Here is a 56,807-nt window from a genome sequence, read left to right on the forward strand (position 1 = left end):
ACGGTCGGCCGGGCCTTCTTCGCCCCCCGGACGCCGAAAGGGTCCCGCACCAGCGGGACCCTTTCGGCCGTTGTCATGGCGACAACTGATGAACTCCCCGGCACCCGGCCGGTACGGCCTGCATACCCGGAGAGGCGGACGAGCCCAATGCTATTCGTCGAGCGCGCCCGGCGCGGTCTTGCTCACCTGCATCAGGAACTCGAGGTTGTTCTTGGACTTCTTCAGTCGGTCGATCAGCAGATCGATCGCCTGGTGCGAGTCCAGGCCGGACAGTACGCGGCGCAGCTTGTGCAGTACCGCCGCCTCATCGGGGTTGAGCAGTAGCTCGTCCTTGCGGGTACCGGACGGGTTGACGTCCACCGCGGGGAACACTCGCCGCTCCGCGATCTTGCGGTCCAGCTTGAGCTCGGCGTTGCCGGTGCCCTTGAACTCCTCGAAGATCACCGTGTCACCGGTCGAACCGGTCTCCACCATGGCGGTGGCGATGATCGTCAGCGAGCCGCCGTTCTCGATGTTGCGCGCCGCGCCGAGGAACCGCTTGGGCGGGTACAGCGCGGTGGAATCCACACCACCGGAGAGGATTCGGCCCGAGGCGGGCGAGGAGTTGTTGTACGCGCGGCCGAGCCGGGTGATCGAGTCGAGCAGCACGACGACGTCCCGACCCATCTCCACCAGGCGCTTGGCGCGCTCGATGGCGAGCTCCGCGACCGAGGTGTGGTCCGACGGCGGGCGGTCGAAGGTCGAGGAGATGACCTCGCCGCGCACCGAACGCTGCATGTCGGTGACCTCTTCGGGACGCTCGTCCACCAGCACGACCATGAGGTAGACCTCGGGGTTGTTGGTCGCGATCGCGTTGGCGATGTCCTGCAGAATCGTGGTCTTACCGGCCTTCGGCGGCGACACGATCAGGGCGCGCTGGCCCTTGCCGATCGGCATGATCAGGTCGATCACGCGAGTGGTCAGCTTGTTCGGCTGGGTCTCCAGCCGCAGGCGCTGGTTCGGGTACAGCGGGGTGAGCTTGCCGAACTCGGGACGGCGCTTGGCCGCCTCGACGTCGCCGCCGTTGACCGTGTCCAGCCGCACCAGCGGATCGAACTTCTGGCGCTGGTTGGCCTGTTCGCCGTCACGAGGGGCGCGCACCGCGCCGGTGATGGCGTCGCCGCGGCGCAGACCGTTCTTGCGGACCAGGTTCATCGACACGTAGACGTCGTTCGGCCCGGCCAGGTAACCCGAGGTGCGAACGAAGGCGTAGTTGTCCAGCACGTCGAGGATGCCCGCGACCGGCTGCAGGACGTCGTCCTCGCGGATTTCCAGCTCGCGGGCCTCGCCACCGCTACCGCCACCGTCGCGGTCGCGCCCACGACGACGCTCCCGGAAGCGGCGTCCGCGTCGTCCGCGACCGCCTTCCTCGTCGTCGCCGCCACGGCCGCCCGCGCTGCCGTTCTGGCTCTGGCCGCGCTCGCCCTGGCCGCGCTCGCCCTGGCCGCGCTCGCTCTGCCGCTCGCCCTGACCACGCTCACTCTGCCGCTCGCCCTGACCACGCTCGCGGCGGCGCTCGCCGCCCTGTTCGCTGTCCTGCTTCGGTTCGTCGGCACGCGTCTCGGCGGGAGCCGTCTCGGCGGATGCGGATCGCGCCTGGTCACGGCCACGCCGCTGCCTGCCACGACCACGCTGGCCGCTCTCCCGGCCGGACTCCTCGGTGGTCTCGGTGGCCGTGGACGAGGCCGGCTCGGCGGCGGGCGCGGAATCGGCGGGAGCCTTCTTCGCCGGGGCGGGAGCCTCGGTGGACGCGGCCGAAGCCGTGGGCGTCACGTCGAGGGTCGCCTGCTCGGCCTTGGCGGGCGCCGACGCGGCAGGAGCCGCGTTCTTCGCGGGGGCATCGGCCTTGGCGGTTGCCGCGGACTTGGCCTCGCCCTTGGCGGGCTTTTCCGCCTTCGCCGACTTTCCGGCCTGATTTTCCTTGATGGCGGCGATCAAATCGCCCTTGCGCATTCCGGAGGTGCCTCGGATACCGAGCTCCCCCGCAAGCGCGCGCAACTGCGGCAACAACATTCCAGTCAGCCCCGATCGTGCGACGTCGGTGTTTTCGATCATCTTCGAAATCTGTCCGGATTCACTTTCGCGGTCGCCCGTCGGGTTCGATTCCACGCCGGGTGTCGCGAGCAGGTCCGTATCTGTCACGGAAATCCTTTCCTTCCCTCGATTGCCGTGTGCTGTTTCGAGGGTTCGTCCCGCAGCCCGGGCATTCTGCCGGACTGGGATGCGTCCGTCCGGGCGCTTTGTGCCGTATCACCTGCCCCGCCGGACCGGCGGCTTCTCCACCGTTGGTGAAAGGTGGGGAGAGATCATTCCAGTTGCGCAGCTACGCAGCACCCCCATGGCCTGGAGGCTCGAGCCTGGAGCCTGCTGGAGCGATTGCCCTGATGAAGCACCGGCGTCTGATGCGCACGATGTACGGACTTGCCCAGGATAGCTGTCCATTGCGAATCTCGGCAAGACAGACTCGCCGTCAGTCGACCAGGACGCCCTCGGCGATTCCCGGCTCCACCACGCGCAGGCCGTCGGCCGCCGCCAGTTCGCGGAGTTCCGCTGGAAATTCGCTGGTACCCAGGGCCAGGATGGTGGGGCCCGCACCGGAGACGGTGGCGGCCATCCCCGCCGCGCGCAGGCGGGTGATCCAGGCGGTGGTCAGCGGTAGCGCGGGAGCACGCTGAGCCTGGTGCAGGCGGTCGGCGGTGGCGGGCATCAGCAGGTCGGGACGCTGGGTGAGCGCCACCACCGCCAGTGCCGCGCGACTGACGTTGAACGCGGCGTCGCCGTGGGGCACCACGTCGGGCAGCAGGCCGCGGGTGTGCGCCGTGGACGAGCGCTCCTCGGGGATCAGCACGACCGGCCGCAGCGCGGGATGCGGCTCGAGCCGCACCGCACGGTAGACGCGACCGTGGTATTCCGTGCCCGGCGCCTCGTCGGCGGGATGCTCGCTCTCGGTCCACGAGACCACGATCCCGCCGAGCACACTGGCTGCCGCGTTGTCCGGATGACCCTCGAATTCGGCGGCCAACTGGACCATTCGGTCGGCCGAGGTGGCCAGCGCCGGGTCCAGCTTCGCGACCAGGCCGCACCCCGCGGCCAGGCCGCCGACCACCGCGGAGGCCGACGACCCGAGTCCACGGGAATGTGGAATCACGTTGCGGCACACCACATCGAGACCGTCGGCCCAAACTCCGGCCGACTCCAGACCGCGTTCGATCGCGCGGACCACGAGATGTGAAGGGCCCCAAGGCACGTCGTCGGCGCCCTCACCCTCGATCCGGATGGTGAGCCCGGAATCGGTGGTGCGCACCTGGATCTCGTCGTAGATCCCCAATGCCATACCGAGCGAGTCGAACCCGGGACCGAGGTTCGCGGTGGACGCGGGCACCCGCGCGGTCACGGTCAGACCTGCGGGCAGCGTCGCGCTCATGAGCCGGCTGTCACGCGAATTCAACTCAGGCCAGCTCTAGTTCGGCGGCGACCGCGACCGGGTCGACCGAGATCGGCTGCACCTGCGGCATGCCCGACAGCGCGGTGTCGGGATCCTTCAGACCGTTGCCGGTCACCGTGCACACCACGGTGAGGCCCGAATCCAGCCAGCCCTCCTTGCGGGCGGCGAGCACACCGGCCACGCTGGCGGCCGACGCGGGCTCGACGAACACTCCTTCGGTGGCCGCGACCAGTCGGTACGCGTCCAGGATCTCCTCGTCGGTGGCCGCGCGGAACGCACCTCCGGACTGCTCCTTGGCCTCGACGGCGCCGTTCCAGGAAGCGGGCGCGCCGATCCGGATGGCGGTGGCGATGGTCTCGGGGTCCTTCACCGGGGCACCGTTGACCAGCGGGGCCGCACCCGCGGCCTGCACGCCGAGCATGCGCGGCAGGCCACCCGTGACACCGTCGGCGTAGTACTCCCGGTAGCCGCGCCAGTACGCGGTGATGTTGCCCGCGTTGCCGACCGGAAGGGCGTGCACGTCGGGCGCCTTACCGAGCACGTCGCAGATCTCGAAGGCGGCGGTCTTCTGGCCCTCGATGCGCGCCGGGTTCACCGAGTTCACCAGTCCGATGCTGGGGAAGTCGGCGGTGACCTTGCGGGCGAGCTCCAGACAGTCGTCGAAGTTGCCCTGCACCTGGATGATCTTCGCGCCGAGCATGACGGCCTGGGCCAGCTTGCCCATCGCGATCTTGCCCTGCGGAATCAGCACCGCGCAGCTCATGCCCGCGCGGGTGGCGTAGGCCGCGGCGGATGCCGAGGTGTTGCCGGTGGACGCGCACAGCACGGCCTGCTGGCCGCGGTACTTGGCGTCGGTCATCGCCATCGTCATACCCCGGTCCTTGAACGAACCGGTCGGGTTCAGGCCCTCGACCTTCAGGTAGACCTCGCACCCGGTCACCTCGGACAGGTGCGGCGCGGGCACCAGGGGCGTGCCGCCCTCGTACAGCGTGACCGGCTCCCAGTCGGCTGCGCCCGCGAGCCGGTCGCGGTAGGCCGCGATCAGGCCCGGCCAGCGGGAGTGCACCCCTGCCTGCGGCGCGACGCCAGTCGTGCGCCCACCCGTCTCCCGGCCACCCCTCGTGGCGTCGCTGCGCGACACTGTGGTCATTCTTCGGTGCCTTCCAATCTCAGAACGCTGGTCACGGATGTGACGGATGCCATATCCGCCAAGGCGGCCACGGTCTCCGCGAGCGCCGATTCCACGGCGTGGTGGGTCACCACGACCAGGCGCGCACCCGAGCCGTGCCCTTCTTGACGGACGGTCGAGATGCTCACCCCGTGATTGGCGAATTCACCCGCCACCGCGGCCAGGACTCCAGGACGATCCTCGACCTGCAGGTTCACGTGATAGCGGGTGGGCGTATCGCCGATCGGCGCGATCGGTAGCTCAGCATAAACCGATTCGCCCGGAGCGCGACCCCCGTAGAACTTGTTCCGCGCCGCCATCACCAGATCGCCGAGCACTGCTGAGGCGGTCGGGGCGCCACCGGCGCCCTGCCCGTAGAACATCAGCCGCCCGGCGTTCTCCGCCTCGACGACCACCGCGTTGAAGGCGCCGGTCACCGCGGCCAGCGGGTGCTTGCGCGGAATGAGCGCCGGGTAGACGCGCACCGAGACGCGCTCCTTGCCGCCGTCCTCCGGTCCCGGCTCGCCGGGGCCCGCGTCCACGCGCTCGCAGATAGCCAGCAGCTTGACCGTGCAGTCGAGCGCCGAGGCGGTCTCCAGGTCCTCGGCGGAGATCCGCGAGATGCCCTCGCGGTACACGTCGGCGGCGGTGACCCGGGTGTGGAATGCCAGGGAGGCGAGGATCGCGGCCTTGGCCGCGGCGTCGTAACCCTCCACGTCGGCGGTCGGGTCGGCCTCCGCGTAGCCCAGCCGGGTGGCTTCGGCCAGCGTGGCCGAATAGTCGGCGCCGGTCTCGTCCATCGCGGAGAGGATGAAGTTGGTGGTGCCGTTGACGATGCCGACGACCCGGTTCACCCGGTCGCCTGCCAGCGACTGGATCAGCGGGCGCACCACGGGGATGGCGCCCGCGACGGCGGCCTCGAAGTACAGGTCGGCGCGGCTGCGTTCGGCGGCCGCGGCGAGCTCGCCGGTGTAGTCGGCCAGCAGCGCCTTGTTCGCGGTGACCACGGATTTGCCCGCGTTCAGCGCGGCCAGGATCAACCGGCGCGGCGGATCGATGCCGCCGATCACCTCGACCACCAGGTCGACGTCGTCGCGGGCGACCAGTGCGTCGGCGTCGGTGGTGAGCAGGTCCGCGGGGATGCCGCGGTCGGTGTCGAGGTTGCGCACGGCCACACCGCGCAGCACCACCGGGGCGCCGACGCGGGAACGCAGGTCCTCGGCGTGCTCGCGCAGGATGCGCACGACCTCGGTGCCGACATTGCCCATACCCAGGACCGCGACACCGATCGGGCGATCGGTCCCCCACGCACCCTTGTTCGCGTTCGCCGTCACGCTTCCACCTCCAAGCTGAGCAGGTCCGCCACCGTCTCCCGGCGCAGGATCAGGCGGGGCTTTCCGTCCCGCACCGCGACGACCGCGGGACGGGTCAACTGGTTGTACCGGCTGGACATCGAGTAGCAGTACGCGCCGGTGGCGGCGACGGCGACCAGATCGCCGGGGCCGACATCGGCGGGCATCCAGGTGTCCCGGATGACGATATCGCCGCTCTCGCAATGCTTTCCGACCACACGCGCGACCACCGGCCCGGCCTGCGAGGACCGTGAGACCAGGCGGCAGTCGTAATCGGCCTGGTACAGCGCGGGCCGGATGTTGTCGCTCATGCCGCCGTCGACGCTCACGTAGCGGCGGCGCAGACCGCCGTCCAGCGAGACGTCCTTGATGGTGCCCACCTCGTAGAGCGTCACCGTGCCGGGGCCCGCGATGGCGCGGCCTGGCTCCACCGCGATCACCGGCGTCGGCAACCCGGCGCGTTCCGCTTCGGCGGCGACCAGCTCGCGCAGGTTCGCGGCGAACTGGTCCAACGGCGGCGGGTCGTCCGACGGCAGGTACGAAATACCCAGTCCGCCACCGAGATCCAGCGTCGCGATCTGCGCGGTGCGCTCGACGCCGAACTTGTCGATGGCCTCGCGCAGCAGGCCGAGCATGCGCCGCGCGGCGATCTCGAAGCCGTCGATCTCGAAGATCTGCGAGCCGATGTGGCTGTGCAGGCCGACCAGACGCAGATTGTCGGCGTCGAAGACGCGCGCGAGCGCCTCCATCGCGTCGCCGCCCGCGATCGAGAAACCGAACTTCTGGTCCTCGTGCGCGGTCGAAATGTATTCGTGGGTGTGGGCTTCCACACCGACGGTGACGCGCACCAGCACGTCCTGCACCACACCGGCACGGCCGGCGACGGCTTCCAGGCGCTCGATCTCGATCAGCGAGTCGACCACCACGTGGCCGACGCCCGCGGATACCGCGGCTTCCAGCTCCGCGACCGATTTGTTGTTGCCGTGCAACGCGATTCGCTCGGCGGGGAAGCCCGCGTGCAGCGCGACGGCGAGTTCACCGCCGGAGCACACGTCCAGCGAGAGGCCCTCGTCGCGGATCCAGCGGGCGACCTCGCCGCACAGGAACGCCTTGGACGCGTAGTGCACCCGCGCGTTCGCCCCGAAGGCGCGCACCATGTCGCGGCAGCGGGAACGGAAGTCGTCCTCATCGACGACGAACAGCGGGGTGCCGAACTGGGCGGCCAGCTCGTGCACCGGCACGCCGGCCAAGCGGAGGACCCCGTCTTCGCCGCGCACGGCGTTGCGCGGCCACACGTTCGCGGGCAGGTCGATCATCTGCTTCGGATCGCTCGGACGCTCCGGCAGATTCGGCGCGTGCGGAATCTCGGCATGCCGGGGACCGGCGGGATGTGCGCTCATGCCTTGTCCTCGCTGCGCTCGCTCACTGGTGCTTCCTTCCTCGCTCTGGTCGGCCGGCCGGTCACATGCGCTCCGGCGCACTGACGCCGAGCAGACCCAAGCCGTTGGCCAAGACTTGGCGCGTGGCGTTCACCAGAGTGAGCCGGGCGGCGTTCGTCGGTGAGACGGGGTCGTCACCCAGCGGCAGGACGCGCAGGTTCTTGTTGGTCTGGAAACGGTGGTAGGCGCCGGCCAGCTCCTCCAGGTAGCGGGCCACCCGGTGCGGTTCACGCAGGCTCGCCGCGCTGCCCACCACGCGCGGGTACTCGCCGAGGGTGCGGATCAACTCGCCCTCCTCCTCGGCCGAAAGCAGCGCGAGATCGGGGGTGACGGCGTCGTATTCGAACTCGGCGGCGTTGCGCGCGATGGACGCGGTCCGGGCGTGCGCGTACTGCACGTAGTAGACCGGGTTCTCGTTGCTCTGGCTGGCCCACAGGTTCAGGTCGATGTCGATGCTCGAGTTCACCGACGAACGCACCAGCGAGTATCGCGCCGCGTCCACGCCGATCGCCTCGACCAGGTCGTCGAGCGTCACCACGGTGCCCGCCCGCTTGCTCATCTTCACCGCGACGCCGTCGCGCAGCAGGTTCACCATCTGCCCGATCAGCACCTCGACGGTCGCCGGATCGTCACCGAAGGCGGCCGCGGCGGCCTTCAGCCTGCCGATGTAACCGTGGTGGTCGGCGCCGAGCATGTAGATGCACAGGTCGAAGCCGCGGGCGCGCTTGTCCTGGAAGTAGGCGATGTCGCCCGCGATGTAGGCCGCTTTGCCGTCGCTCTTGATGACCACCCGGTCCTGGTCGTCACCGTATTCCGAGCTGGCGATCCACCAGGCGCCGTCCTTCTCGTACAGGTCGCCGGAGTTCTTCAGCCGCTGCACCGCCTGCTCGACCGCGCCGGAGGCGAACAGCGAGCTCTCGTTGAAGTAGACGTCGAAGTCGGTGCCGAACTCGTGCAGCGACTCCCTGATGTGCGCGAACATCAGCTCGACGCCTACCGCGCGGAACAGTTCGAGGCGCTCGCCCTCCGGCTTGCTCAGCGCGTCGGGGTGCGCCGCGATGATCTTGTCGGCGATCTCGCCGATGTAAGCGCCCGCGTACCCGTTCTCCGGAGTCGGCGCGCCGGTGGCGGCGGCGACCAGCGAGGCGGCGAACCGATCGATCTGCGCGCCGTGATCGTTGAAGTAGTACTCGCGCGCCACGTCGGCGCCCTGCGCGGCCAGGATGCGGCCCAGCGCGTCGCCGACCGAGGCCCAGCGGGTACCGCCGAGGTGCACCGGGCCGGTCGGGTTGGCCGAGACGAACTCCAGGTTGATCCGGGTGCCCTTCAGCGTGTCCGCGGTGCCGTAGGCGGCGCCCGCGGCGAGCACCCGCTCGATGATCGCGCCCTGCGCGGAGGCGGCGAGGCGGATGTTCAGGAAGCCGGGCCCGGCGACCTCGGCGGCGGCGACACCGTCCGCGTGGGCCAGTGCGTCGGCCAGCCAAGTGGCCAGGTCACGAGGCTTGGTTCCGGCGCGCTTGGCCACCTGCATCGCGACATTCGTGGCATAGTCGCCGTGTTCCGGGTTTCGCGGACGCTCCACGGTGACCTCGTCGGGCAGGACCGCGGGGTCCAGTCCACGTTCGACAAGCACCTTCGCCGCGGTCGAGCGAAGGAGATCTGCAAGGTCAGCTGGAGTCACGAGTCTCTATCCTATGGTCTTGGCGGGTGTACACCTCTGGGTGGGCACTGCGCAGCCAGCGGATCCATCCACGTCGAAAGAGCACACTGAGCGATGCCTAGCAGTCCCAGCGCCAAATCGGCCAAGGCCGCCAAGGCCGCGGCGAAGTTGTCGGGTCCCCGCAAGGGGGGCAAACAAGGGCAGCTTCCGAAGAAGAATCGCCAGGTCCCCTGGCTGGCCATCGGCGCGGCCGTAGTAATCATCGCATTGATCGGCGCGCTGGCTTACAACCTGGTCCCCAAGTACCGGGAGAAGGCCGATCTGGAGAAGTACACGCCGAGCGCGCAGAAGAAGGACCCGTCGGACGGGATCGCGGGCGTGGTGAAGAAGGAATACCCCGCGGGCCTGCACATCGGCTCGAACCAGCGGGTGGCCTACGACCAGGCGCCGCCGTTCGGCGGCCCGCACGACCAGTCCTGGGCGACCTGCACCGGCGTGGTCTACGACAAGCCGATCCGGGTGGAGAACGCGGTGCACTCACTCGAGCACGGCGCGGTCTGGATCGCCTACAACCCGGACAAGGTGAACGCCGACGGCATCGAGACACTGAAGGCGAAGGTCGAAGGCAAGCCGTACACGCTGATGTCGCCCTACCCCGGCCTCGACTCCGCGGTGTCGCTGCAGTCCTGGGGTCATCAGTTGAAGCTCGACAGCGCGGACGACAAACGCGTCGGCCAGTTCATCACCGCCCTGCGGCTGAACAACTACACCTACCCCGAGGTGGGCGCCGACTGCTCGACCATCGTCTTCGACACCGACAACCCGCCGCCGTTCGACCCGACGCCGCCCGGACCCGACGCGGTACCGATGGACGGCAGGGGCCTGCAGCCGGATCCGACCGAGCTCGGTGGTGCGCCCGGCGGCCTTCCGGGTGTGCCCGGCGTTCCCGGACTCCCCGGGCTGCCCGGTATGCCCGGCGCTCCGGCGCCCGCGCAGCCCGCGCCCGCCCAGCCCGCACCCGGCGCGGGGCAGTAGTGTCCGGCGATCGTGAAGACGCCGGGACCGACTCTCGCGAAGCATCCGCTGGGGCCGGCACTCCCGAAGCAACCGCCGGAGCTGCCACCGCCAAGACACCCGCTGGGGCGGCCACTCCCGAAGCACCGGCCGGGACCGACTCTCGCGGCGCAACCGCCAGGGCTGGCACTTCGGAGGTACCCGTACCCGCCGACCGCGAAGCTCCGGGGGTTGGCGCGCCCGAATCCCGCACGCCCGGCGAGCACCGAGCCGCCGGATCCGACGAGCGCCGAGCCACTATGTCCGACAAGCACGAAGTCGATGGATCCAGCGGGCACGACGTTCCGGACGGATCCGATAACCGCGACGCGTCGGCCGGTTTCAGCGGACAGTTCCGCCGCCAGCGCACGGCGCTGCTGACCCTCGGCATCATCGGCGCCATCCTGATCGGCTTCGCGATCGGCGTGCTGGCGCGAATTCCGCTGGACGGTTCGCCGGAGCAGGACCCGGGCGCGGTCGACGCCGGTTTCAGCCAGGACATGTCGGCGCATCACGCACAAGCCGTCGAGATGGCGGGGGTGGTGCTGGTTCGTTCCACCGACACCGAGGTACGGCGTCTGGCCTACGACATCCTGACCACCCAGCAGAGCCAGATCGGGCGCATGCAGGGCTGGCTGCAACTGTGGGGCGAGCCCGCGCAGGGCGTGGACGGGTTCATGGGCTGGATGACCGAGCCCATGGGCGGACACGACCACTCCGGAACGAACGAGCCGCACCACTCCGGTCCGGTGTCCGCCATGCCCGGCATGGCCACGCCCGCCGAACTCGCCGCGCTGCGCCAGGCCACCGGCCCCGCCCTCGACACCATGTTCCTGCAGCTCATGCTGCGCCACCACGAGGGAGGGCTGCCGATGATCGACTACGCCGCCCAGCACGCGGCCACCACAGCGGTGCGCACCCTCGCGGAGACCATGGCCAAAACCCAGCGCGGTGAATCCGAGCTGATGACCACCATGCTCAGAACCCGCGGCGCCGCCCCCCTCCCCTGACCGAAACCCCGCCGCCGTCCGCGCTTTTTGGCGGACGGCGGCCGATACGATAGGCTGACCCAGCCCGATCGGACCGCCTTCCAGGCCCCGACCGAGTCCTATCCCGCCCTCGTAGCTCAGGGGATAGAGCGTCTGCCTCCGGAGCAGAAGGCCGCAGGTTCGAATCCTGCCGAGGGCACGCACGAGAAAGGCCCCTGTCGGCTCGTTCGCCAGCAGGGGCCTTCCTCGTCTGCATCTCAGCCTAGCTCGATGGATGTGACCGCATCAGCTGCTGCCGAACACACCATTCGGTATGAGCTTGTGGAACATGCGCCACAGCGGATCATTGCCGCGGCCACGGTCGTGATCTCCCCACCAATCATCGCCGCGGTCACTGCCGGGGAAGCCGGGACGGTCGTCCCAACGGTCATGCTTGATTTCGGTGCCGACCACGACGGGTGCCGCTGGATCGGCCGAGGCCGGAATCGTAGATATGGACAGGGACACAGCGGCGATAGCGCCGGCGACAACTGCGCGGGCCAGTATCCGGCGCGGAGTAGTCGATGTGGTTGCCGAGGACAACGGCAGATCCTTTCTAACATCAGTGCACGTATTCACCACGCCCCTGATCTGCCTGAAGGCACCCGGGAGCAGGGAGGAGATCCACAGTGCCCGCGTACGGGTGCCCCGGTCCCCCGGGCCATATCGTACGCACGTCCGATGTTTTAGGGAGGGTCGGCGTTACCGGGAGTCACGCGGTGGTCCCGACCAGCCGAGGACTGAAAGCCGTGTAGCCGGGTTCAGTCCAATAGGCGGTGACAGACGCTCGCGTCTGCCCCACGGCCGTATGCCCGCTCGAAATCCTCATAGCCCGGATCTATCTTGCCGTCCAGGTAGTACGGGACCAGAGCCGCCTCGACGCTATTGCACACCCATTTTTCACCCGAACCACTGTTTTGCATTTGGAAAGTAATCCAGTGGTGGCCGCTCAAAGGAGCTCCCGCGGAGGCCGTGCATTCACGGCCTTTCACGGATCCGAAGTGCGGTAAGTCGAGCGTGTAGTTGCAGGTGTAGGTCGGTAGAACTTGCGCGGCAGCGGTGGGGGCGGTCACCAGACCGGCGGTAGCGGCCAGCAGGAGTACAGGCAGGCCCAGGCGGGCCAGACGGGTTGTGCTCATCGCGGTTCCTATTCGAAATCGAAATCGATCGCATTTGCGGAAAGTGACTCGCGAACGGCTATCTCGCTCGCGTGGCGCGGTCAGATCGAGCGACAGTTACTCGCGTCCACCCCGGCGTTGAGCACCGCCTCCGCGTCGTAGGATCCCATTCCCGGATGGATCGGCTTGCCGAGGTACGGGAACGCCCCACCGCACTCCCATTTTTCGCCGGTGACGCTGTTCTCCATCCGGACCGGGTAGAAGTGGTTACCGTCCAGCGGCGCACCCGGCGACGCGGCACACTTGCGCGCTCGCATCGAGCTGAATATCACGAAGTAGCTCGTGATGGGCGTGTACTTGCAGGTGTAGGTCGGCAACGGGGGTTGTGCCACGGCAGTGGGAGCCGTCGCCAGACCAGCACTAGCGGCCAGCATGAGCACGGGCAGCCCGAGCAGGGCAAGACGGGTTGTGATCATCAAGGCACCTTCACCGACCGGCCTAAAGAAACCCTTAACGACTCGTAAGCAAGGACAACCGGCGCCGGCTTCCGTAGGAAATGATGACGAGTGGCACACCACGGTGGGCGGTCGACGCAGCCTTGTGCCACTCGTGACTCGTCTACGCACGGAAGGTGAACGTATTGGTCGGCGTTGGGGCTGGGCGGCGTTGGGTGGTGGTGGGAGTTGTCGCGGTCGCTGTGGCGGTGCTCGGGGGTGGCTTGTGGTTCGAGATCGCCGGGGAGCGGCCGCCGTTCGATACGGATGCGGTTTCGGGGACTCAAGTTGTTTGGGTGACGGCGCCGGCGGGGGCCGACCGGGGGACGTTGGAACTGTGGCAGCGGGACCGGCTTCGACGGTGGGAGCGCACGTTGGCGGTGCCCGCCTGGGTGGGCGCGGCTGGGATTTCGCGGGAGGCAAGGGAAGGGGCGGCGTATACGCCGGAGGGCACCTTCGCGTTGACCGAGGGCTTCGGCCGGTTACCTGACGTAGACGCGAAGCTTCCGTACCTGTCGGTGGATCCGTCGAACACCTGGTGGTGGGTGTCCGACACGGAGAGCCCGCTGTACAACCAGAAGTATCAATGCGCCGAGGGCGGCTGTCCGTTCGACACCGCCCTCAGCGAGAACCTCGGGCGCACCGACCCGCAATACAACTACGCGCTGGTCATCGATTACAACCGCTTTCCGGTGGTGCCGAAGCAGGGCTCGGCGTTCTTCGTCCACGTCGAGGCCGGCAGGCCGACCGCGGGCTGCGTCGCGGTCGGCGCCGACGTCATGCGTACGCTGCTGAGCACCCTCGAGCCGTCGAGGAAGCCGGTGATCGGCATGTACGCGACCTGAATCGCCGCACCGCGCGCGGACGAGGCGCGAAAGGCCCACTCGCAGACGAGAAAAGGGCTCCCGACTAGTCGGGAGCCCTTTCGCTCGAGTGGGTCGGGTGCCGTCTGCGGCTCGGCTACGGCAGGGGTTCGGTGGGCTTGTCGGTGGCCGTCAGGACGCCGGCTCTGGTGAGGTAGGTGAAGGCGGGGGCGGTCAGGCCGGGCTGGAGGAAGTAGAAGTGGGCTTTGGTGACCGTGCCGTTTTCGGCGGCGTCGCACAGGGCGTGCAGGGCGGTGGGGTCGACGGTGAGGGCGGTGAGCTTGCCCGCCTCGTAGTCCATCTCCACCCACTTCGCGTGGATGGCGGCGCTCATGACGCTGCCGGTGAAGTCCTCCCGGTCGGAGGCGGCGCTGAGGCTGAACTCGAGGCCGTCGTCGAGGTCGGTCGGCGTGTGCTGCCAGCGGCCGAATTCCCACCAGCGCACGAAGCTGACCGGACCGCTCAGCCCACCGGGCAGCTGCGCGGTCGGTTCCACCGAACGCACCCAGGCGGGCGCCGCGGCCAGCGGATCGTAGGAGGTCCCGGTGACCTCGTTGTCCTCGTCCCTCCCGAATAGCAGCGCGCGGTCACCGGGATATCTGACCAGTGAGTACCAATTGCCCTCACCGTCGTCGTTGATCAGCCGGCCGCCTTCCACTCTGGCCGTCTGCCCGATCTCCTGTCCGCTCGCGACCCGATCGGTGTGGGTCGCGGAAGTGATCACGTCCAAGACGGTCACACGCGCCCACAGCACCTCGGGATGCGGCAACTGAAATCCCATGCCGGGCAACGTATCACCGGCCCCCTACGGCGACAACCGGGCAACAATCGGCCGGACAACCCACCCGTCCGGCGCTGCGCACCGCGGCAAACGGGCTCGCTATGGGCGCTCACAGGGATCTTCGAATTTCCGACAAGACAGGCAAACTCGAGGCTACGTGCTCGATCACAGCTCGCACGGCATTCCAGCCTCCGCACGCACGGTTCGGCCTAAAGTCCCGGAGCGGCGGACTTCCGCGGACGCAGGGCATAGGCGGGGACCAACTGGTCGCGCACGTGCAGGTCCGGGCGGCCGTCGGCGAACTGGATGCTGTAGGTCACCCGGCCCACCCAGTCGCCGTCGACGGTGGGCAACCAGTGCGTCAGGGTGCCGGGGCGCTCGCCGCGCATGATGACGCCCGCGCCGTTCACATGCCGCGGAAGCCCCGGGTCGCGGACCAGGATCGCGTCCAGCCGCACCCAGACCGGCCGCGGCGGGTAGGTCAGCGTCCGGTAGTAGTGGCCGGTCCGGTTCGGGTAGACCAGCTCCGGTTCCGTGCCTTCGGTTCGCGGCGTTTCATCGCTTATCGAACCCATGTTCGAATGTTAGCCGGACATATGCGGCAAGCACCAGGCAACCCCGACCGGAAATCGGACGGCATGACGACGACCACATCTCCGGCTCGGGTCGCAGCGGAAGATCTAATATGATTGTTCTAGAACGATCATATTAGAAGGAGTACGACATGTCCGCGAAGTTCGAGGTCGTCAAGGGTTTCTACCGGGCGACGCAGACGGGTGACGGACCGGCGATCCTGGCGCTGCTGCACCCGGACTTCGAAGCCCGGACCGCACCGGGGATGCCGTGCGGCGCCGGGGGCTCTTTCCACGGGCCGCTCGCGGCGATGGCGCGAATCTGGGGCGCGGTAGCCCGGGATTTCGAAACCGCCCCGTACGACGAAACCTGGCAGGAGACCACCGACGGCACCGTCGTGGTGACGGGCCACTATCGTGGCGCGGCGCGTGGCACCGGCCGCGAATACGAGGCCGAATTCGTGCACCTGTGGCAGGTGGACGACGAAGGACGCATCACGCGGCTGCACCAGTACACCGACACCGCACGCTGGCACGCCGCGCTGACCGCCTGACCGCGCCGGGGAGACCGTTCGCCATGGGTCACGGCAACCTCGCGAACGGTCCCGTCCGGTTTGGTTTCCGGTGGCCCGGGCACGCCGTTGCCGTAGCGATGCAGGCACCGGGGGTAGACACCGGAGGACGACGACATGGCTTACCCGCCGGGCGGGCAACCGCCGGATGAGCAACCGCAGTACCCGCAACAGCCGTCTCCTGGACAGGGCCCGCCGCCGGGCCCGGGTTATCCGCCACCCGGTTATCCGCCGGCCGGATACCCGCCGCAACCACCGAAGCAGAGCCACACCGGCTTGATCGTCGGCCTGGTGGCGATAGTCGCCCTGGTGATCGCGGGGGCGGTGATCACGGGCGTGTTCTTGACCTCGCAGGGCCGAGGTCCGCTCGCCTCGGACGAGAAGCGGATCGAGTTGTCGATTCGCGACTTCTACGAGACCCTCGACACCCGCGGTTTCAGCGCGGCAGCCGAGCAGGCGTGCGCCCGCGAGCGCGCCGCTTTCGAGGCGATGACCGAGCGCGAGAGGAACGAATTCGACAGCACCGCCGTTTCGGTCACCATCGATAGGATCGAGGACGTCGTCGTCACCGGAGACACCGCGACCGCGAAGGTCACCGGCAAGCTCACCGTCGCGGTGCCCGGCGAACAGCCCGATACCGAAACCAGCACGACCGAGCACCTGAAGAAGGAAGACGGCAAGTGGAAGGTCTGCTCTGCGGAGGGCACGCGCTGAGCGAATGCACGCACCCATGAGTTGCTGCGGGCCGAACCGCAGAACCGTTCTCGGGGCACTCGGCCTCGCCGCACTGCTTCCCCTCGCCGGACGAACGAAAGCTCGGGCACAGCCGAATTCCGCCGTCGCCACCGATCTCGAAGTGGTGACCATCACCGACACCTCGGTGATCCTCACCTGGACCACGCTCGCCCCCGACCCGGCCGGGCGGCTGATCCCGGTCGACGCCGACACCCGAGTGCGGATCGGCCCCGCCGACGCTGCGCGCGACCCGGTGCCGGTCTTCGCAGACGACCGGCCCACCCCGTTCCACTACGCCGAGATCGAGGGGCTCGAACCGGGCCGCGCCTACCGTTTCGAGGCCTGGTCGGCGGGCCTGCGCGCCACGCCGGCGCTGTCGCTGACCACCTCCGATCCCGCCGCACCGGAAGCTCGCGGCGAATTCACCACTTTGGTTCCGCCGCCCGGCCGCAGGCTGCGCACGCTGGCGCTGGCCAACGACGTGCACTACGGCGAGCAGATCAGCGGCTTGATCGTCGGCGACCTGCCGCCCGGCTTCCGGCAGGCCCCTGACCTCGCGCCCTATCCCGAGGTGATGCTGGCCGCCGTCCTGGACGACCTGCGCCGCCCCGACCGCGGGGCCGAACGCCTGCTGCTGGCGGGCGACCTGACCGCCGAAGCCTCCGAAAACGACACACGTAAGGTGCGGGCCCGCCTCGACGCGTGGGGGGCCCTGGGCCGGGACTACCTGGCCGTGCGTGGCAACCACGACCGGCCGCACATCGGCGCCGAATACGCCGGTTGCGCGACCGCTCCCGTCGATCACCGGGACTGCTGGGCCGACGTCTTCTCCGCGCGTCAGCAACTGGTCGAACACGAGATCGGTGGCCTGCGGCTACTGGGCGTGGACACCAGCCGGCTCGACGGCGCGGGCGGATCCATCGAACGGCCCCAGTTCGATCACCTCGCCGAACGCCTGCGCGCCGATCCGGACCGGCCGACGCTGCTGTTCGGCCACCACCCCGTCACCACCGAGTCCGGGCTGACCAACCTCGCCGGGCCGGGATTCGTCCTCGACGGACGCGACAGCGCCGAACTGCAGACGCTCTACACCCGGTCGCCCGGCGTCTTCCTGCATCACAGCGGCCATACCCACCGCAACCGCCGCACCAGACCGGACGCGTCGTGTGCGGTGGAGTTCCTGGAGGTCGCCGCGGTCAAGGAGTATCCGGGCGGCTACAGCCTGCTGCGTCTCTACGAAGGCGGCTACATGGTCAATTTCTACAAGACCCGCACCGAGCAAGCGCGGCGCTGGAGCGCGCTCACCCGCGGCGAGTACTTCGGGCTACTCCCGGACTACACGCTCGGCACCTGTGCCGACCGCAATCACGTTGTGCTGCGCGACTTCTCGGGGCTGCGGTAGCGGGCGAGGGGATTCGCCAGATCCGGGAACCGTTTCCGCACGTCGAACGCGGTACCTTCCTTAGGCTAGCCTCAACATACGTACGAGGGACGCGGTCGGAAGGACGAGGATGAAGCCGGTCAGATGGAAGACGATTGCCGCCGGATTGGCCGTCGCGGTGACGGCGCTCGGCAGCACGGCTTGCTCCGATTCCTCCGACGACGCGAACGAGATCACCGTCTACAACGCGCAGCACGAATCGCTCACCAAGGAGTGGGCCGAGGCGTTCACCAAGGAAACCGGCATCAAGGTGACGTTGCGCCAGGGCGGCGACACGGCGCTGGGCAACCAGCTGGTTGCCGAGGGCGCGGCCTCGCCCGCCGACGTGTTCCTCACCGAGAATTCGCCCGCCATGGCGCTGGTGGAGAACGCGGGCCTGTTCGCCGACGTGGACGCCGCGACCCTGGAGCAGGTGCCCGCGCAGTTCCGGCCGTCCACCGGCAAGTGGACCGGCGTCGCCGCTCGCTCAACGGTTTTCGTCTACCACAAGAACAAGGTCCAGCCGGGGCAGCTGCCCGCATCGCTGCTCGATCTGGCGCAGCCGCAGTGGAAAGGCCGCTGGGGCGCGGGCGTGTCCGGCGCCGACTTCCAGGCCATCGTGGCGGCCCTGCTCGCGCTGAAGGGCGAGGACGTCACCCGCGCCTGGCTGAAGGGCATGAAGGAGAACGCGACACCCTTCCCGAACAACGTCGCGACCATGAAGGCGGTCAACTCCGGTAGCCCGGACGGCGGCGTCATCTACCACTACTACTGGTACCGCGACCAGGCGAAGACCAAGGAGAGCAGCGCCGACACCGCCCTGCACTACTTCAAGAACCAGGACCCGGGCGCATTCGTCAGCGTCTCCGGCGGCGGCGTGCTGAAGGCGAGCAAGAAGCAGGAGGCGGCGCAGAAGTTCCTGGCCTTCATCGTCGGCAAGGCCGGGCAAGAGGTGCTGCGCGACGGCACGTCGCTGGAGTACCCGGTCGCCGGCGGCGTGGCCGCGAACCCGGCGCTGCCGCCGCTGGCCGACCTGCAGGCCCCGGCCGTCGACCCGTCGAAGCTGGATTCGAAGAAGGTCGCCCAGCTGATGACCGAAGCGGGTCTGCTGTAGTCGTGGCGCTGCGGACCGTTGTGAGGGCACCCAGGGTGGGCAGGCCGGGGCCGGTCGTCACGATCGTCGCGCTGCTGCTGGTGGCGGCGACGTTCGTACCGCTCGGATACATCGTTTCGACGGTCTTCTCCACCGGCCTCGATCAGGCGGCCGAGCTGGTGTTCCGGCCCAGAGTCGGTGAACTGCTCGGTAATACGGCCGCTCTGGTGGTGTGCACCGTGCCGATCTGCGTGGCGCTCGGCGTCGGGCTGGCCTGGGTGGTCGAACGCACCGACGTTCCGGGCAAGTCTTGGTGGGGGCCGGTTTTCGCGGCGCCGCTGGCAGTGCCCGCGTTCGTCAACAGCTATGCCTGGGTCAGCGTCTTCCCGGCCGTGCACGGGCTGTGGGCGGGTGTGGTGATCTCGACGATGTCCTACTTCCCGCTGGTCTACCTGCCCGCGGCGGCGACACTGCGCCGACTGGACCCCGCGGTGGAGGAGTCGGCGCGCGCGCTGGGCTCCGGTCCGGTCGCGGTGTTCGCGCGAATCGTGCTGCCGCAGTTGCGCTTGGCCGTCCTCGGCGGCGGGCTGCTCATCGCACTGCATCTGCTCGCCGAGTACGGCGCCTTCGTGATGGTGCGGTTCGACACGTTCACCACGGCCATCTTCGAGCAGTACCAATCCAGCTTCGCCGGTCCGGCGGGCAGCATGCTCGCCGGTGTGCTCGTGCTGTGCTGCCTGGCGCTGCTCGGGGCGGAGGCCGGGCTGCGCGGCCGGGCGCGCTACGCGCGAATCGGCAGCGGGGCGCCGCGCGCCGCGACTCGGATCCGGTTGGGCGCCGGCACGGTACCGGTCCTGGCCGTGCTCGTCGCGGTGACGGCGGGCGCGCTCGGCGTGCCGTTGTGGACCATTGTGCGCTGGTTGCGCATCGGCGGAACGGCGATATGGGACCTCACCGACATCGGCGACGCACTCGGGCAGACGGTGGCGCTCGCGGCCGTCGCCGCGCTGCTCACCACACTGTGCGCGTTCCCGGTCGCGTGGATCGCGGTGCGTTCCACCTCGGCGTTCGCCCGGCTGGTCGAGGGCGCCAACTACATCACCAGCTCGCTGCCCGGCATCGTGATCGCGCTGGCCATGGTGACCGTGACCATTCGGTGGGCGCCCGCGCTCTACCAGACGGCGAGCATGGTGATCGCCGCATACCTCCTGCTGTTCCTGCCCCGGGCCCTGGTCAGCGTGCGCGCCGGGCTCGCCCAGGTGCCGGTCGGCCTGGAGGAGGCGTCCCGCTCGCTGGGCAAGTCGGGGCCCGCGACGTTCTTTCTCGTCACGCTGCGTCTCGCGGCGCCGGCCGCGGCTGCCGCCGCCGCGCTGGTGTTCGTCGCCGTGGCGACCGAATTGACCGCGACGCTGCTGCTGGCGCCCAACGGAACTCGCACGCTGGCGATGCGGTTCTGGGGCCTGTCCGGCGAATTGGACTACGCGGCCGCGGCACCGTACGCCCTGATCATGATCGTCACCGCCGTGCCGGTGACGTATCTGCTGTTCACCAACTCGCGGAAGGCGGCCGGGATATGAGTCGCGTTGTGGTCGCCGATGTGTCGAAGACCTTCGGTCACACCCGCGTGCTGAGGGAGATCAGTCTCGACGTGCCGGACCGCACCGCGACCGCCGTGGTCGGCTCGTCCGGTTGCGGCAAGACCACACTGCTGCGGGTCATCGCCGGATTCGAGTCGCCGGATACGGGTTCGGTGTCGATCGGCGCGGAAACCGTTGTGGGCGAGCGAGGCACGGTGCCGCCGCAGCGGCGCAACATCGGCTACGTCGCGCAGGACGGGGCGCTGTTCCCGCATCTGACCGTCGGGCAGAACATCGCCTACGGACTCGGCCTGCGCCGCCGCAACCGGCAGCGGGTGCACGAGCTGCTGGAGATGGTCTCACTGGACGCGTCCTATGCCGATCGGCGGCCGCATCAACTCTCCGGCGGCCAGCAGCAACGCGTCGCGCTGGCCCGCGCGCTGGCCCGCAAGCCGTCGGTGATGCTGCTGGACGAGCCGTTCAGCGCGCTCGACGCGGGGCTGCGCGCGACGACCAGGCAGGCCGTGGCCGACACGCTGCGTGCGGCGGGTATGACCAGCATCCTGGTGACCCACGACCAGGAGGAGGCGCTGAGTTTCGCCGAGCAGGTGGCGGTGATGCGGGACGGGCGCTTCACCCAGGTCGGCACGCCGGAGGAGGTCTACGCCACGCCGAAGGACCTGTTCACCGCCCGCTTCCTCGGCGACTGCGTGCTGCTGGAGGCCGTGGTGGAAGCCGACGTGGCCAAGTGCGCGCTCGGGCGGATCCCGGTGCAGCGCAATGCCCCCGCCGGGACCGTGACCGTGATGCTGCGGCCGGAACAGCTTGTGGCTCGCACCGTTTCGGCGGGCGAGCCGGACAGCGGGCAGGTCAGCGCGGTCGAATTCCGCGGCGCCGACGTCATCCTGACGATCGGCCTCGACGGCGCCACCACCCCGGTGCGAGTACGCCGCGCCAGCGTCGACGCTCCGGCCACCGGCCGGCGGGTGCGTCTGGAAGTGCTCGGTTCGGCGGTGGCGTACGCCGAGCCGAATGCCGCCTGAAGCCACATCCAACAGCGGGCTGCCGTGATCATGGACCACCCCGATACGCCTCGAAGTGCTCGGCTCAGCGGTGACGTACACCGAGCCGAGCACCGAGGACATGTGGAGCGAGCGGCGGGAATCGAACCCGCGTAAACGGCTTTGCAGACCGTTGCCTAAACCACTCAGCCACGCCCGCCTCGCCCTAGATAGTGCCCGTGGCGAATAGGCCCGGCCTACCATTGCGCTCACGCTGATCCGAAGGCTGGTCGGATGTCCCCGTCCCCGTGCGGTGGCATGGAATGATCGGAACATGTCTCGGCCACGCCCGCTTCCGAACGACCCGATCGAGGAGGCCCACCGTCAGTGGGTCGGCCACGGCTGGGGCGATGTCGCCGACGGCATGGCAGCGGTGACGTCTCTGGTGCGGGCTCAGCAAATCGTGATGGCGCGGGTGGACGAGGCGCTGAAACCCACCGGGTTGACCTTCTCCCGCTACGAGCTGCTCATGCTGCTCAACTTCAGCAAAACCGGGGCCTTGCCGATGGCGAAAGCCAGCGCGCGCTTGCAGGTGCACCCCACCAGCGTGACCAACACCGTGGACCGGCTGGAGGCGGCGCAGCTCGTCGAGCGCGTACCGCATCCCAGCGACCGGCGCGCTACCCTGATCGAAATCACCGACGCCGGACGCGAATTGGTGGCGAAGGCGACCGAGGAGCTCAACGCGAAGGTCTTCGCGCTTCCCGGGCTCCCGCCCGAACGGCTGCATACCCTCCTGCAACTGCTCGCCGAATTCCGACACGCCGCGGGCGACTTCGACACCGCCGAGGGAACGGCGCGCTGGTCGGCTACGGCCACAGACTAATTCAACGTACCGGTCGGTCGAGTACCTCATCGGACCGACCGTCGAGTGACATACGGGCATCCAACCGGCGAATTGCCGGGCATGCCGTCTTGGCAGCGGAAGCGAAAAGGTCCACCATGGACTCATGGTGCTGGTCTTGGGTGTATCGGCGGGCGCTGGCGGCGCCCATGCGATGCTGACACACTCCGATCAGCCGCACCTACCCCCGATCGATCGCTGCGAAGTGCCGCGGCGCCCGGGCGGTGGCGTCGAGGAATCGGTCTTCGAGGCGATCCGTCAGATGAACCGCGCCGCCCACCGGCGCGACGAACTGATCTCGGGAACGGCGGTGACGTGCCGCTGTCCGCTGCACGCCGACGCCATCCGCGCCGGAGTGGCCGACCGGGGCGTGACCATCATCGACGAACCGCTCGCCCAGCTGCGCTATCTGCGCTTCACCGGGCAGTTGCCGGACAGCGGCTCGGTGATCCTCTACGACCTCGGCAGCTCCGGACTGACCATCACCCACGCGGACTGCCGCACCGACACGATCCTGTCCAGCAAACGCAGCACAGTGCTCGGCGGCGACGGCTACGACACGCTGTTGCGCTGGCGGCTGGCCCGCGACGGCGTGCTCACCGACACGACGACCATCCGGCGTCACCGCGAAGAACTGAGCGACGCGCGGGTGGTCACCGCGATCGACGACGACACCGGCGACCGGACCGTGCTCACCCGCAGCGACCTGGCCGAACTGTGCGCCGCGAGCATCCACCACTCCGCGTCGTTCGTGCGCCAGATCATCGACGAGACCGGCGTGCGGCCGGAGGCGATGGTGCTGCTCGGCGGCTGCACCCGCAGCCCCAGCATTCGCGCCGAACTGGCCGAACTGATCGACCTGCCGATCATCTACGACCCGGAGCCCGAATTCGTCTCCGCGCGCGGCGCCGTGCTGCTGGCCGCCGAACGACGCGGCGGCGTGGTCCGGATGGCCCGGTTGCGCGCCGGAGCCACGCTGGTCCCCGTCACCGTCGACCGGCGCAAGCTCATCGCGGCGGCCGCGGTCACCGTTGCCCTGGGCGCCACCATCGCCGGCCTGCTCGCCACGGACAACGACGCGACCCAGCCGGAAGGAGACCGGGCGCCCACGCCCGCGGAGATCGTCGCGCCCACGCCGGGACGCTTCGGATAGCCTGCGACGGGTCCGCCCGGCCGAGCGGTACCGGCGTCAGCGGTTGGTGAACTTCGCGGGACGCTTCTCGACGAAGGCGCTCATGCCTTCCTTCTGGTCCTCGATCGCGAACAGCGAGTGGAAGACCCGGCGTTCGAACCGCAGCCCCTCGGCGAGGGTGGTCTCGAACGAGCGGTTCACCGCTTCCTTGGCGATCATCGCGACCGGCAGTGACATCGACGCGATGGTCTCGGCCACCTCGAGGGCGGTGTCGAGCAGTTGCGCGGCGGGCACGATGCGCGAGACCAGGCCCGCCCGCTCGGCCTCCTCGGCGTCCATGTTGCGGCCGGTGAGCACCAGGTCCATGGCCTTGGCCTTGCCGATCGCGCGGGTCAGCCGCTGCGAGCCGCCGATACCGGGGATCACGCCCAGCTTGATCTCCGGCTGCCCGAACTTTGCGGTGTCGGCCGCGAGCAGGATGTCGCAGATCATGGCCAGCTCGCAGCCGCCGCCCAGCGCGTAGCCCGCGACGGCGGCGATGGTGGGCTTGCGGAACTGCGCCAGCCGGTCCCAGCGGGCGAAGAAGTCGTCCATGAACATGTCCATGTACGACTTGGGCTGCATCTCCTTGATGTCGGCGCCGGCCGCGAAGGCCCGCTCCGAGCCGGTGATCACGATGGCGCCGATCTCGTCGTCGTGCTCGAGTTCGTCGAGCGCGGCGATGACGTCGTCGAGGACCTGCGCGTTCAGTGCGTTCAGCGCCTTGGGGCGGTTCAGCGTGATCCAGCCGACCCGGCCCTTGCGTTCCAGCAGGATCGTCTCGAACTCACGCCCGCCCGTCGCCCGGCCGTCGCCCGCCACGGAATCGCTCTGCGATGCGTTCATTCCTCATGCACCCTCTTGGTCGGAACGGTTACGGATATCGGTGACGATAGCCGAGAAGTCCCGTCCGGCATCCGTCTGGTTGAAGCGCTCGTAGATCGCCGCGGCGAGCAACCCGAGCTGCCCGTCGATGTTGTTCTCGCGCAATGCGTTCGCGGCCAGACCCAGGTCCTTCGACATCAAGGCCGTGGCGAAACCCGGCTGGTAGTCGTTGTTGGCCGGGCTGGTCGGCACCGGGCCGGGAACCGGGCAGTAGCTGGTCAGTGCCCAGCTCTGGCCGGAGGCGGTGGAGACCACGTCGAAGAACGACTGATGGCTCAGCCCCAGCTTCTCGCCCAGCACCAGCGACTCCGACAGCGCGATCATCGAGACGCCCAGCAGCATGTTGTTGCAGATCTTCGCGGCCTGCCCGACGCCGGAGCCGCCGCAGTGCACGACCTTGCCGCCCATCACCTCGAGCGCCGGGAGCGCGTCGGCGAAGTCCTCGGCGGCGCCGCCGACCATGAAGGTCAGCGTGCCCGCCGCGGCGCCGGCCACACCGCCGGAAACGGGTGCGTCCAGCGCGCGGTGCCCGGCCTCGGCGGCGCGTTCGGCCGCGAGCTTGGCATCGGCTACGTCGATGGTGGAGCAGTCGATGAACAGCGTGCCCGGCGCGGCGACCGGCAGCAGCTCGGCGTACACGTCGAGGACGAGTTTGCCGTTGGGCAGCATGGTGATCACGATGTCGGCCGCGGCGGCCTCGGTGGCCGAACCGACCACGAGCGCGCCGTCGCGCTCGGCCTGCTCCCGCGCCGGGGGCACCGGGTCGAAGGCGAGCACCTCGTAGCCCGCCCGCACCAGGTTGGCCGCCATCGGCCCGCCCATGTGGCCGAGGCCGAGGAATCCGATTCGCTTGCTCATCACGCCACCTCCGGGGTCAAACCCAGCTCTCGATCGCCCAATTCGGCGAAGTATGCGTCCACTTGCGCGTCCGTGACCGCCTCCAGGGTGGCGGGCGACCACTGCGGGTTGCGGTCCTTGTCGATCACCTGGGCGCGAATGCCTTCCACCAGATCGTGCGAGGCCAGCGAGGCGATGGAAACCCGGTACTCCTCGTTCAGCACCGCCTCCAGGCCCGGCGCGGTGCGTGCCGCACGCAGCGAGCGCAGCGTGACCTTCAGAGCGACCGGCGATTTCGCCAGGATCTCGGTGGCCGCCGCCCGCGCTTCCGGCGCGTCGTGCGCTTGCAGCCGCGCGAGGATCTCCTCCACGGAATCGGCCGCGTAGCAGGCGTCGATCCAGCTCTGCCCGGCGGCCAGCGCGGAATCCGGCGCGTCGGTGGCGAACTTGGCGATCGCGATGTCCGCGCTCTCCGAGCGCAGCGTCTCCAGCAGGGCGGGCAGATCCTCGGAGGCGACGAAATAGTCGGCGAAGCCCGCCGCGATGGCGTCGCCCGCGCTCATCCGCGCGGTGGTCAGCGCGACGTGCGTTCCGATCTCGCCCGGGGTGCGGGCCAGCAGGTACGTGCCGCCGACGTCCGGGACGAAGCCGATGCCCACCTCGGGCATGCCGATCTTGGACCGCTCGGTGACGATGCGGTGGCTGCCGTGCCCGGAGAGCCCGACGCCGCCGCCCATCACGATGCCGTCCATGACCACCACGTACGGCTTCGGATAGCGGCCGATCAGTGCGTTGAGTACGTACTCGTCGCGCCAGAACCGCCCGGTGGGCGAATCGGCCCCCGCGGCACCGCTTTTCGCGTCCGCGTGGATCGCGACGATATCGCCGCCCGCGCACAGGCCGCGCTCCCCCGCGCCGGTGACGACCACGGTGCGCACCGCGTCGTCCTCGGCCCAGGCGCGCAGCGCGTCGGTGATGGCAAGGGCCATCGGGTGATTGAGCGCGTTGATGGCCTTGGGCCGGTTCAGCGTGATCAGGCCGAGACCGTCGCGCTGTTCGAAGAGAACTTCAGATTCGCTCATGCTCTGTCCTTTCCGGCACGAGCGGGGCCCTGCGTGGTCACGCTCCGCTGCCGCCTCCGGGCCTGACCGCTCATGCTGTGTCTCCTGCCGGCACGAGCGGGGCCCTGCGTGGTCACGCTCCGCTGCCGCCTCCGGGCCTGACCGCTCATGCTGTGTCTCCTGCCGGCACGAGCGGGGCCCTGCGTGGTCACGCTCCGCTGCCGCCTCCGGGCCTGACCGCTCATGCCGCTCCTACCACCAGTGAGCGGGCGACGACCACCCGCATGATTTCGTTGGTGCCCTCGAGGATCTGGTGCACCCGCAGATCCCGGACGATCTTCTCCACGCCGTACTCGGTGAGGTAGCCGTAGCCGCCGTGCAGTTGCAGGGCTTTGTTGGCCACCTCGAAGCCCGCGTCGGTGGCGAAGCGCTTGGCCATCGCGCACAGCTCGACCTTGTCCGGCGCGTCGGCGTCCAGCGCCGCGGCGGCCCGCCACAGCAGCGTGCGGGCGGCCTCCAATGCGATACGCATATCGGCGAGTTCGAATTGCAGCGCCTGATTGCGCAGCAGCGGCTTGCCGAACGCGTGCCGCTCGGCGAGATACGGAACCGTCTTGTCCAGCGCCGCCTGCGCGCCGCCGACCGAGCAGGCGGCGATATTGAGCCTGCCGCCGTTGAGCCCGTTCATCGCGATGCGGAAGCCGTCGCCCTCCGCGCCGAGCAAGTTCGCCGCCGGGACCCGGGCGTCGGTGAAGATCACCTGACGGGTCGGCTGCGCGTTCCAGCCCATCTTCTTCTCGTTGGCGCCGAAGGTGATGCCCGGTGTGTCGGCGGGGACGATGAATGCCGAGATTCCGCGCGCCCCCGCGTCACCGGTTCGTGCCATCACCACGTAGACGTCGGTGGCGCCCGCGCCGGAGATGAACTGCTTGGCGCCGTTGAAGACGTAGTCGTCGCCGTCGCGCACGGCCTTGGTGCTCAACGCCGCCGCGTCGGAACCGACGCCGGGCTCGGTGAGCGCGTAGCTGGCCAGCAGTTCCATCGCGGTCAGCCGGGGCAGCCAGCGGTTGCGCTGGTCGTCGTCGCCGTAGCGGTCGATCATCCACGTCGCCATATTGTGGATGGAGATGTAGGCGGCGATGGCGGGGCAGCCGGTGGCCAGCTGCTCGAAGATGCGCACGGCGTCGAGCCTGCGCAGCGCCGAGCCGCCCACGTCGTCGCGTACGTAGATGCCGCCGAGGCCGAGCGGGCCCGCCTTGCGCAGCACGTCCACCGGGAAATGCTTCTGCTCGTCCCATTCCAGCGCGTTCGGGGCGAGGAATTCGTCGGCGAAGCCGCGCGCGGTGTCGCGGATCGCCTTCTCGTCGTCGTCGAGTGCGAACATCCGCGTCAGTCCATGGTCGGGATGACGAACGCGTTGCTCTCCTTGAGGCCGGAGGGCCAGCGCTGGGTCACCGTCTTGGTCTTGGTGTAGAAGCGGATGGAATCCGGGCCGTGCTGGTTGAGGTCGCCGAAGCCGGAGCGCTTCCACCCGCCGAAGGTGTAGTACGCGATCGGCACGGGGATCGGCACGTTGATGCCGACCATGCCGACCTGCACGCGCGCGGCGAAATCGCGGGCGGTGTCGCCGTCGCGGGTGAAGATCGCGACGCCGTTGCCGTACTCGTGCTCGTTGGCCAGCCGCAGTCCCTCTTCGTAGTCCTTGGCGCGGACCACGCTGAGCACCGGACCGAAGATCTCCTCGCGGTAGATCCGCATCTCCGGAGTCACCTTGTCGAACAGCGTCGCGCCGACGAAGTAGCCGTCCTCGGCGCCCTCCACGACCAGACCGCGTCCGTCCACCACCAGTTCGGCACCCTCATCGATGCCGATCTGGACGTAGTTGTTCACCCGGTTCACGCCGTCCTGGCCGACCAGTGGGCCATAGTCGGCGCCGGGGTCGTCGGAACGGCCGACGTTGAGCTTGTGCACCCGCTCGGTCAGCTTGGCCACCAGGCGGTCGGCGGTCTCCTCGCCGACCGGGACGGCCACCGAGATGGCCATGCAGCGCTCGCCCGCCGAACCGTAGCCCGCGCCGATCAGCTGGTCGGCAACGTCGTCGAGGTCGGCGTCCGGCATGACGATCGCGTGGTTCTTCGCGCCGCCGAAGCACTGGGCGCGCTTGCCGTTCGCGGTCGCGGTCTCGTAGATGTACTGCGCGATCGGGGTGGAGCCGACGAAGCCGACGGCCTTGATGCGCGGATCGTGCAGCAGCGTGTCGACGGCTTCCTTGTCGCCGTTGACGACGTTGAACACGCCGGCGGGCAACCCCGCCTCGAGGAACAGCTCGGCCAGCCGCAGCGGCACCGAGGGGTCGCGCTCGGAGGGCTTGAGGACGAACGCGTTGCCGGTGGCCAGCGCGGGACCGGCCTTCCACAGCGGGATCATGGCCGGGAAGTTGAACGGGGTGATGCCCGCGACGACACCCAGCGGCTGGCGCATCGAGTACACGTCGATGCCGGTGCCCGCGCTCTCGGTGTATTCGCCCTTGAGCAGGTGCGGGATACCGACGGCGAATTCGATGACCTCCAGGCCGCGCTGGATGTCGCCCTTGGCGTCGGCGATGGTCTTGCCGTGCTCGGAGGACAGCAGGGCGGCCAGCGAATCCATCTCGTCCTGCACCAGGGTCAGGAACTTCATCAGCACGCGCGCCCGCTTCTGCGGGTTGAAGGCGGCCCACACCGGCTGCGCGGCCTCGGCGTTCGCGATGACCGCTTCGACCTCGGATTTGCTCGCCAGCGGCACCCGCGCCTGCACCTGGCCGAGGTTGGGATCGAAGACGTCGCCGAAGTTGCCGGAAGTGCCCGGCACATGCTGTCCGCCGATGAAATGGGTGAGTTCGCGAACCATGCCAGTCCTGTTCTGGTAGCCGATCGGGACACCGCTGCGCGGTATGCGGTCATCCTATAGTTGGATGTCCAAGTATTGACAGGCCGCAGGTCGGATGTGATTCATCCCACGGCTGGGAGCCGACTGATCTGCCCGCGGCTTCCGACCGCACCGGCCAGGACGGCGGTCTATGACTTCACGACCGGATCGGCCTTCTTCTCCCGCCACGGCCGCACGAGGCGGAATGCGCCGAGGCCGAGCGTGATCGCGCCGATCGCCACCACGACGGCCGCGGCGCCCAGCGAGTCGTCGGTCCAGTCCGAGACCGCCTCGCCCGCCGCCAGCGCGATCGCCACACCGCCCCCGATGACGAGCACCGCCGACCGCTGGGTCGCGTACAGGGCGAAGCAGACCAGGGCCACCAGCGCCGTGAGTCCGTACGCCCAGGTCCGGCCGTCGATGTCGACACTCTGCGCGGCGGCGACGGACGTGACGATCGCGATCAGGTATCCGACCCGGATATCGATCAACGCTCCGAGCCTGGTCAGCGCAAACCACACGCCACCGAGCAGCAGCACCGCCACGCTGCCCCAGGTGTCGTCCAGATCGAGCACCTCGGTCAGCAGCCCCGCGACGGCCGCGGGCACGAAACACGCGCAGACCAGCATTCCGACGACCGACGGCAGCGCGAGGTAACCGAGCACCGCGATCACCGCTCCCGCCGCGCACGCGAAAACCCATGCGGCATCGGAGCCGCCGCCCTCCAGCGCCGTGCCGACGGACCCGGCTAGCGCGACGGAACCCAGCGCGAACAGGACCGCCGCCAGCCGGGCGCGGGCGCTGTGCATGCTCGTGCGGCGCGATCGCACGCCGGTGAGCAACACTCCACCGAGCAGCAGACCGGCCGACACGACGGCGAGCACACCCACCCGGACCGGCCGCCCGAGATCGTCCCAGGATGAGGACGCCACGAGGAAGATCCCGCCGAACAGCAGCCCGGCCCCGACATACGCGGCGATCTCGGCCAGCACCTTCCCGCGCGCCACCGCCGACGCCCGCTCGGCGGCGAGCGCGGTGAGCACCGCGTCGGCCTGGCTCGCGGACAGCACGCCCTCGGCGACCAGCCGCCCCAGCGCGGCGCCTGCCCTCTCATCCCTCACCATGCGCCCAGTATGTCCGAGTCGGCCGCCGCCACAACGCGAACCGGACTCGGACCCCCTGGGCAGCCGGGGGGACACGCGGACCGGCACAACTCGGCTCCCTGGCGATGTGATCGCAGTCACCGTAGGATTAGTTTGACGTCCTAGTATCGGGCGCCAATGGACTCGCCGGAGGAATTCCGTGGCCGACAGCAGCGCGCTCTACGCACCCACTCATCCCGTTCGTTTCGTCACGTCAGCGGCCCTGTTCGACGGGCACGACGCGGCGATCAACATCATGCGCCGCATCTTGCAGAGCCAGGGCGCGGAGGTGATCCACCTCGGCCACAACCGCTCGGTCAGCGAGGTGGTCGACGCGGTGCTCACCGAGGACGCGCAAGGCGTCGCGGTCAGCTCCTATCAGGGTGGTCATGTCGAGTACTTCGAATACCTGGCCGACGCGTTGCGGAAAGCCGGAGCCGAGCACGTGCGGATCTTCGGCGGCGGCGGGGGCGTGATCGTCGCGGAGGAGATCGCGCGCTTGGCCGCGTCCGGCGTGACCATCTTCTCCCCCGAGGACGGACAGCGGCTCGGTCTGCCGGGCATGATCAACCAGCTGATCCGCGCGTGCGATATCGACCTCGCGGCCGAGCCGCCGGTGCCGGAGGCGGTGCTCGCGGGCGAGCGCGCCGCCTTGGCCCGCGTCATCACCTGCCTGCAGGCGAACGCGCTGCCGGAGGAAGACCGGCTCGAGTTGGCCGACGCCGCGTCCGCGCGGACCGTGCCGGTGCTGGGCATCACCGGCACCGGCGGCTCCGGAAAGTCCTCGCTCACCGACGAATTGGTGCGCAGGCTGCGTTCGGATCAGCAGGACAAGGTGCGGGTCGCGATCCTCGCGGTGGACCCGACCCGGCGGCGCGGCGGCGGCGCGCTGCTCGGCGACCGCATCCGGATGAACGCGCTCGACGGCGAACACGTCTTCTTCCGCTCGCTGGCCACCCGCGGTGGACGGGAACTGCCGGACAACATCGATCTCATCGTGACCGCCTGCAAGGCAGCGGGATACGACCTGGTCATCCTGGAAACGCCCGGCATCGGTCAGGGTGACGCCGCGGTGACCGATTACGTCGACGTGTCGATGTACGTGATGACGCCCGAGTTCGGCGCCGCCTCCCAGCTGGAGAAGATCGACATGCTGGACTTCGCGGACGTGGTGGCGATCAACAAGTTCGAGCGCCGCGGCGCGGCGGACGCGCTGCGCGACGTGGCCCGTCAGCTGATCCGCAACCGGGAGGAGTTCCACGCCGCGCCGCAGGACATGCCGGTCTTCGGCACCAGCGCGGCGACGTTCAACGACGACGGCGTGACAGCGCTCTACCAGCACCTGACGGGGCTGCTCGCGCAGCACGGCCTGCGGCTCGAGCCCGGCGCCCTGCCCCGGGTGGACACCCGGACCTCCACGCGCTTCGCCCAGCTCATCCCGCCCGCGCGGGTGCGCTACCTGGCTGAGATCGCCGAGACCGTGCGCGGTTACCACGCCGAGACCGCCGCCCAAGCGCTCGCCGCGCAACGGCTGCAACGCCTCGAGCAGGTGGCGGCCGAATTGCCCGGCGACACCGCGGTCGCCGAACTGGCCGAACGCGCCCGCGCCGATCTGACGCCCGCGAACGCCGCGCTGCTGGCCGAGTGGCCCGCGCTCGCCGAGTCCTACCGCGGGGACGAACAGGTGGTCCGCGTGCGCGACCGGGAGATCCACACCCCGCTGCGCCGGGAGACCCTGTCCGGCAACTCGATTCCGCGCGTCGCGCTGCCCCGCTGCACCGATCACGGCGAGCTGCTGCGCTTCCTGCGCGCCGAGCACCTGCCCGGCCGGTTCCCGTTCACAGCGGGAGTGTTCGCGTTCAAACGCGATAACGAGGACCCGGCCCGCATGTTCGCGGGCGAAGGCGATCCGTTCCGCACCAACCGCCGGTTCAAGGTGCTCAGCGAGCATTCCGACGCGAAAAGGCTGTCCACCGCGTTCGATTCGGTGACGCTCTACGGGCACGATCCCGCCGAGCGACCCGACATCTACGGCAAGGTCGGCACCTCCGGGGTGTCGATCGCCTCGCTCGACGACATGAAGGTGCTCTACGACGGTTTCGACCTGACCGCCCCGGCCACCTCGGTGTCGATGACCATCAACGGCCCGGCGCCCACCATCCTGGCCTACTTCCTGAACACCGCGATAGATCAGGCGCTCGATCGTTTCGCGGCCGAGCAGGGGCGGCCACCGACCGAGGACGAGGCGGCCGAGCTGCGCGCGCGAACGCTGGCCACGGTGCGCGGCACGGTGCAGGCCGACATCCTCAAGGAGGACCAGGGCCAGAACACCTGCATCTTCTCCACCGAGTTCAGCCTGCGCATGATGGCCGACATCCAGGAATGGTTCGTGCGCAACGGCGTCCGCAATTTCTACTCGGTGTCGATCTCCGGCTACCACATCGCCGAAGCGGGCGCGAACCCGATCAGCCAGCTGGCCTTCACCCTCGCCAACGGATTCACCTACGTGGAGGCCTACCTCGCGCGCGGTATGCACATCGACGACTTCGCGCCGAACCTGTCGTTCTTCTTCTCCAACGGGATGGACCCCGAGTACTCGGTGATCGGCCGGGTGGCCCGGCGCATCTGGGCGGTCGCCATGCGGGATCGCTACGGCGCCAACGAACGCTCGCAGAAGCTCAAGTACCACATCCAGACCTCCGGCCGGTCACTGCACGCGCAGGAGATGAACTTCAACGACATCCGCACCACGCTGCAGGCGCTGATCGCGATCTACGACAACTGCAACAGCCTGCACACCAACGCCTACGACGAGGCGGTGACCACCCCGACCGAGGAATCGGTGCGCCGCGCGCTGGCCATCCAGCTCATCATCAACCGGGAGTGGGGCGTCGCGATGAACGAGAACCCGCTACAGGGCAGTTTCCTGGTGGACGAGCTCACCGATCTGGTCGAGGAGGCCGTGCTGAGCGAGTTCGAGCGGATCAGCGAACGCGGCGGCGTGCTCGGCGCGATGGAGACCGGCTACCAGCGCGGCAAGATCCAGGACGAATCGATGCGCTACGAACAGCGCAAGCACGACGGTTCGCTGCCGATCATCGGGGTGAACACCTTCCGCAACTCCCACGACGAGCCGCACCGGGAGCTGGAACTGGCGCGCGGCACCGAGGCGGAGAAGCAGTCCCAGTTGCGGCGGGTCCGCGAGTTCCAGCAGCGCAACCGGGATGCCGCGCACGCCGCGCTCGCCCGGCTCGAAGCCGTGGCCCGCACCGACGACAACATTTTCGAGGTCTTGATGGAGGCCGCGCGGGTATGCACGTTGCAGCAGATCACGGACACGTTCTTCACCGTGGGAGGGCAGTACCGCCGCAACGTGTGAGGACCGGGCCGGGTCCCGCCGATAATCCGGCCCGGCCCGCCCGGAGCGTGTGACAATCGCCGAGCAAACCTTCGGCGTGGTTGGGATGGCAGACATGGATCTTTCGGAAATTCGGATCATCGACGCGCACATCCACCAGTGGGATCCGTTCACCACACCCCGGGATTTCAGTGCCTTGGCGAAATTGCTCCGGCTGCTGCCGGTGCCGGTGGACGCGGCGAAACGCCTCGCACCGCGGCGGGATCGCGAGTTCGTCGGGGATCCGGTCGCCTATCTGCGGCCCTACCTTCCGTTCGACTACCGCGCCGACGCCGGCAACGCGCCGGTCGAGGTGGTCGCGCACATCGAGGTCGAATGGTCGCAGCCGGGACCGCTGGGCAAGGCCGGGGAGACCGCCTGGGTGGCGGGGCTGCCGCTGGAGGCTGCGCCACGCCTCGGCGCGATCCTCGCGGGCGGCGACCCGGCGGCGCCGGGGTTCGCCGAGCTGCTGGATGCGCACGCGGCCGCGTCACCGCTGCTGCGCGGCATCCGCACGATGGCCGCCCACCACCCCGATCCCGGCGTGCGGTCGTTCACCCACACGCCGGGCAAGCTCACCACCAAAGCCTTCCTGGACGGCTTCGCCCAGCTGGCCGAGCGCGGCCTGTCCTTCGAAGCGTGGGTGTACTCGCACGCTATTCCCGACGTCACCACGCTGGCCGAGCGCTATCCCGAAGTGCCGATCGTGCTGAACCACCTCGGCACGCCCGCGGGGATCTTCGGCGGCGTCGGCAAACACACCGGCCGGCATCCGGGACTGCGCAGGGAACTCCTGGTGCGGTGGCGCGACGATCTCGCCGCCCTGGCCGCGCGGCCGAACGTGGTCGCGAAGGTGAGCGGTCTGATGATGCCGATTCTGGGGCATCCGATCCCGCCGCGCGGCACGCCGACGCCCGCGGCGGACCTGCTCGACCGGATCGGCCCGCTGGTCGAGCACGCCCTGGACGTCTTCGGCGCGGACCGGCTGATCTGGGGCTCGAACTTCCCGGTGGACAAGCCGGTCACCAGCATCGCGAACAGCATCGAGGCTGTCGCTGCCGCCGTCACCGGCCACGGCGGCGGACCGGCGGAACTCGCGCAGGTCTTCCGGACCACGGCGCAGCGCGTGTACCGGATCGCGGACTGAGTGGCGGAAGCCGCGCAGCTGCCGATGCTGTCGGCCCTCCTGGCTAGCATCTGCCGCGTGAAAGTTACCGGCACCTTCTCCGTGAGTTCCTTCGACCCGACCGAGGTGGTGCCCGATCCCACGATCACCACCGCGCTGCCGGTCGGTGTCGCCCTCATCACCAAGCAGTTCGGCGGCGCGATCGATGGCCGCTCGTCGACTGTCTTCACCGCGGCGTTCGACCAGGCCACGGGCGTGGGCAGCTATACGGCGATGGAGTCGTTCGAGGGGGCGCTCGGTGGCGTCGCGGGCACCTTCAATTTCTTGCACGTCGCGAGCACCAGCGGCTCCGACCGCACGAACGAGTTCTGCGCGATCGTCCCCGGCAGCGGTACCGGCGACCTCACCGGTATCACGGGCACCGGCGGACTGAGCGTGGACGCCGATGGCACGCACCACATCTGGTTCGACTACGAACTGCGTTGAGCCGCCCGCGCCAGTTGCGCGGTGAGCGTGGCGCGAGCGGTCACCAACGACGGCCCGTACCAGGTGAGGGCACGGCCCTCCACCAACGCGACCGGGATGTCCGCAAAAGCCTCGGGTCCGTCGTTTTCGGTGAAGACATAGGGCTCGTCGGGAAGCACAGCGAGGTCGACGCCCGCGGTGAGTTCGGCCTCCGACACGTGCGGATAGCGGGCGGGGCGATCCGCATGCACCAGGCGCAGGCCCAACCGACGGGCTATGTCGCCGGTGAAAGTGTTCCGTCCGACCACCATCCACGGATCGCGCCAGACCGGGATGACGGCGGCGCGAACCGATACGGGTGGTGGTGGCGCCCAAGCGGATTCGGCTCGGCGCAGCCATGCCGGGATGTCGGCGCCGAGCGCCTCCACGCAGAGCCGGGTGAGCGACACGATGGCCTCGTCGACGGTCTCTATCGCGGTCACCCACACCGGGATTCCCGCCGCGCGCAGGCGTTCGACGTCGATGCGGCGGTTCTCCTCCTTGTTGCACAGCACCAGGTCGGGTGCGAGTTCGACAATGCGCCGCACGTGCGGATTCTTGGTGCCGCGAACCCGCTCGACCGCCAGATCGGCTGGGTGCGTGCACCATTGTGTCGCGGCGACCAGCACCTCCGGACAGGTGTGCGCCACCGCTTCGGTCAGCGACGGAACGAGCGACACCACCCGGCGCGGCGGTGTGCGGACGTCCACCGGAGTTCCGAGGTCGTCGCGAGGCAACCCGCCCAAGGGACTCTTCCCTGCCACACTGTCAGCCTATCCGAACATTTGCCCTGTTCGGGCCCCTTCTCCGGCGCCGGGCGCGGCCGTGCGACGATCCGGTGGCGCGCGGTGGCGGTTCGGCAAGTTCGGCGCAAGGGCAGTGTGCGGGCGCTGTAGGGCAGTTCCGTATCGGGGTCGAGCGGCGGGAGACTTGATAAGGCACCCGGCATCGGGAAGTCTCCGGTCCCTTCGCTCCGCCGGTCTAGATCCCGCCCCGACAGTCCGGCGGTAACCGTCAGCCCCGATGCTGGGTGCCGACCAATGTCAGCGGTCGAACCGCTGATACAGCGCGGTGAGCTCGCGCAGTCCGGTCGCGGCGGTCGTCTCGTCGGCCGAGGTCATCCGCAGCGCCCTGCGCAGCAGCACCGGATCCAAATCCTCGGGCGCAGGCCGGAATTCGACACTGGGCAGATCCGGCAGAGGGATGTTTGCACCATACGGGTCGTCGGAAACGGGCGGTCCCGGTTCACGCTCGATACCGCCGATCAGTGTGTCCAGGTCGAGTCCGCGCAGAGTCAGGATCTCGCGCGGGTGTTCGTCGAGCCGTTCGGCCAGCAGATAGCAGACCGCCGCCACGTGCTTGCACGGCCAGCCCGGGTCGGGGCAGGTGCAGGTGAAATCCAGCTCCGCCGCGGTGCTCGGCAGCAGCAGCGGCCCGAGCCCGGTCGGCAATGCGCCCGAGGCGATCTCGGTCAGCATGCCGGGTGCCGAGCGGATGGTCTCGATGAGCTCCGCGATCTCTTCCTCGCGCAGCGGGCGCACGGTGAACACCGCGGTGAACGGGCGCGGTTGGCTGCCTTGCACTTCCGCCGTCACCGCACCCGGCTCGATCCGGTAGTTCACCACCTGGCCCGACCTGGCGTAATTGCGACCGCGCGCGAGCCGGCCCGGCTCCGCCATCCGCTCGACCGAGTCCACCAGGGCCTTGCCCCACCAGGTGCGCCCGAAGCCACCGCGCCTGCTGCGTGCTTCCACTCCGCCGCGCACCGGCCGCTTCTTCCCGTACTCGGAGTAGTCGACGAAGGGACTCATTCGCCCACCGCCGCCGCGCCGAGGGCGAACAGGTCGCGCAATTCATCGGTGCTCAGCTCGGTGATCCAGTTCTCCCCCGCGCCGACGGCCAGATCGGCGAGTTGCCGCTTGCCGTTGATCATCTCGTCGATCCGCTCCTCGATGGTGTCCACGCAGACCAGCTTGCGCACCTGCACATCGCGCCGCTGGCCGATCCGGAACGCGCGGTCGGTGGCCTGGTTCTCCACCGCGGGGTTCCACCAGCGGTCCAGGTGGACCACGTGATTGGCGGCGGTGAGGTTGAGCCCGGTGCCGCCCGCTTTGAGCGACAGCAGCATCAGCGGCGGTCCGTCCGGCGCCTGGAACCGGGTGACCATCGCGTCGCGCTTCTTCTTCGGCACGCCACCGTGCAGGAACGGGATCTCGGCGCCGAATCGCTCGACCAGATACGGCGCCACCAGCTCGCCGAATTCCCGGAACTGGGTGAACAGCAGAGCCTTCTCGCCATCGGCGAGCACCGCCTCGAGCACGTCTTCGACCAGGGCGAGCTTGCCCGATCGGTGCGCGCCGCGGTGCAGCACGCTCGACCCGTCGGCCAGGAAGTGCGCGGGATGATTGCACACCTGTTTGAGCCGGGTGAGCGCGCCGAGCACGGCGCCCTTGCGGGCCATGCCCTTCGCGTCCTTGATTTTGGCGAGCATGTCGTCCACGACCGCCTGGTAGAGCGCGGCCTGCTCGACGGTCAGGTTCGACCGCACCGTCATCTCGAATTTCTCCGGCAGGTCGCTGATCACCGCGGGGTCGGTCTTCACCCGGCGCAGCACGAACGGCTGGGTGAGCCAGCGCAGGCGGCTGATCGCGTTCTGGTCGCGCTCGCGTTCGATGGGCACCGCGAAGCGCGCGCGGAACGACTGCGGGCTGCCGAGCACCTTCGGCATCGCGAAATCCATGATGGAGCGCAGCTCTTCCAACCGGTTCTCCACCGGGGTGCCGGTGAGCGCCAGCCGATGTCGCGCGCGCAGCGACCGCGCCGCCCGCGCCTGCCGTGTTCCCGCGTTCTTGATGTGCTGCGCTTCGTCCAGGACGACGCGGGCCCAGTGCTGCCTGCCGAGTTCCTCGGCGTCGCGCGCGAGCAGCGCGTAGGTGGTGACCACCAAGTCCGCGGCGGCGACCGTCTCGTCGAGTTCGGCGCCTGCCCGCCGTCCCGCGCCGTGATGCACCCACACCCGCAGGTCGGGCGCGAACCGCTCCGCCTCGCGCTGCCAGTTCCCGACCACCGACATCGGGCACACCAGCAGGGTGGGGCCGGGCGGCTCGGCCGCGGCTTCGGCCGTCTCGCGCTCGTGCACCAGCAAGGCGAGCACCTGGACGGTCTTGCCGAGGCCCATGTCGTCGGCCAGGATCGCGCCGCAACCCATCCGGCTCATGGCGGCCAGCCAGGCCAGGCCGCGTTCCTGATACGGGCGCAGCTGGGTCTTGAGTCCGACTGGCGCGGCGACCGCTACCGGCTCGCGCGCGCGGTCGAGCAGGTCCGCCGCCCACCCCGAGGCCGTGACCTCGGTGATCGGCACCCGCGGCACCCGGGAGACCGCGATCTCGCCGAGCATGTCCGCGAAGGTGACCGGCGAGTCGTCGGTGTGCGCGGCGACGTAGCGGGCCGCGGCGGCCAGCGCCTTGTGATCGGCCTGCACCCACTGACCGCGCAGCTGGACCAGATCGGACTTGCCGCGCACCAGCCGCTGCATCTCGGCCGCCGTCAGCACCATGTCGCCGAGCGCGAGCTCCCAGCGGTAGGAGACCAGGCCAGGCAGACCGACGGTGCTCTCCGCGGCGGGCACCGCGCTGTCCACCCGCAGCCGCATGCTCGGTTCGGCGACATTCCACGCGCGCGGCAGCAGCAGGTGGACTCCCGCGGCGTGCAGGGCGTGCGCGCCGTGCGCGACCAGGTCGAGCACCACCTCGGTGGGTAACAGCAGATCCATGCTGTGCGGATCGCTCGGCAGGTCGCGCAACCTCGGATACGCGCGCTGCGCCGCGCCGAGCTTGTCCACCGCGATCCGCAGCAGGTTCGGATCCTCGTGCAGCGGCACGGTTCTGGGCGCCTCGCCGGTGACCCGCAGACAGACCTCCAGCCGCCACAGCGCCACCGACTCGTCGGCGACGCCGAGTTCGCCATCCGGTTCGAGCAGGCGCAGCACCAGTTCCGGTTCGTCGCCGGTCAGGCTGGCCCGCCAGCGTTCCAGCAGCTCGGCGACCTGATAGCTGCCGTTGTCCAGCGGAGTGTCCCCGGCCAGAGCGGCCACCAGGGGATGCGGCGAATCCGGCAGGTCGGCCAGCGCCCGCGCGATCGGATCGGTGAGCTCGGTGACCATGTCGTCGAGCAGCGCCGCCGGACGCCCGGCCACGCGCAGGGCCTGCGGCATGGCGACCGCGAGTTCGGCCAGCCAGGCGCGTTGCCGCTCGCCGCCGACAAGCCGCCAGCGCACCCACCACTGGCCGTCCTCGCGGCGCAGCTCCGGCACGACACGCCCGGCGCGCACCCAGCGTTCGATGCCGTGGGCGACGTGCGCGAGGAAACGCAGATCCCCCGAGACCAGCTCGGCGGGCAGCCGCTGCCGCAGGGCCGCGACGGCCGCGACGGGAGCCAGCGCGTGCGCGCGCACCTGCTCGGTCGCGGCGACGCCGTTCGCGACCACCAGGACCTCCGCACGGTGCCGGAACTTCGACGCCCGCAGCACGCTGCCCAGCGGATCGGGGAGCTCGGCGGACGACGCGGCCACCGGCGAGTCGTGCCAGAGCAGCAACCCGGATCCCGGCGACCACAGTCCGTGCAGCATCAGCCCATCCAAGCAGGCTGGTACGACACGGCCGCACCCACCGCGGCCCGACCGTTGTGGATTTCTGCGCGATACCGGAACATACTGGAATATCCGCAGGTCATCGCAGAATAACCGCAGCTTTGTGGCAAGAGAAGCGGAGGAAGCAGCATGACGATTCTGCTCCAGGTTCTCGAGCAGAGCTTCACCCCGACGACCGCGTGGGAACGGCGCAAATTCACCTTCGTGCACGCCGACAAGATCGTCGGCATGCGGCTCGACGGGCAGGCGGGCGTGTGGCTGGACCTGTCGCGGCCAGGTGAATCCCAGCGGCTGGCCCGCACCGCCGACCCGCGCGAGGCGATCACGTTCCTGCTCACCGCCTTCGCCAAGATCGCCGAATGCGAGGAGCGCGGCGGCTCGTGGGTGATCGGGCACGACGGGATACACGTCGAGTCGATCGCGGCCACCCGATTCCCGCCGCCGGCGAGCGAGGTCGCCGACGACGATCTCCTGGCTCGCGCCTGGCTGTAGGACCGTTCGGCGCGGGCGAGCCGCGACCACCGCCTCCTGCGTGAACCCTCGCGGCGCGGGCGCGTGCTAGCTGCCGGTCGCGACCGGCCGTTTGGCATCGTTCGACCACTGCGACCACGACCCGGGATACAGGGCGGCCTCCAAGCCCGCGACGGCCAGCGCCGCGATCTGGTGGGCGGCCGTCACACCGGAACCGCAGTACACGGCCACGGGCCCGGACCCGAAACCGGCGAAGCGCTCGCGCAGCTCCTCCGCGGCGCGGAAGCGCCCCTCGGCGTCGAGGTTGTCGGCGGTCGGAGCGCTCAGCGCGCCGGGAATGTGCCCGGCGCGGGGGTCGATCGGTTCCACGTCACCGCGGAAGCGCTCGCTCGCCCGCGCGTCCAGCAGCACGCCCTTCCAGCGCGCCGCCGCGTCGGCGTCGATCACCGGCAGGTGGCCGGGGCTCAAGACGACATCCCCCGGTTCGGGGTCCGTTTCGGCTCCGGTCGCGACCGGGCCGCCCGCGGCGATCCAGCCGGGCAGCCCACCATCGAGAATGCGCACGTCGGCGATACCAGCCCAGCGCAGCAGCCACCAGGCTCGGGCGGCGGCCATGCCGCCGGTCGCGTCGTAGACGACCACGGGGTCGCCCTCGCACAGCCCCCAGCTGCGCGCGCACTTCTCCAGCTGCGCGAGATCCGGCAGCGGGTGCCTGCCGCGCGCGGGTGAGGGCGGCGCGGCCAGTTCGGTTTCCAGGTCGACGAACACAGCGCCGGGAATGTGCCCGGCGAGATAGTGCTGCGGCCCGTCCGGGTCGCCCAGCGCCCATCGGACATCCAGTAGGCGAAGCCGCTTGTCCGCCAAAGCTTCCCGCAGCTCGCCCGGTGAGATCAGTACCGCGCTCAACTCAGCTCCTCGTCCCGAATCGCGTCCTCGCGCACCGACTCCCCTACCCTACGCATCCGGATGTGCCGGTGTGGCCATACTCTCGTGTCGCACGTCACGACCGGGGCCAAGTCAGGCCAGTTTCGCGGCACTGGCAGGCGACACACCCTCGTGACCAGGGGCAATATCCGACCGATGCCGAACGTTTCCACCACCCCCGCCACCGCGACGCAGCAACCGCAACGGTCGCGGGCCGGACTGGTGCCGCCGCTGGGCGCGGGCGCGGTGACGGCGCTCGTCGGTTTCACCAGTTCGTTCGCCGTGGTGCTGAGCGGGCTGACCGCGGTCGGGGCGAGCCCCGCGCAAGCGGCGTCGGGTCTGCTCGCGCTGTGCCTCACGCAGGCGATCGGCATGATGGCGCTGAGCTACCGCTATCGGATGCCGATCACCCTGGCCTGGTCCACGCCCGGCGCGGCGCTGCTGGCCGGGACCGGTGCGGTGGCGGGCGGCTGGCCCGCCGCGGTAGGGGCGTTCGTGGTCGCCGGTGTGCTGATCGTGGTGACCGGACTGTGGCAGCGGCTGGGCGCGCTGGTCGCCGCGATTCCGGTGGAGATAGCGCAGGCCATGCTGGCCGGAGTACTGCTGCCGCTGTGCCTGGCACCGGTCCGGGCCGTGCAGACGAGTCCGGCGGTGGTGGTTCCGGTGATCCTGGTGTGGCTCGTGCTGCAACGGTACGCCCAGCGCTGGGCGGTGATCGCGGCCTTCGCGACCGCCGCGGCGGGCGCCGCGATCAGCATCGCGGTGCAGCACCGGCACCTCGACATCGGCGCCATGGCTCCGCGGCTGGAACTGACGCTGCCGCACTGGAGCTGGCAGGCGCTGATCGGTGTCGCGATCCCGCTGTACATCGTCACCATGGCGTCGCAGAACATTCCGGGCACCGCGGTGCTCGCCTCGTTCGACTACCGGGTGCCATGGCGCGCGGCGATGACCGTCACCGGTCTCGGCACCGTCGTGGGGGCGCCCGCGGGCGGGCACGCCATCAACCTCGCCGCCATCAGTGCCGCGCTCTCCGCGGCGCCCGCCGCCCACCCGGACCCGAAGCGGCGCTGGATCGCGGCATTCACCGCGGGCGTAATGTACCTGCTGCTGGCGCTGGGCTCCGCCGCACTGGTCACGCTGATCGCGACGGCTCCGGCCGGAACGCTGGAAACGGTCGCGGGCCTGGCCCTGCTGGCGACCCTGGCCGCGGCGCTCGGCGCGGCGCTGCGCTCCGAACACCGCGAGGCAGGCGTCATCACCTTCGTGATCGCCGCCTCCGGGGTCGGCTTCGCCGGCATCGGCGCCGCCTTCTGGGCATTGCTCGCCGGGCTGGTGGTACGGAAAGTGCTGCGCCAGCCGCAATGACCCGCGCCGGGCCGAGCGAAGGCGAGGCAGCCGCCTAACGAGCGCCGCCGGACGAAGTCCGTCCACAGCCCGCGCCGGGCCGAGCGAAGGCGAGGCAGCCGCCTAGGGGGTGTCCTCAAAGTTGCTGCGGCGGATCTGCTTTGTGGCCGGTGGTGTTCTGTTTTGATGTCGCGTTGTGGTGCGCAGGCATGAGTTGACTGATGAGCAGTGGCAGGTCGTGGCGGGGTTGCTGCCGGTGTCGGGGGCTAAGGGCCGCCCCAGGGTGGATGATCGGCGGGTTGTCAACGGCATGTTGTACAAGGCCAAGACCGGGATCGCTTGGCGGGACCTGCCGCAGCGGTACGGGCCGTGGAAGACCGTCTACAACCGGTTCTGGCGGTGGTCGCGCAACGGGACCTTGGCGCTGCTGGTGGCGCGGGTTCGGGTGGTCGCCGAAGCGGTCGCCGAGCTGGATCGGGAGGTGTCGGTGGACTCGACGATCGTGCGCGCGCATCAGCACGCCGCCGGTGCCCGCCGCGGTCGGGTGGTCCATACCGGCGGAGACCGGGTTCTACCCCGAGGCAGGCGACGAGCCCGCTGACCACGCGATCGGCCGTTCCCGTGGTGGACCGACGACGAAGATCCACCTGGCCTGTGACGGGCTGGGGCGGCCGTTGCCGGTCGTGCTGACCGGCGGCAATGTCAACGACTGCACCGTGTTCACTCGAGTGCTGGCCGGTATCCGTATGCCACGCCCCGGGCGGGGCCGGCCGTGGACACGGCCACGTCGGGTGCTGGCCGACAAGGGCTACTCTTCACGAGCGATCCGGGAGCATCTGCGCAGACGCGGGATCGCTGCGACGATTCCCGAACGTGCCGATCAGCAGGCCCACCGCCGTCGTCGCGGCCCGGCTGGTGGTCGCCCGCCGAGTTTCGACCCGGTCGCTTACCGGCGCCGCAACGTGGTCGAGCGTTGCTTCAACCGGCTCAAGCAATATCGGGCCATCGCCACCCGATACGACAAAACCGCAACCTCTTACCGCGGCATGCTCGACCTGCCCACCCTGCTCATATGGCTTTGAGGACACTTCCTAGGCCCGGAGGGCGGCCTGGAAGCGGCGCATTCCGTCGATCCAGCGGTCGTAGTCGGAGCCCTTGTGGCGGTACATCTTCAGCACCTCGGGGTGCGGGAGGATCAGGAAGTGCTCCTCCGCCACCCCGGCGAGCACGATGTCGGCGACCTCGTCCGGTGCCAGCACCGCACCCGCGCTGGTGACGGCCTTCACCGCCAGCTCCGCCTCGGCGGCGTGTTCCGGCGGAACGAGACCGCCGTGCAGCAACCGGGTGTCCACACCCATCGGGCACACGCAGCTCACCCGGATCCCCCGGTCGCCGTAGGTGACCGAGAGCCACTCCGCGAAACCGACGGCCGCGTGCTTGGACACCGCGTAGGGCGCCGAACCGAGCTGGGTGAGCAGCCCCGCCGCGGACGCGGTGCCGACGAAGTAGCCGCCGCCGCGCTCCAGCCACCCGGGCACCAGCAGCCGCGCGGCGCGGACGTGCGCCAGAACGTTGACCTCGAGCGCGGCCGCCCACTGCTGGTCGGTGCTGTCCAGGCCCGCGCCGCCGCCGATGCCCGCGTTCGCGAAATACAGGTCCACCGGGCCGAATTCGGCCTCGGCGCGGTCGATCGTCGCGCGGATCACCGCCTCGTCGGCCACATCCCCGCCGACCGCGACCGCCCCTGGCCCGAGAGACTCCGCGACGTGGGCCGCACTCGCCGCGTCGAGGTCGGCGAGCACCACGCGCGCGCCGGCGGCGACGAGCCGGCCTGCCAGCGCCGCCCCGATCCCCGCCCCCGCGCCCGTGACAATGGCAACTTTGCCCGAAATCTCCATCCCCGCACCCTAGCGGGAGGTCACCGGCCCGCCGCCGGAAAGCCCGCCGGCCAGCCGATCCAGCAGCGGAGCGGTGCGCGGCCCGACCAGTTCGCGCATCACCAGCGCCATATTGGTCCGCTCCACGCCGGGAATCTTGAGGATCTGCCCGGCGATGCGATACAGGTCGTCGGCGTCCTGCGCGACGACCCGCACGGTGAGATCGGTGAGTCCGGTCATGCCGCAAACCTCGGTCACCTCGGGCACCTCGGCGAGTTCGTCCACCACCGAGTCCAGCCGGTGCTGGTCGACGACGACCGCGACGAACGCCGCGAGCGGATAGCCGAGCGCGCGCGGCTCGACGCGCCGCTCGAAGCTGCCGAGCACGCCACCGGCCTCCCAGCGGGACAACCTTGCCTGCACGGTATTGCGGGACAGGCCGAGCCGGGCGGCCAGCTCGACACCCGTCGCCCGGGGGTTGGCGACCAGCTCCAGTAACAGCCTGGCGTCGGTGGCGTCCAGGCTCACGCCGACGTTTTCTCTGGTCATACCACGCAGTATGACATCAGCCCACCGGTCGTAATTGAGCATTCTGCCCATCCGCCGGTCGGCCACTTGCGCAGTTCGCATTCGAGGGGATGCTGTGAGGTAGGACACATTCCGATGTGCCGCAACGACCTGGTGAGGAGGCGATCACCCATGTCGGCAAAGTCCGAGTATCCGGTGCAGCTGGTGCAGCCGGACGGTCGCCGCGTCCTCGACCCCGAGCACGCCGCGATAGTCGCCGACATCGGGCCGGACGAGCTGCGGGCACTGTACGAGGACATGGTGGTCACGCGCCGCATCGACATCGAGGCCACCGCGCTGCAGCGGCAAGGCCAGCTCGGGCTCTGGGCGCCGCTGCTCGGGCAGGAGGCCGCCCAGGTCGGCTCCGCGCACGCGCTGCACCCCGACGACTACGTGTTCTGCGGCTATCGCGAGATGGCGGTCGCCTACTGCCGCGGTGTGCCGCCCACCGATCTCACCCGGCTGTGGCGCGGCGTCGCGCACCATTGCTGGGACCCGCACCCGGTGAACATGACCAATCCCAACATCGTGGTCGGCTCCCAGGGCCTGCACGCGACCGGTTACGCCTTCGCGGCGCACTTGGACGGCGCCGACATAGCCACCATCGTCTATTTCGGCGACGGCGCGAGCAGTCAGGGCGATCTGGCGGAGGCGCTCGGTTTCGCCGCGAGCTGGAGCGCGCCCGTCGTGTTCTTCTGCCAGAACAACCACTGGGCGATCAGCGAACCCGTGCGGGTGCAGAGCGCGACGCCGATCGCGCGCCGCGCGTACGGCTACGGCATGCCGGGCAGGCAGGTCGACGGCAACGACGTCCTCGCCGTGCTCGCGGTGACCAGGCAGGCGGTGGCCAGAGCGCGTTCCGGTGGCGGCCCGTCGTTCATCGAGGCGCTCACCTACCGGATGGGTCCGCACACCACGGCGGACGACCCCACCCGCTACCGTTCGGCCGCCGAGACCGAGCAGTGGGCGCGGCGCGATCCGATCGATCGCGTCCGCAAGCTGCTCGAGCGCGAGGGCCACTGGGACGACGCGTTCGAAGGCCGCGTCGCCGAGCGTTCGGACGCGGTCGCGCGCGCGGTGCGCAGCGCGACCGTCGACCTGCCCGATCCGGCACCGGCCGAGCTGTTCGAGCACGTCTACACCAGCCCGCACCCGCTGATCACCGAACAGCGCAGGGCGTACACGGAGTACCTGGCCGGCGATCCCGGCGGGGCCTCCGCACGAGGAGAAGGAGTCCCGCGATGATCACCACCTTCGCCGGCGCGCTCAACACCGGCTTGCGCCGCGCGCTGGAGGACGATCCGAAGGTCTTGCTGATGGGCGAGGACATCGGCCGCCTCGGCGGGGTGTTCCGGGTGACCGACACTTTGCAGAAGGACTTCGGCGACAACCGCGTCATCGATACGCCGCTGGCCGAATCCGGCATTGTCGGAACCGCTTTCGGCATGGCGCTGCGCGGCTACCGGCCGGTGTGCGAGATCCAGTTCGACGGCTTCGTCTACCCTGCCTTCGACCAGATCGTCTCGCACGTGGCCAAGATCAACTACCGCACGCAGGGAAAAGTGCGCGCACCTCTGACGATTCGCATCCCGTTCGGCGGCGGCATCGGTTCGGTGGAGCACCACTCCGAGTCACCGGAGGCCTATTTCGCGCACACCGCAGGGCTGCGTGTCGTGACCCCGAGCAACCCGGCGGACGCGTACTCGATGATCCGCCGGGCGATCGCGCTGAACGACCCGGTGATCTTCTTCGAACCCAAGCGCAGGTACTGGGACAAGGCCGACGTCGACTTCGCCGCGCTCGACCGCGACGGCGGGCTGCCGCTGGACCGTGCGCGAGTGTGCACCACCGGTTCGGACGCGACCGTCGTCGCCTACGGCGGGACCGTGGCGACCGCGCTGTCGGCCGCGCAACTCGCCGCGCGGGAGGGTCACGCGCTCGAGGTGATCGACCTGCGCAGCCTCTCGCCGATCGACTTCGACACCATCGAGGAGTCGGTGACGAAGACCGGGCGGCTGATCGTCACGCACGAGGCGCCGGTATTCGCCGGGCTCGGCGCCGAGATCGCCGCGCGGATCACCGAGCGTTGCTTCTACCACCTGGAGGCGCCCGTGCTGCGCGTCGGCGGGTTCGACATCCCCTACCCCCCGGCTAAGCTCGAGAAGCACCACCTGCCCGACCCCGACCGCATTCTCGACGCGGTCGACCGTTCCCTCGCCGCGTGAGGCGCGGTTCGCCGTAGTGAAAGGTGCTCACGTGGAAGACCGTCCGGGCCCTTCGGCGTCCGTGCTGGAGTTCCGGTTGCCCGACCTCGGCGAAGGGCTGACCGACGCCGAATTGGTGTCCTGGGCGGTGGCCGTCGGTGACACGGTCGAACTGAACCAGACCATCGCCGATGTGGAGACCGCCAAGGCTGTCGTCTCGTTGCCGTCGCCCTTCGCGGGCCGAGTGGTCGAATTGCTCGCGCAGCCGGGTGACACCGTCGAGGTGGGGGCACCGCTCATTCGGGTGGAGCGAGAAGCGGGCCGTGCGTCGGTCTTGGTGGGATACGGCCCTGAGGAAGAAAAGGCGTCTCGGCGGCGACGGGCTCCCGAGGCACGATCACACAGCGATGCGCAGCCGGGCGAAGCGGACGTCGAGACCCACGAACCGGAAATGCCGGGTTCGGCGCTCGGTGCGACGCGCCCGGCGGCGACGCCCGCCGCCCGAAAACTCGCTCGCGAACTGGGCATCGATCTGTGGTTCGTCGCGGGCTCCGGCCCGGGTGGCGCGGTCACCGTCGACGACGTGCGCGGCGCGGTGCCGGTCTCCCAGCCGCATCCGGCCGAACCGGCCGCCGCGCCCGCCGCCGCGGGCCCCGGCGTGGTCGGTCCGGCCGCGCGCGAGGAACGCACTCCGATCAGCGGCATCCGCAAGCGCACCGCGGCGGCCATGCTGCACAGCGCGCGAACCATCCCGCAGGCCGCCACGTTCGTCACGGTGGACGCCACCGCCTCGATGGAACTGCTCGACCACCTGCGCAGCACGAAACCCTTCGCGGGTCTGACCTTGACGCCGCTGCCGCTGGTCGCCAAGGCGGCGCTGGCCGCGCTCGCCGATTTTCCCGGCATGAACGTCTTCTGGGACGAAGCCGCACAGGAGATCGTCACCAAGCGCTACGTGAATCTGGGCATCGCGGTGGCCACCGACCGCGGTCTGCTGGTACCGAATCTCAAAGAGGCGCAGACCTTGAGCCTTCGTGATCTCACCCGCGAGATCGGCTGGCTGGCCGAAACCGCCCGCGCGGGCAGCGCCACCCCCGCCGACCTGCGGGGTGGGACGTTCACCATCACCAACGTCGGAGTGTTCGGGGTGGACACCGGGCTACCGCTGGTCAACCCGGGCGAGTCCGCGATCCTGTGCCTCGGCGCGATCCGCCGGCAGCCGTGGGTCGTGCGGGACGAGATCGCGGTTCGGTGGGTGACCACGCTCGGCGTCAGCTTCGACCATCGCGTGATCGACGGCGAACTCGCGGCCCGCTTCCTGGCCACCACCGCGGGCTTCCTGGAAGACCCCCTCACCCTGCTCAGCCGGGTGTGAACCCCCGCCCCACAGCGGTTCGCGCGGATCAGCCCGTGACGAGTCCGGCGGCGGCAGCGCGGATGACCTCCGGGATCTCCACCGGCTTGCGCGTCTCGGCGTCTACGTAGACGTGCACGAAGACACCGGTGGCGGACAGCTCGAGCGCGCCGTCGGCCTCGCGGAAGATGGCCAGGTCGTAGGTGATGCTGGAGCGGCCGAGCCGGGAGACGCGCAAGCCGACCTGCAACTGATCCGGGAAGCTGAGCGAACCGAGATACTGGCAGGAGGTCTGCGCCACCACCCCGAGCGCGGGCAGGTCGCGGATGTCGGTTCCGGTGGCGTGCATCAACCACGCGTTGACCGCGGTGTCGAAGTACGAGTAGTAGGTCACGTTGTTCACGTGCCCGTAGTGGTCGTTGTCGGCCCACCGGGTCGGCACCGGCCAGAGCACCGGATACTGCTGCGTCACCCGGCCGACGATAGCTCAGTGGGTGTACGACTGTGTCCATCGCGCCGCGTGCGGGGCCCTACGTGGCTACGCGGGCTCCCTCCTCCTGGCCTGACCGCACACGGCTGTGCCGATGGTCGCGCGGGGAGACGCCGAAGTGCCTTTTGAACGCGGTGCTGAGCGCGAAGGCGCTGCCGTAGCCGACCTGACGGGCGATGGCCTCGATGGTGGCGTCGGACTCCTGGAGCAAGTCGGCGGCCAGCGCCAGCCGCCATTCGGTGAGGAACGCCATCGGCGGTTCGCCCACCAGGTCGGTGAACCGGCGCGCCAGTGCGGCCCGCGATACCCCCACCGCCTCGGCCAGGCCCGCGACCGTCCATCCGTGCGCCGGATTGTGCTGCAGCAGGCGCAGGGCCTTGCCGACCAGCGGATCACCGTAGGCGTGATACCAGGCGGGCGCGTCGTCGCGGGCGAACCAGGCGCGCAGCGCCGCGATCAGCACCAGATCCAGCAGGCGGTCCAGCACCGCGCTCTGCGCGGGCTCGTCCCTGGTCACCTCGTCGACCAGGATGTCGAGCACCCGGCTGTCGAAGTCGCCGCGCTGCAATACGAGGACCGGCGGCAGCGCGCGCAGCAAGCGCCGACTGGCCGCGCCCGCGGACTCGTAGGTGCCGGTCACCATCAGGGTGGCCCCCTCCGGGTCGGTTCCCCACTGGCGGACGCCCAGACTGAGCGTCTCGCACAAGATTTCGCCCTGCGGCGTCTTCGTCACCTGACCGGGATGGATGATGATCTGCGGTTCGGTCGCCGGATCGTCGGCCACCGTGTACGGGGCGGGCCCGCGGAAGATCGCGACGTCGCCCGCGCCCAGCTGCCGGGGCGCGCCCTGGTCGGTGACGATCCACGCAGCGCCGCGGATCATCGACAGCACGGTCAGCGGGGCCTCGTCCTGGATGCGCAGCGACCACGGCGGATCCAGCAGCGAACACATCAGGAACGCGCCGCGGGCGCGAGGACCTTCGAGCAGACTGGCGAGCGCATCCACCCTCCCACAGTAGACGATCACGCATGATCATGAGCCGCTGAGCCATGTTCCGTCTCGACCCAGGCGGATGTACTGAACCCATGACACACACCAGCACCGACCAGCACCTCATCCTCGTGACCGGCGGCACCGGCAAGACCGGCCGCCGCGTCGTCCACCGGCTCCGGGCGGCCGGGCATCCGGTCCGGGTGGGCTCCCGGACCGCGGACCTCCCGTTCGACTGGGCCGACCGCGCCACTTGGCCCGCCGCGCTGACCGGCGTGCGCACCGCTTACGTCGCGTTCCAGCCGGATCTCGCGGTCCCCGGCGCGCCCGAGGTGATCCGCGCGTTCGCCGCGGCCGCCGCGCGCTCCGGCGTGCGGAAGCTGGTGCTGCTGTCGGGCCGGGGCGAGCCGGAGGCCGTCGAGTGCGAGCAGGTCGTGCGGGAATCGGGCCTGAACTGGACCATCGTGCGCTGCAGCTTCTTCGCGCAGAATTTCAGCGAGGGCGCGTTCACCGACTACGTCCTGGCCGGGGAACTCGCCCTGCCCAACGGAGATGTGCCCGAGCCGTTCGTACACGCCGACGACATCGCCGACGTGGCCGTCGCCGCGCTCGTCTCGGACCGGCACTCCGGCCAGATCTACGAGCTGACCGGCCCGCGCGCGATCACGTTCGGCGAAGCGGTCGCCGAGATCGCCGCGGCGACCGGAAGGCCGATCGCCTTCGTGCCCATCTCCCGTACGGATTTCGTGGCCGGACTCACCGAATCCGGGGTGCCCGCCGACACGGTGAGCCTGCTCGACTACCTCTTCGGCACGGTGCTCGACGGGCGCAACGCCGAGCCGGCCGACGGGATACGCCGGGCGCTCGGCCGCGACCCGAAGGATTTCGCCGACTACGTCATGGCGACGGCGGCCACCGGAATCTGGAATGTCCCGGCAGCCTGAGACGTTGAAATGATGAACAGGCTCGCTCGCGGACGAGACGCGCAGTGTCGAGCGTCCCGCACGGTCGCACGACCAGGTCGACGGTGCCCTGGACCGATTCCGCGGGCGAGGCTGGCTGCTCCCGGGGGTTCCCCGGTACCGTCGAAATGGTGGGGAGCCCGACGGTCGATCGTCCGATCCGGGTCGCGCGCGCCGCCGTATTCACCGTCTTCGCCCTGAGCGGTTTCCTGCTCGCCATGTGGGTGGTGCACATCCCGGTCATCATCGACCGCACGGGGGTCTCGAAATCGACACTGGGGATGTTCATCCTGTTGATGGCCGGTGCGGGCATCGTCGGCATGCGGCTGGCCGGTCCGCTCGCCGATCGGTTCGGCAGCGCGACGCTGGTCGGCGCGGCGGCGTGCCTCGGGTCGGTCGCGGTGGTCGGGCCCGGCCTCGCCACGGGACCGGTCACCTTGGCGCTCGCCCTGGCCTGCTTCGGTCTCGGCAACGGCGCACTCGACGTTTCGATGAACACCCAGGCGGTGCTTGTGGAACGGGCGTACCGGCGTCCGATCATGGCCGCGTTCCACGCGCTGTTCTCCGGCGGCGGCCTGCTCGGTTCACTGCTGGGAGCCGCCGCGCTCCGGGCGGGCTGGGATGTGCGGGGCACCCTGATCGTCGCCGCGGTGAGCGGTGTCGCCCTGACCCTCACCCTGGTGCCGCGATTGCTGCGCGAAACCACGCCCGGCGCGGAACCGGCGTCCCACGGTGTGCCGTCCACGCACGCGCCCGAACCGGACGTCACGCCGCTCGACCACGAGACGACATCACCCCGGCAGGACACCACGGCGCCTTGGTACGACACGCCACTCCCCCGGCACGAAGCTCCGACGCTGGGATACGACGCAGCGCCTACCGCGCAGCCGTTCGACCGTCACCGGGTGCGGCGCGGCTTCACCGCTCGCCTCGAGATCCGCGATCGTCACCGAAAAGTGTTCGCGCTGGCCGCGATCGCCTTCGCGCTGCTGCTGGCCGAAGGCGTCGCGGCCGACTGGAGCACCTTGCAGCTGCGCGAACACCTGGGCGCCGATGCCGCGACAGCGGCGCTGGCCTTCGGAGCCTTCTCCACCACGATGACGATCGGGCGTTTCGCCACCGACCGGGTCAGCCACGCGGTCGGCCGGGTCGCGGTGGTGCGCTACGGTTCGCTGGTCGCCGCCCTCGGCTTGGCGGTGATCGTCGTCTCGCCCTGGATCCCGCTGACCCTGCTGGGCTGGGCCATGGCCGGGCTAGGACTCGCGGGCGGCATCCCGCAGATCTTCACCGCGGCGGGGAATCTGGGCTCCGCCACGGCCGCGACCGACATGTCCCGGGTGTTCAGCATCGGCTACCTCGGCCTGCTCGCCGGTCCCACGGTGATCGGCTGGCTCACCGCCGTGATGTCGCTGACCACGGCCATGGTCGTGCCGATGACCGCCGTACTGCTGTGCTGCCGGTACGCGAGCGTCGTGGCCGCACCGCGTACGCCGGCGCGCTGACCATTTCAGGAACCCGGGGCCAGCTCGAGCATCTGGCCCGCGGCAACCGCGCGCCGATATTCCGCATCGGTCCGGGCTCGCGACCCGCCGATCGCTATTTGGGCGACACCAGGCACAGCGTGATCGGGTCGGGCTTGGGGTAGACGATCGTGTCGTTCTCGGTGGCCTTCGCACCGCACGCGGATTTGTCCGCGGTGCCGCGCACGATCCGGCCGATCTTGAAGTCCGCCGACGAACCGCAGGCGACCTTGGTGCTGGCACCGAGGAAGCCGCCGTCGATGCAGTCGCCCTCCTTGACGTTCAGCCGCAGGCACAGCGTGTAGTCGTTGCTGCCGGTCTGGTAGTAGCTGGCGTAATCCTTGGTCGGGCACTCCGCGTTCGCCCCGTCCAGCCGTTGCGCCACCACGTAGTTGGCTTCCGCATCGGAGCATTCCTTGGTGGCGAACTCGGCTTTGACGGTGGTGCCCGACAACTTCGCGCACTGACCGATCTCGATCTTCTCGCCGTCCGAGCGGAACACGGTGCGGGCCCCCACGACCAGCAGGCCGAGCACCACGACGACACCGAGGACGGCCAGAATCTTCCCGATTCCGCCACCGCCGCTCTGATTCTGCCGAGGCGGCGGTCCGGGCGGCGGGAAACCGCCACCGGGGTAGCCCGGCTGCTGCGGGAAACCACCCGGCGGCGGATAGCCCGGCTGCGGCTGGCCAGGTTGCGGGTAGCCCTGAGGCTGACCGGGAAAGCCCGGCTGGCCGGGAAAGCCCTGCGGCGCACCGGCGGGCGGCTGCTGCGGGTAGCCCGGCTGGCCGCCGGGCTGACCTGGATACGGATTGTGCGGTGGTGTGGTCATGGATCCCCTCCCCGGGTCTCGCGTGGTTCCGTGCGCGCGGGGCGACGGGCGAACCCATGGAATCTAGCCGATCGGCGCGAGCACCGCCGTGCGAGATACCGGCTGGTTCCTCCTACCGACCGGTCGCACCGACGAACCGCCGCAACGGCTTCGGAAGCCGAGCCCTTCGGCCCGGCTCACAGATACAGTCCCGGGCTGACCGCATCCTGTGCGGCGGCGTCGATTCGCGCCTCGCCGTCGCGCGCCGCGACGAGCTCGGCCAAGCTCGCGCCATCCGGAAACGCCGTGGCCCGGCCCTCCTGCTCCCGCGCCGACCACGCCGCAGCCTCCGCGGGAGACAGCCGCCCGATCTCGATCCGCGCCAGGCACCGGCCCGGCCGCGTCACGGCCGGATGCAGCCGGGACAGGTCCTCGTTGGTGGTGATGGCGACGAGCACGTCCCGGCCCTGGCCGAGCATGCCGTCGGTCAGGTTCAGCAATCGCGAGAGCCCCTGCCCGGCAGCTTCCTTCGCTTCGCCGCGAATCAGCTCGTCGCAGTCTTCCAGGACCAGCATTCGCCAGCGTGGCGCGTCCTCGTCGGCGTTCTCGGCACCCGCGGCCACGTCCATCAGATAACCGGGCTTACCGAACATCACCTCGGGGTCGAGCACGCAGTCGAACTGGCACCAGGCGCCCCAGGCGCGCGCCAGTGCGCGCAGCGCGGTGGTCTTGCCGGTGCCGGGCGGACCGTGCAGCAGCACCAGCCTGCCGCGGACGTCGTCGGCGGTGAGCGACATCAGACGATCCATCGCGGCGGCGACCTGTCCGGTGTAGTTGCCGCGGATCGCGGGCCACTCGGGCGCCGAGATCGAGCGCGCGCGCCGCTGCGGGCCGTGGTTGTGCATGTGCCAGAAGCCCATCTCCACGGTCTCGCCCACCTCCGGCGGCGCTGCCGCGTCGCGGACCGCCTCGGCGAGCACTTCGTCCGCGAGCGTGTCGGTGACGGCGGTGACCTCGACCATCGCCGAGCCGCCCGACCAGCGCACCGACCGCAGCGACCAGCCGGGGCCGACCACCAGCGTCACCCCGCTGTCGTTGTCGCGCACCGTGCGCACCACGCGGCCGCGTTCGGGGCGCAGTGGCGCGTCCGGCCGCACCCGCTCCAGGTGCGCGGTGCGCGCGCAGGGGTGATCGCCGCGCAGGAACGGACCGAGCGCGAGGGCATCGATCGCATCGCGGATCGAGTAGGTGGAATCGACGGTGACGGTCCACGGCAGCCGCTCGGCGGGATCGGCCGAGGGCTCGCCGGAACCGATCAACCGAAGAGGCTCATGACGTGCGGACACTTCGAGAATGATCCGGGGCGGCGGGCCGCGGTGTCCATCGAATTACGCAAGCGCCCCGCCACCGACGGACTCTCGGTGGCGGGGCGCTTCGCGCTCGACCTCTGGACTACAGGGCCTTCAGTTCCTCGGTGACCGCTCCGACGGACTTCTTGGCGTCGCCGAACAGCATCGAGGTGTGGTCGGCGTAGAACAGCGGGTTGTCGATGCCGGCGAAGCCGGAGTTCATCGAGCGCTTGAGCACGATGACGCTGCGGGCTTGGTCGACGTTGAGCACGGGCATGCCGTAGATCGGGCTCGAGGAGTCCTCGCGGGCGGCGGGGTTGGTGACGTCGTTGGCGCCGATCACCAAAGCGACATCGGTGCGGCCGAATTCGCCGTTGATGTCGTCCATTTCCTTGAGCGCGTCGTAGGAGACCTCGGCCTCGGCCAGCAGCACGTTCATGTGGCCGGGCATGCGACCGGCGACCGGGTGGATGGCGTACTTGACCTCCACGCCCTTGGCTTCCAGCAACGAGGCCATCTCCTTGACCGCGTGCTGTGCCTGCGCCACCGCCATGCCGTAACCGGGGACGACGATCACCTGGTTGGCGTAGGCCATCTGGATCGCGGCGTCCGCGGCGGAGGTGGCCTTGGCCTGCTTCTGCTCACCACCGGAGGCGCCCGGCGCGGTTCCGCCGCCGCCGAAGCCACCCGCGACGATCGCCGGGATGGACCGGTTCATCGCCTTGGCCATCAGGTTGGTCAGGATGGTGCCGGACGCGCCGACGATCATGCCCGCCACGATCATGGCGGTGTTGTTCAACGCCAAACCCGCTGCCGCGGCCGACAAACCGGTCAGCGCGTTCAGCAGCGAGATGACCACCGGCATGTCCGCGCCGCCGATCGGCAGCACCACCATCAACCCGAGCACACCGGCGGCGAGCAGCAGCAGCACCATCCACCACCACGGCGCGCCACCGTCAGCGGCCCCGATGCCGATCACCACCGCGGCGACGACCGCGACGACCAGCAGCAGCAGGTTCAACGGTTGCTGCAGCTTCCCGACCCCGATCGGCTTGCCGGGCAGGATCTCCTGCAGCTTGCCGAACGCGATCAGCGAGCCCCAGAACGACACCGAACCGATGATCGCGGCGAACAGCGACCCGACGATGATGTGCACGGTCGGTTCCTCACCGTGCTTGAAAGCGGAGAATCCCGTGGTATCGAGGAATTCCGCCCAGGCGATCAACGCGACCGTGCCGCCGCCGACGCCGTTGAACGCGGCCACCAGCTGCGGCATCGCGGTCATCTTCGTGTACCGCGCGGGCGGCACCCCGAGTACGACACCGATCACGAGCCCGGCGACGATCAGGATCCAGTTGCCGGTGTCGCGAACCGCGATCAACGTCGCGACCACCGCGAGCCCCATACCGACCGCGGCGATCCAGTTGCCGCGCACCGCGGTCTTCGGCCCGGTCAGGCCCATCAGACCGTAGATGAACATCGCGAACGCGATGATGTAGAGGATATTGACGAGGTTGTCCATGGCTTACTTCCCCGCCTTCTCGGCGTCACCGGAAGCGACCGGCTTCTTGCCCTTGAACATGCCCAGCATCCGGTCGGTGACCACAAAACCACCCACCACGTTCAGGGTTCCGAAGACCACCGCGACGAACAGGATGATCTGGATACCGATCGACGGGTCGTCCATCTTGCCCAGGGTGACCAGCGCGCCCAGCACGACGATGCCGTGAATCGCGTTGGTGCCCGACATCAACGGCGTATGCAGCGTGTTCGGGACTTTGGAGATCACAGCGAAACCGACGAACCCGGACAGCACCAGGATCGCGATGTTCGCCAGCAGTTCCGTATACATCAGTTCTCCACCTTCGCCTCGGTCGCGTCCTGCACCTCGGCCGACTCCGCCGCCTCGGCCGACTCCGCCGCAGGCGACTCCGCCGCAGGCGACTCC

The 56,807-nt window shown here is 69.6% G+C and carries 52 protein-coding genes and 2 tRNA genes (1 of these 54 running past the window's edge); 23 read left to right on the top strand and 31 right to left on the bottom strand.

The genetic code is table 11. The features are described 5' to 3' along the window. Positions 1–150: 150 nt before the first annotated feature. The 6 genes from rho to argS all read right to left on the bottom strand — a co-directional run bounded on the left by rho (position 151) and on the right by argS (position 9,124). Positions 151–2,181 carry a transcription termination factor Rho gene (gene rho, locus LTT66_RS06125; protein WP_408638749.1) on the bottom strand — a complete coding sequence of 677 codons (2,031 nt, stop codon included), beginning with the start codon at positions 2,179–2,181 and terminating at the stop codon, positions 151–153. 328 nt (positions 2,182–2,509) lie between these two features. After that, a complete protein-coding gene (gene thrB, locus LTT66_RS06130) occupies positions 2,510–3,463 on the bottom strand; it encodes a homoserine kinase (protein ID WP_233065055.1) in 954 nt (317 codons plus the stop codon). 25 nt (positions 3,464–3,488) lie between these two features. Next, entirely contained in the window at positions 3,489–4,550 is a 1,062-nt protein-coding gene (gene thrC / locus LTT66_RS06135) for a threonine synthase (RefSeq protein ID WP_043688205.1), read from the bottom strand. An 80-nt stretch (positions 4,551–4,630) separates the two neighbouring features. Beyond that, the gene (locus tag LTT66_RS06140) at positions 4,631–5,920 is read right to left on the bottom strand and encodes a homoserine dehydrogenase (protein ID WP_217441346.1); all 1,290 of its coding nucleotides are present in this window, start codon (positions 5,918–5,920) and stop codon (positions 4,631–4,633) included. Between the two features lie 62 nt (positions 5,921–5,982). Then, a complete protein-coding gene (gene lysA / locus LTT66_RS06145; RefSeq protein ID WP_233065057.1) occupies positions 5,983–7,404 on the bottom strand; it encodes a diaminopimelate decarboxylase in 1,422 nt (473 codons plus the stop codon). Between the two features lie 61 nt (positions 7,405–7,465). Continuing rightward, positions 7,466–9,124, bottom strand: coding sequence for an arginine--tRNA ligase (argS, locus tag LTT66_RS06150; RefSeq protein WP_233065059.1), 1,659 nt, complete (start codon positions 9,122–9,124; stop codon positions 7,466–7,468). A 93-nt stretch (positions 9,125–9,217) separates the two neighbouring features. Between argS and LTT66_RS06155 the strand changes: the two genes are divergently transcribed. The 3 genes from LTT66_RS06155 (at position 9,218) to LTT66_RS06165 (ending at position 11,344) form a co-directional block, all read left to right on the top strand. Further along, on the top strand, positions 9,218–10,138 hold the full coding sequence (locus tag LTT66_RS06155) for a DUF3105 domain-containing protein (RefSeq protein ID WP_233065062.1): 921 nt from the start codon (positions 9,218–9,220) through the stop codon (positions 10,136–10,138). 278 nt (positions 10,139–10,416) lie between these two features. Further along, a complete protein-coding gene (locus LTT66_RS06160; protein WP_233065064.1) occupies positions 10,417–11,166 on the top strand; it encodes a DUF305 domain-containing protein in 750 nt (249 codons plus the stop codon). Between the two features lie 105 nt (positions 11,167–11,271). Next, positions 11,272–11,344: transfer RNA gene (locus LTT66_RS06165), tRNA-Arg, on the top strand. Positions 11,345–11,430: 86 nt separating this feature from the next. Here LTT66_RS06165 and LTT66_RS06170 read toward each other — a convergent pair. From LTT66_RS06170 to LTT66_RS06180, 3 genes are all read right to left on the bottom strand, one after another. Next, positions 11,431–11,598, bottom strand: coding sequence for a hypothetical protein (locus LTT66_RS06170; RefSeq protein ID WP_233065066.1), 168 nt, complete (start codon positions 11,596–11,598; stop codon positions 11,431–11,433). Between the two features lie 347 nt (positions 11,599–11,945). Further along, positions 11,946–12,323, bottom strand: a complete 378-nt coding sequence (locus tag LTT66_RS06175; protein WP_233065068.1) for a hypothetical protein — start codon at positions 12,321–12,323, stop codon at positions 11,946–11,948. A gap of 80 nt (positions 12,324–12,403) precedes the next feature. Then, entirely contained in the window at positions 12,404–12,778 is a 375-nt protein-coding gene (locus LTT66_RS06180; RefSeq protein ID WP_233065070.1) for a hypothetical protein, read from the bottom strand. 314 nt (positions 12,779–13,092) lie between these two features. On the opposite strand from LTT66_RS06180, the gene LTT66_RS06185 reads away from it, so the two are divergent. After that, positions 13,093–13,641 carry a L,D-transpeptidase family protein gene (locus LTT66_RS06185; RefSeq protein WP_233065072.1) on the top strand — a complete coding sequence of 183 codons (549 nt, stop codon included), beginning with the start codon at positions 13,093–13,095 and terminating at the stop codon, positions 13,639–13,641. A 115-nt stretch (positions 13,642–13,756) separates the two neighbouring features. Here LTT66_RS06185 and LTT66_RS06190 read toward each other — a convergent pair whose 3' ends face one another. Together LTT66_RS06190 and LTT66_RS06195 are read right to left on the bottom strand one after the other, a co-directional pair. Next, positions 13,757–14,440 carry a hypothetical protein gene (locus LTT66_RS06190; protein ID WP_233065074.1) on the bottom strand — a complete coding sequence of 228 codons (684 nt, stop codon included), beginning with the start codon at positions 14,438–14,440 and terminating at the stop codon, positions 13,757–13,759. 209 nt (positions 14,441–14,649) lie between these two features. Then, the gene (locus LTT66_RS06195; RefSeq protein WP_233065077.1) at positions 14,650–15,015 is read right to left on the bottom strand and encodes a hypothetical protein; all 366 of its coding nucleotides are present in this window, start codon (positions 15,013–15,015) and stop codon (positions 14,650–14,652) included. A 149-nt stretch (positions 15,016–15,164) separates the two neighbouring features. Here LTT66_RS06195 and LTT66_RS06200 point away from each other — a divergent pair, with 149 nt between their 5' ends. The 6 genes from LTT66_RS06200 to LTT66_RS06225 all read left to right on the top strand — a co-directional run bounded on the left by LTT66_RS06200 (position 15,165) and on the right by LTT66_RS06225 (position 21,452). After that, positions 15,165–15,566 (top strand): nuclear transport factor 2 family protein, encoded by a 402-nt coding sequence (locus tag LTT66_RS06200; protein WP_233065079.1) that lies wholly within the window; start codon positions 15,165–15,167, stop codon positions 15,564–15,566. Positions 15,567–15,701: 135 nt separating this feature from the next. Next, positions 15,702–16,298: a nuclear transport factor 2 family protein gene (locus LTT66_RS06205; RefSeq protein ID WP_233065081.1), complete on the top strand. Its 597-nt coding sequence runs from the start codon at positions 15,702–15,704 to the stop codon at positions 16,296–16,298. 4 nt (positions 16,299–16,302) lie between these two features. Next, positions 16,303–17,721 carry a metallophosphoesterase gene (locus tag LTT66_RS06210; protein WP_233065084.1) on the top strand — a complete coding sequence of 473 codons (1,419 nt, stop codon included), beginning with the start codon at positions 16,303–16,305 and terminating at the stop codon, positions 17,719–17,721. 109 nt (positions 17,722–17,830) lie between these two features. Beyond that, positions 17,831–18,853 (top strand): iron ABC transporter substrate-binding protein, encoded by a 1,023-nt coding sequence (locus tag LTT66_RS06215; protein WP_233065086.1) that lies wholly within the window; start codon positions 17,831–17,833, stop codon positions 18,851–18,853. 20 nt (positions 18,854–18,873) lie between these two features. Continuing rightward, positions 18,874–20,409, top strand: a complete 1,536-nt coding sequence (locus LTT66_RS06220) for an ABC transporter permease (protein WP_233065088.1) — start codon at positions 18,874–18,876, stop codon at positions 20,407–20,409. After that, on the top strand, positions 20,406–21,452 hold the full coding sequence (locus tag LTT66_RS06225; protein WP_233065091.1) for an ABC transporter ATP-binding protein: 1,047 nt from the start codon (positions 20,406–20,408) through the stop codon (positions 21,450–21,452). Before LTT66_RS06220 ends, LTT66_RS06225 begins: the two co-directional genes overlap by 4 nt. Positions 21,453–21,555: 103 nt before the next feature. Here the strand turns inward: LTT66_RS06225 and LTT66_RS06230 are convergent. Further along, a tRNA-Cys gene (locus tag LTT66_RS06230) sits at positions 21,556–21,630 on the bottom strand. Positions 21,631–21,744: 114 nt separating this feature from the next. On the opposite strand from LTT66_RS06230, the gene LTT66_RS06235 reads away from it, so the two are divergent. Beyond that, positions 21,745–22,296, top strand: a complete 552-nt coding sequence (locus LTT66_RS06235) for a MarR family winged helix-turn-helix transcriptional regulator (RefSeq protein WP_181720964.1) — start codon at positions 21,745–21,747, stop codon at positions 22,294–22,296. Between the two features lie 124 nt (positions 22,297–22,420). Further along, positions 22,421–23,467 (top strand): Hsp70 family protein, encoded by a 1,047-nt coding sequence (locus LTT66_RS06240; RefSeq protein WP_233065093.1) that lies wholly within the window; start codon positions 22,421–22,423, stop codon positions 23,465–23,467. Positions 23,468–23,503: 36 nt separating this feature from the next. Here LTT66_RS06240 and LTT66_RS06245 read toward each other — a convergent pair whose 3' ends face one another. From LTT66_RS06245 to LTT66_RS06270, 6 genes are all read right to left on the bottom strand, one after another. Further along, on the bottom strand, positions 23,504–24,331 hold the full coding sequence (locus LTT66_RS06245) for an enoyl-CoA hydratase (protein WP_181720966.1): 828 nt from the start codon (positions 24,329–24,331) through the stop codon (positions 23,504–23,506). Positions 24,332–24,334: 3 nt separating this feature from the next. After that, complete coding sequence (gene mmsB, locus LTT66_RS06250) at positions 24,335–25,228, bottom strand: 3-hydroxyisobutyrate dehydrogenase (protein WP_233065095.1); 894 nt, start codon at positions 25,226–25,228, stop codon at positions 24,335–24,337. Further along, positions 25,228–26,289 carry an enoyl-CoA hydratase/isomerase family protein gene (locus tag LTT66_RS06255; protein ID WP_233065097.1) on the bottom strand — a complete coding sequence of 354 codons (1,062 nt, stop codon included), beginning with the start codon at positions 26,287–26,289 and terminating at the stop codon, positions 25,228–25,230. Before LTT66_RS06255 ends, mmsB begins: the two co-directional genes overlap by 1 nt. 220 nt (positions 26,290–26,509) lie before the next feature. Continuing rightward, positions 26,510–27,652 (bottom strand): acyl-CoA dehydrogenase family protein, encoded by a 1,143-nt coding sequence (locus tag LTT66_RS06260; RefSeq protein WP_195067364.1) that lies wholly within the window; start codon positions 27,650–27,652, stop codon positions 26,510–26,512. A gap of 5 nt (positions 27,653–27,657) precedes the next feature. Next, positions 27,658–29,157, bottom strand: a complete 1,500-nt coding sequence (locus LTT66_RS06265; protein WP_195067363.1) for a CoA-acylating methylmalonate-semialdehyde dehydrogenase — start codon at positions 29,155–29,157, stop codon at positions 27,658–27,660. A 167-nt stretch (positions 29,158–29,324) separates the two neighbouring features. Then, a complete protein-coding gene (locus tag LTT66_RS06270; protein ID WP_233065099.1) occupies positions 29,325–30,299 on the bottom strand; it encodes a DUF2157 domain-containing protein in 975 nt (324 codons plus the stop codon). A gap of 178 nt (positions 30,300–30,477) precedes the next feature. On the opposite strand from LTT66_RS06270, the gene icmF reads away from it, so the two are divergent. The 3 genes from icmF to LTT66_RS06285 all read left to right on the top strand — a co-directional run bounded on the left by icmF (position 30,478) and on the right by LTT66_RS06285 (position 35,326). Continuing rightward, complete coding sequence (gene icmF / locus LTT66_RS06275; RefSeq protein ID WP_233065102.1) at positions 30,478–33,696, top strand: fused isobutyryl-CoA mutase/GTPase IcmF; 3,219 nt, start codon at positions 30,478–30,480, stop codon at positions 33,694–33,696. Positions 33,697–33,790: 94 nt separating this feature from the next. Then, the gene (locus LTT66_RS06280; protein WP_233065104.1) at positions 33,791–34,861 is read left to right on the top strand and encodes an amidohydrolase family protein; all 1,071 of its coding nucleotides are present in this window, start codon (positions 33,791–33,793) and stop codon (positions 34,859–34,861) included. A gap of 57 nt (positions 34,862–34,918) precedes the next feature. Then, positions 34,919–35,326 (top strand): DUF3224 domain-containing protein, encoded by a 408-nt coding sequence (locus LTT66_RS06285; protein ID WP_233065106.1) that lies wholly within the window; start codon positions 34,919–34,921, stop codon positions 35,324–35,326. Here LTT66_RS06285 and LTT66_RS06290 read toward each other — a convergent pair. From LTT66_RS06290 to LTT66_RS06300, 3 genes are all read right to left on the bottom strand, one after another. Then, on the bottom strand, positions 35,311–36,108 hold the full coding sequence (locus LTT66_RS06290; protein ID WP_269821997.1) for a helical backbone metal receptor: 798 nt from the start codon (positions 36,106–36,108) through the stop codon (positions 35,311–35,313). The two genes, LTT66_RS06285 and LTT66_RS06290, sit on opposite strands and share 16 nt — an antisense overlap. 279 nt (positions 36,109–36,387) lie before the next feature. Further along, positions 36,388–37,155, bottom strand: a complete 768-nt coding sequence (locus tag LTT66_RS06295; protein WP_233065108.1) for an SWIM zinc finger family protein — start codon at positions 37,153–37,155, stop codon at positions 36,388–36,390. Next, on the bottom strand, positions 37,152–39,971 hold the full coding sequence (locus LTT66_RS06300) for a DEAD/DEAH box helicase (protein WP_233065110.1): 2,820 nt from the start codon (positions 39,969–39,971) through the stop codon (positions 37,152–37,154). The genes LTT66_RS06295 and LTT66_RS06300 overlap by 4 nt, the downstream gene beginning before the upstream one ends. Positions 39,972–40,121: 150 nt before the next feature. Here LTT66_RS06300 and LTT66_RS06305 point away from each other — a divergent pair, with 150 nt between their 5' ends. Beyond that, complete coding sequence (locus LTT66_RS06305; RefSeq protein WP_181720977.1) at positions 40,122–40,484, top strand: hypothetical protein; 363 nt, start codon at positions 40,122–40,124, stop codon at positions 40,482–40,484. Positions 40,485–40,550: 66 nt separating this feature from the next. Here the strand turns inward: LTT66_RS06305 and LTT66_RS06310 are convergent, their stop codons facing one another. Continuing rightward, positions 40,551–41,369: a sulfurtransferase gene (locus LTT66_RS06310; protein ID WP_408638750.1), complete on the bottom strand. Its 819-nt coding sequence runs from the start codon at positions 41,367–41,369 to the stop codon at positions 40,551–40,553. A 174-nt stretch (positions 41,370–41,543) separates the two neighbouring features. On the opposite strand from LTT66_RS06310, the gene LTT66_RS06315 reads away from it, so the two are divergent. Both LTT66_RS06315 and LTT66_RS06320 read left to right on the top strand, forming a co-directional pair. Beyond that, complete coding sequence (locus LTT66_RS06315) at positions 41,544–42,755, top strand: benzoate/H(+) symporter BenE family transporter (RefSeq protein ID WP_233065112.1); 1,212 nt, start codon at positions 41,544–41,546, stop codon at positions 42,753–42,755. Positions 42,756–42,933: 178 nt separating this feature from the next. Beyond that, positions 42,934–43,816, top strand: a protein-coding gene (locus LTT66_RS06320; RefSeq protein ID WP_408638824.1) for an IS5 family transposase whose coding sequence is annotated in 2 segments (ribosomal slippage) — positions 42,934–43,308 and positions 43,310–43,816 — 882 coding nt in all. Because the reading frame shifts where the segments join, the coding sequence is not laid out codon by codon here. Between the two features lie 9 nt (positions 43,817–43,825). Here LTT66_RS06320 and LTT66_RS06325 read toward each other — a convergent pair. Both LTT66_RS06325 and LTT66_RS06330 read right to left on the bottom strand, forming a co-directional pair. After that, entirely contained in the window at positions 43,826–44,632 is an 807-nt protein-coding gene (locus LTT66_RS06325; RefSeq protein ID WP_233065115.1) for an SDR family oxidoreductase, read from the bottom strand. 9 nt (positions 44,633–44,641) lie between these two features. Further along, positions 44,642–45,160, bottom strand: a complete 519-nt coding sequence (locus tag LTT66_RS06330; protein WP_233065116.1) for an Lrp/AsnC family transcriptional regulator — start codon at positions 45,158–45,160, stop codon at positions 44,642–44,644. Between the two features lie 150 nt (positions 45,161–45,310). Between LTT66_RS06330 and pdhA the strand changes: the two genes are divergently transcribed. Genes pdhA through LTT66_RS06345 form a run of 3 tightly spaced genes read left to right on the top strand, consistent with a single transcriptional unit; the run spans position 45,311 to position 48,757 of the window. Then, entirely contained in the window at positions 45,311–46,423 is a 1,113-nt protein-coding gene (pdhA, locus tag LTT66_RS06335; protein WP_233065118.1) for a pyruvate dehydrogenase (acetyl-transferring) E1 component subunit alpha, read from the top strand. Continuing rightward, positions 46,420–47,403: an alpha-ketoacid dehydrogenase subunit beta gene (locus LTT66_RS06340; protein WP_181720983.1), complete on the top strand. Its 984-nt coding sequence runs from the start codon at positions 46,420–46,422 to the stop codon at positions 47,401–47,403. Before pdhA ends, LTT66_RS06340 begins: the two co-directional genes overlap by 4 nt. A 31-nt stretch (positions 47,404–47,434) precedes the next feature. Further along, the gene (locus LTT66_RS06345) at positions 47,435–48,757 is read left to right on the top strand and encodes a dihydrolipoamide acetyltransferase family protein (RefSeq protein ID WP_233065120.1); all 1,323 of its coding nucleotides are present in this window, start codon (positions 47,435–47,437) and stop codon (positions 48,755–48,757) included. A 28-nt stretch (positions 48,758–48,785) separates the two neighbouring features. On the opposite strand, the gene LTT66_RS06350 is transcribed toward LTT66_RS06345, so the two are convergent. Next, positions 48,786–49,208 carry an acyl-CoA thioesterase gene (locus LTT66_RS06350; protein WP_233065122.1) on the bottom strand — a complete coding sequence of 141 codons (423 nt, stop codon included), beginning with the start codon at positions 49,206–49,208 and terminating at the stop codon, positions 48,786–48,788. Between the two features lie 58 nt (positions 49,209–49,266). Further along, on the bottom strand, positions 49,267–50,232 hold the full coding sequence (locus tag LTT66_RS06355; RefSeq protein WP_233065125.1) for an AraC family transcriptional regulator: 966 nt from the start codon (positions 50,230–50,232) through the stop codon (positions 49,267–49,269). An 80-nt stretch (positions 50,233–50,312) separates the two neighbouring features. Here LTT66_RS06355 and LTT66_RS06360 point away from each other — a divergent pair, with 80 nt between their 5' ends. Continuing rightward, positions 50,313–51,161 (top strand): SDR family oxidoreductase, encoded by an 849-nt coding sequence (locus LTT66_RS06360; protein ID WP_233065126.1) that lies wholly within the window; start codon positions 50,313–50,315, stop codon positions 51,159–51,161. Between the two features lie 146 nt (positions 51,162–51,307). Beyond that, complete coding sequence (locus LTT66_RS06365) at positions 51,308–52,681, top strand: MFS transporter (protein ID WP_233065128.1); 1,374 nt, start codon at positions 51,308–51,310, stop codon at positions 52,679–52,681. A gap of 94 nt (positions 52,682–52,775) precedes the next feature. On the opposite strand, the gene LTT66_RS06370 is transcribed toward LTT66_RS06365, so the two are convergent. The 5 genes from LTT66_RS06370 to LTT66_RS06390 form a co-directional block, all read right to left on the bottom strand. Further along, positions 52,776–53,531 (bottom strand): LppU/SCO3897 family protein, encoded by a 756-nt coding sequence (locus LTT66_RS06370; protein WP_233065130.1) that lies wholly within the window; start codon positions 53,529–53,531, stop codon positions 52,776–52,778. 176 nt (positions 53,532–53,707) lie between these two features. Continuing rightward, positions 53,708–54,829, bottom strand: coding sequence for a DUF5925 domain-containing protein (locus LTT66_RS06375; protein ID WP_233065133.1), 1,122 nt, complete (start codon positions 54,827–54,829; stop codon positions 53,708–53,710). A gap of 133 nt (positions 54,830–54,962) precedes the next feature. Beyond that, complete coding sequence (locus tag LTT66_RS06380; protein ID WP_195098472.1) at positions 54,963–56,381, bottom strand: NAD(P)(+) transhydrogenase (Re/Si-specific) subunit beta; 1,419 nt, start codon at positions 56,379–56,381, stop codon at positions 54,963–54,965. A 3-nt stretch (positions 56,382–56,384) separates the two neighbouring features. Next, positions 56,385–56,711, bottom strand: a complete 327-nt coding sequence (locus tag LTT66_RS06385) for an NAD(P) transhydrogenase subunit alpha (RefSeq protein ID WP_233065135.1) — start codon at positions 56,709–56,711, stop codon at positions 56,385–56,387. Next, on the bottom strand, positions 56,711–56,807 hold the 3' portion of the coding sequence (locus tag LTT66_RS06390) for a Re/Si-specific NAD(P)(+) transhydrogenase subunit alpha (protein ID WP_233065138.1). Its footprint extends 1,160 nt past the window's final position; only the last 97 of its 1,257 coding nucleotides appear in the window; the start codon falls outside the window, past its right edge; it ends in the stop codon at positions 56,711–56,713. Before LTT66_RS06390 ends, LTT66_RS06385 begins: the two co-directional genes overlap by 1 nt.

The organism is Nocardia gipuzkoensis (assembly GCF_021183645.1).
In the GTDB taxonomy this organism is placed as follows: Bacteria; Actinomycetota; Actinomycetes; order Mycobacteriales; family Mycobacteriaceae; genus Nocardia; species Nocardia abscessus.

What these genes read in the sequence shown, in the direction of transcription:
- thrB (WP_233065055.1), bottom strand. Translation starts at nt 3,463, where the DNA reads ATGAGCGCGACGCTGCCCGCAGGTCTGACCGTGACCGCGCGGGTGCCC.
- LTT66_RS06140 (WP_217441346.1), bottom strand. Translation starts at nt 5,920, where the DNA reads ATGGGCAATGTCGGCACCGAGGTCGTGCGCATCCTGCGCGAGCACGCC.
- lysA (WP_233065057.1), bottom strand. Translation starts at nt 7,404, where the DNA reads ATGAGCGCACATCCCGCCGGTCCCCGGCATGCCGAGATTCCGCACGCG.
- LTT66_RS06155 (WP_233065062.1), top strand. Translation starts at nt 9,218, where the DNA reads ATGCCTAGCAGTCCCAGCGCCAAATCGGCCAAGGCCGCCAAGGCCGCG.
- LTT66_RS06160 (WP_233065064.1), top strand. Translation starts at nt 10,417, where the DNA reads ATGTCCGACAAGCACGAAGTCGATGGATCCAGCGGGCACGACGTTCCG.
- LTT66_RS06175 (WP_233065068.1), bottom strand. Translation starts at nt 12,323, where the DNA reads ATGAGCACAACCCGTCTGGCCCGCCTGGGCCTGCCTGTACTCCTGCTG.
- LTT66_RS06180 (WP_233065070.1), bottom strand. Translation starts at nt 12,778, where the DNA reads ATGATCACAACCCGTCTTGCCCTGCTCGGGCTGCCCGTGCTCATGCTG.
- LTT66_RS06190 (WP_233065074.1), bottom strand. Translation starts at nt 14,440, where the DNA reads ATGGGATTTCAGTTGCCGCATCCCGAGGTGCTGTGGGCGCGTGTGACC.
- LTT66_RS06195 (WP_233065077.1), bottom strand. Translation starts at nt 15,015, where the DNA reads ATGGGTTCGATAAGCGATGAAACGCCGCGAACCGAAGGCACGGAACCG.
- LTT66_RS06200 (WP_233065079.1), top strand. Translation starts at nt 15,165, where the DNA reads ATGTCCGCGAAGTTCGAGGTCGTCAAGGGTTTCTACCGGGCGACGCAG.
- LTT66_RS06205 (WP_233065081.1), top strand. Translation starts at nt 15,702, where the DNA reads ATGGCTTACCCGCCGGGCGGGCAACCGCCGGATGAGCAACCGCAGTAC.
- LTT66_RS06210 (WP_233065084.1), top strand. Translation starts at nt 16,303, where the DNA reads ATGCACGCACCCATGAGTTGCTGCGGGCCGAACCGCAGAACCGTTCTC.
- LTT66_RS06215 (WP_233065086.1), top strand. Translation starts at nt 17,831, where the DNA reads ATGAAGCCGGTCAGATGGAAGACGATTGCCGCCGGATTGGCCGTCGCG.
- LTT66_RS06225 (WP_233065091.1), top strand. Translation starts at nt 20,406, where the DNA reads ATGAGTCGCGTTGTGGTCGCCGATGTGTCGAAGACCTTCGGTCACACC.
- LTT66_RS06235 (WP_181720964.1), top strand. Translation starts at nt 21,745, where the DNA reads ATGTCTCGGCCACGCCCGCTTCCGAACGACCCGATCGAGGAGGCCCAC.
- LTT66_RS06240 (WP_233065093.1), top strand. Translation starts at nt 22,421, where the DNA reads ATGGTGCTGGTCTTGGGTGTATCGGCGGGCGCTGGCGGCGCCCATGCG.
- LTT66_RS06245 (WP_181720966.1), bottom strand. Translation starts at nt 24,331, where the DNA reads ATGAACGCATCGCAGAGCGATTCCGTGGCGGGCGACGGCCGGGCGACG.
- mmsB (WP_233065095.1), bottom strand. Translation starts at nt 25,228, where the DNA reads ATGAGCAAGCGAATCGGATTCCTCGGCCTCGGCCACATGGGCGGGCCG.
- LTT66_RS06255 (WP_233065097.1), bottom strand. Translation starts at nt 26,289, where the DNA reads ATGAGCGAATCTGAAGTTCTCTTCGAACAGCGCGACGGTCTCGGCCTG.
- LTT66_RS06260 (WP_195067364.1), bottom strand. Translation starts at nt 27,652, where the DNA reads ATGTTCGCACTCGACGACGACGAGAAGGCGATCCGCGACACCGCGCGC.
- LTT66_RS06265 (WP_195067363.1), bottom strand. Translation starts at nt 29,157, where the DNA reads ATGGTTCGCGAACTCACCCATTTCATCGGCGGACAGCATGTGCCGGGC.
- LTT66_RS06270 (WP_233065099.1), bottom strand. Translation starts at nt 30,299, where the DNA reads ATGGTGAGGGATGAGAGGGCAGGCGCCGCGCTGGGGCGGCTGGTCGCC.
- LTT66_RS06280 (WP_233065104.1), top strand. Translation starts at nt 33,791, where the DNA reads ATGGATCTTTCGGAAATTCGGATCATCGACGCGCACATCCACCAGTGG.
- LTT66_RS06295 (WP_233065108.1), bottom strand. Translation starts at nt 37,155, where the DNA reads ATGAGTCCCTTCGTCGACTACTCCGAGTACGGGAAGAAGCGGCCGGTG.
- LTT66_RS06300 (WP_233065110.1), bottom strand. Translation starts at nt 39,971, where the DNA reads ATGCTGCACGGACTGTGGTCGCCGGGATCCGGGTTGCTGCTCTGGCAC.
- LTT66_RS06305 (WP_181720977.1), top strand. Translation starts at nt 40,122, where the DNA reads ATGACGATTCTGCTCCAGGTTCTCGAGCAGAGCTTCACCCCGACGACC.
- LTT66_RS06315 (WP_233065112.1), top strand. Translation starts at nt 41,544, where the DNA reads ATGCCGAACGTTTCCACCACCCCCGCCACCGCGACGCAGCAACCGCAA.
- LTT66_RS06325 (WP_233065115.1), bottom strand. Translation starts at nt 44,632, where the DNA reads ATGGAGATTTCGGGCAAAGTTGCCATTGTCACGGGCGCGGGGGCGGGG.
- LTT66_RS06330 (WP_233065116.1), bottom strand. Translation starts at nt 45,160, where the DNA reads ATGACCAGAGAAAACGTCGGCGTGAGCCTGGACGCCACCGACGCCAGG.
- pdhA (WP_233065118.1), top strand. Translation starts at nt 45,311, where the DNA reads ATGTCGGCAAAGTCCGAGTATCCGGTGCAGCTGGTGCAGCCGGACGGT.
- LTT66_RS06340 (WP_181720983.1), top strand. Translation starts at nt 46,420, where the DNA reads ATGATCACCACCTTCGCCGGCGCGCTCAACACCGGCTTGCGCCGCGCG.
- LTT66_RS06360 (WP_233065126.1), top strand. Translation starts at nt 50,313, where the DNA reads ATGACACACACCAGCACCGACCAGCACCTCATCCTCGTGACCGGCGGC.
- LTT66_RS06365 (WP_233065128.1), top strand. Translation starts at nt 51,308, where the DNA reads ATGGTGGGGAGCCCGACGGTCGATCGTCCGATCCGGGTCGCGCGCGCC.
- LTT66_RS06370 (WP_233065130.1), bottom strand. Translation starts at nt 53,531, where the DNA reads ATGACCACACCACCGCACAATCCGTATCCAGGTCAGCCCGGCGGCCAG.
- LTT66_RS06380 (WP_195098472.1), bottom strand. Translation starts at nt 56,381, where the DNA reads ATGGACAACCTCGTCAATATCCTCTACATCATCGCGTTCGCGATGTTC.
- LTT66_RS06385 (WP_233065135.1), bottom strand. Translation starts at nt 56,711, where the DNA reads ATGTATACGGAACTGCTGGCGAACATCGCGATCCTGGTGCTGTCCGGG.